49 protein-coding genes, 6 tRNA genes and 1 pseudogene (2 of these 56 cut by a window edge) are annotated in these 55,327 nt (G+C 73.3%); 20 read left to right on the forward strand and 36 right to left on the reverse strand.

Going from position 1 to position 55,327, the window contains the following annotated elements:
- Together MRBLMG1_RS03005 and MRBLMG1_RS03010 are read right to left on the reverse strand one after the other, a co-directional pair.
- A protein-coding gene (locus MRBLMG1_RS03005) for an aminotransferase class IV (protein WP_367820424.1) crosses the window boundary here: on the reverse strand, positions 1-278 show its beginning. Its footprint begins 553 nt before the window's first position; only the first 278 of its 831 coding nucleotides appear in the window; it begins with the start codon at positions 276-278; its stop codon lies beyond the left edge, outside the window.
- Complete coding sequence (locus tag MRBLMG1_RS03010; protein WP_367820426.1) at positions 275-1,342, reverse strand: chorismate-binding protein; 1,068 nt, start codon at positions 1,340-1,342, stop codon at positions 275-277. The genes MRBLMG1_RS03005 and MRBLMG1_RS03010 overlap by 4 nt, the downstream gene beginning before the upstream one ends.
- A 232-nt stretch (positions 1,343-1,574) precedes the next feature.
- Between MRBLMG1_RS03010 and MRBLMG1_RS03015 the strand changes: the two genes are divergently transcribed.
- From MRBLMG1_RS03015 to MRBLMG1_RS03040, 6 genes are all read left to right on the forward strand, one after another.
- A tRNA-Gly gene (locus MRBLMG1_RS03015) sits at positions 1,575-1,647 on the forward strand.
- Between the two features lie 39 nt (positions 1,648-1,686).
- Positions 1,687-1,760: transfer RNA gene (locus MRBLMG1_RS03020), tRNA-Cys, on the forward strand.
- A 1-nt stretch (position 1,761) separates the two neighbouring features.
- Positions 1,762-1,833: transfer RNA gene (locus tag MRBLMG1_RS03025), tRNA-Val, on the forward strand.
- 34 nt (positions 1,834-1,867) lie between these two features.
- Positions 1,868-1,939: transfer RNA gene (locus tag MRBLMG1_RS03030), tRNA-Val, on the forward strand.
- Positions 1,940-1,968: 29 nt separating this feature from the next.
- Positions 1,969-2,040, forward strand: a tRNA-Val gene (locus tag MRBLMG1_RS03035).
- A 29-nt stretch (positions 2,041-2,069) separates the two neighbouring features.
- Positions 2,070-2,144 (forward strand) — tRNA-Val (locus tag MRBLMG1_RS03040).
- Positions 2,145-2,256: 112 nt separating this feature from the next.
- Here MRBLMG1_RS03040 and MRBLMG1_RS03045 read toward each other — a convergent pair.
- From MRBLMG1_RS03045 to MRBLMG1_RS03055, 3 genes are all read right to left on the reverse strand, one after another.
- Entirely contained in the window at positions 2,257-2,544 is a 288-nt protein-coding gene (locus MRBLMG1_RS03045) for a zf-TFIIB domain-containing protein (RefSeq protein ID WP_367820428.1), read from the reverse strand.
- 46 nt (positions 2,545-2,590) lie between these two features.
- Positions 2,591-3,595, reverse strand: coding sequence for a phosphotransferase enzyme family protein (locus MRBLMG1_RS03050; RefSeq protein ID WP_414721485.1), 1,005 nt, complete (start codon positions 3,593-3,595; stop codon positions 2,591-2,593).
- Between the two features lie 212 nt (positions 3,596-3,807).
- Positions 3,808-3,975, reverse strand: a complete 168-nt coding sequence (locus MRBLMG1_RS03055; RefSeq protein WP_362564892.1) for a hypothetical protein — start codon at positions 3,973-3,975, stop codon at positions 3,808-3,810.
- A gap of 493 nt (positions 3,976-4,468) precedes the next feature.
- Between MRBLMG1_RS03055 and MRBLMG1_RS03060 the strand changes: the two genes are divergently transcribed.
- Positions 4,469-5,683 (forward strand): serine/threonine-protein kinase, encoded by a 1,215-nt coding sequence (locus tag MRBLMG1_RS03060; protein WP_367820431.1) that lies wholly within the window; start codon positions 4,469-4,471, stop codon positions 5,681-5,683.
- An 86-nt stretch (positions 5,684-5,769) separates the two neighbouring features.
- Here the strand turns inward: MRBLMG1_RS03060 and MRBLMG1_RS03065 are convergent, their stop codons facing one another.
- From MRBLMG1_RS03065 to MRBLMG1_RS03100, 8 genes are all read right to left on the reverse strand, one after another.
- Positions 5,770-6,588 carry a TrmH family RNA methyltransferase gene (locus MRBLMG1_RS03065; RefSeq protein WP_367820433.1) on the reverse strand — a complete coding sequence of 273 codons (819 nt, stop codon included), beginning with the start codon at positions 6,586-6,588 and terminating at the stop codon, positions 5,770-5,772.
- 88 nt (positions 6,589-6,676) lie between these two features.
- The gene (gene cobA, locus MRBLMG1_RS03070; protein WP_367820435.1) at positions 6,677-7,918 is read right to left on the reverse strand and encodes a uroporphyrinogen-III C-methyltransferase; all 1,242 of its coding nucleotides are present in this window, start codon (positions 7,916-7,918) and stop codon (positions 6,677-6,679) included.
- 304 nt (positions 7,919-8,222) lie between these two features.
- Positions 8,223-11,777 carry a nicotinate-nucleotide--dimethylbenzimidazole phosphoribosyltransferase gene (gene cobT / locus MRBLMG1_RS03075; RefSeq protein WP_367820437.1) on the reverse strand — a complete coding sequence of 1,185 codons (3,555 nt, stop codon included), beginning with the start codon at positions 11,775-11,777 and terminating at the stop codon, positions 8,223-8,225.
- Between the two features lie 331 nt (positions 11,778-12,108).
- On the reverse strand, positions 12,109-13,383 hold the full coding sequence (gene cbiE, locus MRBLMG1_RS03080) for a precorrin-6y C5,15-methyltransferase (decarboxylating) subunit CbiE (RefSeq protein ID WP_367820439.1): 1,275 nt from the start codon (positions 13,381-13,383) through the stop codon (positions 12,109-12,111).
- Positions 13,384-13,455: 72 nt separating this feature from the next.
- Positions 13,456-14,091, reverse strand: coding sequence for a GNAT family N-acetyltransferase (locus MRBLMG1_RS03085; RefSeq protein ID WP_367820441.1), 636 nt, complete (start codon positions 14,089-14,091; stop codon positions 13,456-13,458).
- Between the two features lie 196 nt (positions 14,092-14,287).
- Positions 14,288-15,148, reverse strand: a complete 861-nt coding sequence (locus MRBLMG1_RS03090) for a MetQ/NlpA family ABC transporter substrate-binding protein (protein ID WP_367820443.1) — start codon at positions 15,146-15,148, stop codon at positions 14,288-14,290.
- Between the two features lie 93 nt (positions 15,149-15,241).
- Entirely contained in the window at positions 15,242-15,910 is a 669-nt protein-coding gene (locus MRBLMG1_RS03095) for a methionine ABC transporter permease (protein WP_367820445.1), read from the reverse strand.
- Positions 15,907-16,959, reverse strand: coding sequence for a methionine ABC transporter ATP-binding protein (locus MRBLMG1_RS03100; protein ID WP_367820447.1), 1,053 nt, complete (start codon positions 16,957-16,959; stop codon positions 15,907-15,909). The genes MRBLMG1_RS03095 and MRBLMG1_RS03100 overlap by 4 nt, the downstream gene beginning before the upstream one ends.
- 563 nt (positions 16,960-17,522) lie before the next feature.
- Between MRBLMG1_RS03100 and MRBLMG1_RS03105 the strand changes: the two genes are divergently transcribed.
- Together MRBLMG1_RS03105 and MRBLMG1_RS03110 are read left to right on the forward strand one after the other, a co-directional pair.
- The gene (locus MRBLMG1_RS03105) at positions 17,523-17,885 is read left to right on the forward strand and encodes a hypothetical protein (protein WP_017241769.1); all 363 of its coding nucleotides are present in this window, start codon (positions 17,523-17,525) and stop codon (positions 17,883-17,885) included.
- 2 nt (positions 17,886-17,887) lie between these two features.
- On the forward strand, positions 17,888-18,322 hold the full coding sequence (locus MRBLMG1_RS03110; protein WP_367820449.1) for a hypothetical protein: 435 nt from the start codon (positions 17,888-17,890) through the stop codon (positions 18,320-18,322).
- Between the two features lies 1 nt (position 18,323).
- Here the strand turns inward: MRBLMG1_RS03110 and MRBLMG1_RS03115 are convergent, their stop codons facing one another.
- From MRBLMG1_RS03115 to MRBLMG1_RS03125, 3 genes are all read right to left on the reverse strand, one after another.
- The gene (locus MRBLMG1_RS03115; RefSeq protein WP_367820451.1) at positions 18,324-18,818 is read right to left on the reverse strand and encodes a GNAT family N-acetyltransferase; all 495 of its coding nucleotides are present in this window, start codon (positions 18,816-18,818) and stop codon (positions 18,324-18,326) included.
- 36 nt (positions 18,819-18,854) lie between these two features.
- Positions 18,855-19,448, reverse strand: a complete 594-nt coding sequence (locus MRBLMG1_RS03120) for a sigma-70 family RNA polymerase sigma factor (RefSeq protein ID WP_367820453.1) — start codon at positions 19,446-19,448, stop codon at positions 18,855-18,857.
- Between the two features lie 111 nt (positions 19,449-19,559).
- Positions 19,560-20,738: a glycerophosphodiester phosphodiesterase gene (locus tag MRBLMG1_RS03125; RefSeq protein ID WP_367820455.1), complete on the reverse strand. Its 1,179-nt coding sequence runs from the start codon at positions 20,736-20,738 to the stop codon at positions 19,560-19,562.
- Positions 20,739-20,985: 247 nt separating this feature from the next.
- On the opposite strand from MRBLMG1_RS03125, the gene MRBLMG1_RS03130 reads away from it, so the two are divergent.
- Positions 20,986-21,657 (forward strand): lysophospholipid acyltransferase family protein, encoded by a 672-nt coding sequence (locus MRBLMG1_RS03130; protein ID WP_367820457.1) that lies wholly within the window; start codon positions 20,986-20,988, stop codon positions 21,655-21,657.
- Positions 21,658-21,728: 71 nt separating this feature from the next.
- On the opposite strand, the gene MRBLMG1_RS03135 is transcribed toward MRBLMG1_RS03130, so the two are convergent.
- Positions 21,729-23,273, reverse strand: a complete 1,545-nt coding sequence (locus tag MRBLMG1_RS03135; protein ID WP_367820459.1) for an MFS transporter — start codon at positions 23,271-23,273, stop codon at positions 21,729-21,731.
- Positions 23,270-23,821, reverse strand: coding sequence for a TetR/AcrR family transcriptional regulator (locus MRBLMG1_RS03140; protein WP_367820461.1), 552 nt, complete (start codon positions 23,819-23,821; stop codon positions 23,270-23,272). Before MRBLMG1_RS03140 ends, MRBLMG1_RS03135 begins: the two co-directional genes overlap by 4 nt.
- Before the next feature lie 71 nt (positions 23,822-23,892).
- Between MRBLMG1_RS03140 and MRBLMG1_RS03145 the strand changes: the two genes are divergently transcribed.
- On the forward strand, positions 23,893-24,486 hold the full coding sequence (locus MRBLMG1_RS03145; protein ID WP_367820463.1) for a GNAT family N-acetyltransferase: 594 nt from the start codon (positions 23,893-23,895) through the stop codon (positions 24,484-24,486).
- Between the two features lie 42 nt (positions 24,487-24,528).
- Here MRBLMG1_RS03145 and argH read toward each other — a convergent pair whose 3' ends face one another.
- Positions 24,529-25,959: an argininosuccinate lyase gene (gene argH, locus MRBLMG1_RS03150; RefSeq protein ID WP_367820465.1), complete on the reverse strand. Its 1,431-nt coding sequence runs from the start codon at positions 25,957-25,959 to the stop codon at positions 24,529-24,531.
- A 229-nt stretch (positions 25,960-26,188) separates the two neighbouring features.
- On the opposite strand from argH, the gene MRBLMG1_RS03155 reads away from it, so the two are divergent.
- Together MRBLMG1_RS03155 and MRBLMG1_RS03160 are read left to right on the forward strand one after the other, a co-directional pair.
- A complete protein-coding gene (locus MRBLMG1_RS03155) occupies positions 26,189-27,502 on the forward strand; it encodes a hypothetical protein (RefSeq protein ID WP_367820467.1) in 1,314 nt (437 codons plus the stop codon).
- A gap of 89 nt (positions 27,503-27,591) precedes the next feature.
- Positions 27,592-28,019 (forward strand): annotated as a pseudogene (locus MRBLMG1_RS03160) (L,D-transpeptidase family protein); the annotation flags it as partial.
- A 17-nt stretch (positions 28,020-28,036) separates the two neighbouring features.
- On the opposite strand, the gene MRBLMG1_RS03165 reads toward MRBLMG1_RS03160, so the two are convergent.
- From MRBLMG1_RS03165 to rox, 6 genes are all read right to left on the reverse strand, one after another.
- Positions 28,037-28,567, reverse strand: a complete 531-nt coding sequence (locus MRBLMG1_RS03165) for an arginine repressor (RefSeq protein ID WP_033206443.1) — start codon at positions 28,565-28,567, stop codon at positions 28,037-28,039.
- A gap of 7 nt (positions 28,568-28,574) precedes the next feature.
- The gene (locus tag MRBLMG1_RS03170; RefSeq protein ID WP_367820469.1) at positions 28,575-29,774 is read right to left on the reverse strand and encodes an acetylornithine transaminase; all 1,200 of its coding nucleotides are present in this window, start codon (positions 29,772-29,774) and stop codon (positions 28,575-28,577) included.
- Positions 29,771-30,676: an acetylglutamate kinase gene (gene argB / locus MRBLMG1_RS03175; RefSeq protein WP_367820471.1), complete on the reverse strand. Its 906-nt coding sequence runs from the start codon at positions 30,674-30,676 to the stop codon at positions 29,771-29,773. Before argB ends, MRBLMG1_RS03170 begins: the two co-directional genes overlap by 4 nt.
- Complete coding sequence (gene argJ, locus MRBLMG1_RS03180) at positions 30,673-31,839, reverse strand: bifunctional glutamate N-acetyltransferase/amino-acid acetyltransferase ArgJ (RefSeq protein WP_367820473.1); 1,167 nt, start codon at positions 31,837-31,839, stop codon at positions 30,673-30,675. Before argJ ends, argB begins: the two co-directional genes overlap by 4 nt.
- On the reverse strand, positions 31,836-32,864 hold the full coding sequence (gene argC, locus MRBLMG1_RS03185) for an N-acetyl-gamma-glutamyl-phosphate reductase (protein WP_367820475.1): 1,029 nt from the start codon (positions 32,862-32,864) through the stop codon (positions 31,836-31,838). The genes argJ and argC overlap by 4 nt, the downstream gene beginning before the upstream one ends.
- Positions 32,865-32,982: 118 nt before the next feature.
- Entirely contained in the window at positions 32,983-34,428 is a 1,446-nt protein-coding gene (gene rox / locus MRBLMG1_RS03190) for a rifampin monooxygenase (RefSeq protein WP_367820477.1), read from the reverse strand.
- A gap of 293 nt (positions 34,429-34,721) precedes the next feature.
- Between rox and argG the strand changes: the two genes are divergently transcribed.
- From argG to MRBLMG1_RS03210, 4 genes are all read left to right on the forward strand, one after another.
- Entirely contained in the window at positions 34,722-36,167 is a 1,446-nt protein-coding gene (argG, locus tag MRBLMG1_RS03195; RefSeq protein ID WP_367820479.1) for an argininosuccinate synthase, read from the forward strand.
- A gap of 269 nt (positions 36,168-36,436) precedes the next feature.
- Complete coding sequence (locus tag MRBLMG1_RS03200) at positions 36,437-37,792, forward strand: M48 family metalloprotease (RefSeq protein WP_367820481.1); 1,356 nt, start codon at positions 36,437-36,439, stop codon at positions 37,790-37,792.
- 99 nt (positions 37,793-37,891) lie between these two features.
- Positions 37,892-38,995: a sigma factor-like helix-turn-helix DNA-binding protein gene (locus MRBLMG1_RS03205; RefSeq protein ID WP_367820483.1), complete on the forward strand. Its 1,104-nt coding sequence runs from the start codon at positions 37,892-37,894 to the stop codon at positions 38,993-38,995.
- Positions 38,996-39,062: 67 nt separating this feature from the next.
- Positions 39,063-39,467, forward strand: a complete 405-nt coding sequence (locus MRBLMG1_RS03210; protein ID WP_367820485.1) for a VOC family protein — start codon at positions 39,063-39,065, stop codon at positions 39,465-39,467.
- A 77-nt stretch (positions 39,468-39,544) separates the two neighbouring features.
- Here the strand turns inward: MRBLMG1_RS03210 and MRBLMG1_RS03215 are convergent, their stop codons facing one another.
- From MRBLMG1_RS03215 to MRBLMG1_RS03230, 4 genes are all read right to left on the reverse strand, one after another.
- Positions 39,545-40,708 (reverse strand): methyltransferase, encoded by a 1,164-nt coding sequence (locus MRBLMG1_RS03215; RefSeq protein WP_367820487.1) that lies wholly within the window; start codon positions 40,706-40,708, stop codon positions 39,545-39,547.
- A gap of 54 nt (positions 40,709-40,762) precedes the next feature.
- Complete coding sequence (locus MRBLMG1_RS03220; RefSeq protein WP_367820489.1) at positions 40,763-41,338, reverse strand: histidine phosphatase family protein; 576 nt, start codon at positions 41,336-41,338, stop codon at positions 40,763-40,765.
- A 69-nt stretch (positions 41,339-41,407) separates the two neighbouring features.
- Positions 41,408-41,869 carry a GNAT family N-acetyltransferase gene (locus tag MRBLMG1_RS03225; protein ID WP_367820491.1) on the reverse strand — a complete coding sequence of 154 codons (462 nt, stop codon included), beginning with the start codon at positions 41,867-41,869 and terminating at the stop codon, positions 41,408-41,410.
- 103 nt (positions 41,870-41,972) lie between these two features.
- Positions 41,973-43,409 (reverse strand): PLP-dependent aminotransferase family protein, encoded by a 1,437-nt coding sequence (locus MRBLMG1_RS03230; RefSeq protein ID WP_367820493.1) that lies wholly within the window; start codon positions 43,407-43,409, stop codon positions 41,973-41,975.
- Here MRBLMG1_RS03230 and MRBLMG1_RS03235 point away from each other — a divergent pair.
- Both MRBLMG1_RS03235 and MRBLMG1_RS03240 read left to right on the forward strand, forming a co-directional pair.
- Positions 43,408-44,385 carry a DMT family transporter gene (locus tag MRBLMG1_RS03235; protein ID WP_367820495.1) on the forward strand — a complete coding sequence of 326 codons (978 nt, stop codon included), beginning with the start codon at positions 43,408-43,410 and terminating at the stop codon, positions 44,383-44,385. The two genes, MRBLMG1_RS03230 and MRBLMG1_RS03235, sit on opposite strands and share 2 nt — an antisense overlap.
- An 83-nt stretch (positions 44,386-44,468) precedes the next feature.
- Positions 44,469-44,672 carry a DUF1918 domain-containing protein gene (locus MRBLMG1_RS03240; RefSeq protein ID WP_367820684.1) on the forward strand — a complete coding sequence of 68 codons (204 nt, stop codon included), beginning with the start codon at positions 44,469-44,471 and terminating at the stop codon, positions 44,670-44,672.
- 4 nt (positions 44,673-44,676) lie between these two features.
- Here MRBLMG1_RS03240 and MRBLMG1_RS03245 read toward each other — a convergent pair whose 3' ends face one another.
- Positions 44,677-45,906, reverse strand: a complete 1,230-nt coding sequence (locus tag MRBLMG1_RS03245; RefSeq protein WP_367820686.1) for a glycoside hydrolase family 10 protein — start codon at positions 45,904-45,906, stop codon at positions 44,677-44,679.
- 249 nt (positions 45,907-46,155) lie between these two features.
- Here MRBLMG1_RS03245 and MRBLMG1_RS03250 point away from each other — a divergent pair, with 249 nt between their 5' ends.
- On the forward strand, positions 46,156-47,016 hold the full coding sequence (locus MRBLMG1_RS03250) for a 3-hydroxybutyryl-CoA dehydrogenase (protein WP_367820497.1): 861 nt from the start codon (positions 46,156-46,158) through the stop codon (positions 47,014-47,016).
- Positions 47,017-47,098: 82 nt separating this feature from the next.
- On the opposite strand, the gene MRBLMG1_RS03255 is transcribed toward MRBLMG1_RS03250, so the two are convergent.
- The 6 genes from MRBLMG1_RS03255 to MRBLMG1_RS03280 all read right to left on the reverse strand — a co-directional run.
- Positions 47,099-47,629 carry an NUDIX hydrolase gene (locus MRBLMG1_RS03255; protein WP_367820499.1) on the reverse strand — a complete coding sequence of 177 codons (531 nt, stop codon included), beginning with the start codon at positions 47,627-47,629 and terminating at the stop codon, positions 47,099-47,101.
- Between the two features lie 62 nt (positions 47,630-47,691).
- A complete protein-coding gene (locus tag MRBLMG1_RS03260; protein ID WP_367820501.1) occupies positions 47,692-49,035 on the reverse strand; it encodes a transcriptional regulator in 1,344 nt (447 codons plus the stop codon).
- Positions 49,036-49,369: 334 nt separating this feature from the next.
- Positions 49,370-50,437 (reverse strand): PP2C family protein-serine/threonine phosphatase, encoded by a 1,068-nt coding sequence (locus MRBLMG1_RS03265; RefSeq protein ID WP_367820503.1) that lies wholly within the window; start codon positions 50,435-50,437, stop codon positions 49,370-49,372.
- A gap of 373 nt (positions 50,438-50,810) precedes the next feature.
- Entirely contained in the window at positions 50,811-53,339 is a 2,529-nt protein-coding gene (gene pheT, locus MRBLMG1_RS03270; protein ID WP_367820505.1) for a phenylalanine--tRNA ligase subunit beta, read from the reverse strand.
- The gene (pheS, locus tag MRBLMG1_RS03275) at positions 53,339-54,481 is read right to left on the reverse strand and encodes a phenylalanine--tRNA ligase subunit alpha (RefSeq protein WP_367820507.1); all 1,143 of its coding nucleotides are present in this window, start codon (positions 54,479-54,481) and stop codon (positions 53,339-53,341) included. The genes pheT and pheS overlap by 1 nt, the downstream gene beginning before the upstream one ends.
- A gap of 156 nt (positions 54,482-54,637) precedes the next feature.
- A protein-coding gene (locus MRBLMG1_RS03280) for a sensor histidine kinase (RefSeq protein WP_367820509.1) crosses the window boundary here: on the reverse strand, positions 54,638-55,327 show its 3' portion. The gene runs 474 nt beyond the window's last position; only the last 690 of its 1,164 coding nucleotides appear in the window; its start codon lies off the right edge, out of view; its stop codon occupies positions 54,638-54,640.

Here is a 55,327-nt window from a genome sequence, read left to right on the forward strand (position 1 = left end):
CCGCCGGTGTACGTGATGCGGAGCCGGCCGAGTTCCACCGGGTTGGCTTCGAGTACGGCGGCGACGGCCCCGCGGACCTCGTCGAGGTCCGGGTCGGGCAGGCCGAGACCGCGGGCCGAGCGGGTCAGGCGCTCCAGGTGGAGCGTGAGAGCAAACGTTTCCCCACGCTCGGTCTTGACCGTCTCGAAGATGCCGTCGCCGACGGTCAGCCCGTGGTCGAGGACGGAGACCCGGGCGGCCTCCTCGTCGTACAGCCCGCCGTTGACCCACAGTTTCATCGAGAGATGGCCTTTCCACTCGCCTCACGGGCGCCCGACTCGTCGCCGCCCGACGCTATCGCGACCAGCCGTGACGCCTTCAGCTCGGTCTCCTCCCACTCGCGCTCCGGGTCGGAACCCCAGGTGATCCCGGCGCCGGTGCCGAAGCGGAGGACGCCCTCGGGACGGTCGATCCAGAAGGTGCGTATGCCGACGGCCAGCTCCGCGGTGCCCGCGTCGGCGTCGACCCAGCCGATCCCTCCGCAGTACGGGCCCCGGGGCGCGGTCTCCAGCGCCTCGATGATCCGCAGCGCGCTGGACTTGGGCGCCCCGGTGACGGAGCCGGGCGGGAAGGTCGCGCCGAGCAGCTCGGGCCAGCCGGCGTCCTCGCGCAGAATGCCGGTGACGGTGGAGACGAGGTGGACAAGGCCGGGGTGCTCCTCGAGTGCGCAGAGCGCGGGGACGGCGACGGAGCCGGTCTCGCTGACGCGTCCCAGGTCGTTGCGGACCAGGTCGACGATCATCACGTTCTCCGCGTGGTCCTTGGGGAGCAGGTCGGCCGCGGTGCGGCCGGTTCCCTTGATGGGGCCGGAGGAGATCAGGGCCCCCTCCCTGCGGAGGTAGAGCTCGGGGGACGCGGTCGCGATCTCCACGCCGTGGGCCGGCAGACGGATCGTTCCGGCGTAGGGGGCGGGGTTGCCGCGGGCGAGCAGCGCGGTGAGGGCGTCCACGTCGGCGGCGGCCGGGTCCGGCAGCGGCGCGGTCAGCACCCGGCAGAGGTTCGCCTGGTAGACCTCGCCGCGCGCGATGTGCTCGCGCACCCGCCGCACGCCCGCGATGTACGCGGCGCGGTCGAGGGAGGACGTCCAGTCACCGGTGGCGGGACCGCGCCAGGCGCCGGGGACGGGCGCGGGCACCGGGTCGGGCCGCACGTCTCCGAAGCGGGCGCACGTGAGGCGCCCTTCGAAGTCCGCGCAGACGGCCCAGAAGCCGGCGGAGTCCAGGGCCTCGGGGTCGTGGGTGACGTCCCGGAGATCGGTCGCGACGAGGCCGCCGAAGCGGGCCAGAGGAGCAAGGTCGTGCACGCATCGAGTCTAGGTCCGCCGGCGGCGGACCATCGGGGGCGCACTTCTCGGGGCTGCCCGCCACCCGGGGAACACGGCGAGTGAACGCCACACGAACCCTCCGGGCTGCCCGGCCGGGCGCCCCGGTCGCTCCGCAGGTCAGCACGCTGCGGAAACGCGTTTTTGTGCTGGCCCAGGAATCCGCTAGAGTTCAACACGTCGCCGGGACGCGCAAGCGGAACGGAAACGACAAGCGGACGTGGCTCAGTTGGTAGAGCATCACCTTGCCAAGGTGAGGGTCGCGAGTTCGAATCTCGTCGTCCGCTCGATGTGGGGGATCTTCCCGAACCCCTGTATTCACTCCTGGTGGAGTGGCCGAGAGGCGAGGCAACGGCCTGCAAAGCCGTCTACACGGGTTCAAATCCCGTCTCCACCTCCAAGGACGATTAGCTCAGCGGGAGAGCGCTTCCCTGACACGGAAGAGGTCACTGGTTCAATCCCAGTATCGTCCACTGGACCTTCGGGTCCTGGGTCTTCGGATCCCCCGCGCGATTAGCTCAGCGGGAGAGCGCTTCCCTGACACGGAAGAGGTCACTGGTTCAATCCCAGTATCGCGCACACAGTTCCCGCACCTTCGGGTGCGTCCCGCGCGATTAGCTCAGCGGGAGAGCGCTTCCCTGACACGGAAGAGGTCACTGGTTCAATCCCAGTATCGCGCACACAGTTCCCGCGCCCTCGGGTGCGTCCCGCGCGATTAGCTCAGCGGGAGAGCGCTTCCCTGACACGGAAGAGGTCACTGGTTCAATCCCAGTATCGCGCACCATTCGAAGAAGCCCCCGGCCGCAGCTCGCGGTCGGGGGCTTCTTCGTCTCGCCCGGCAGGCGTGAGCGGCGGTCGGCACCCGTGGGTGCCGACCGGTTCCGCCCGGGAGCGGGTCAGGAGGAGAAGAGCATCCGCCCGAAGCCGCGCTGACGGTAGTGACCGCCGCCGTGGTGGCCGCCGTGGTGCTGCGGGGCGCCCCAGGCGGGGGCCGCGGGTGCGGGCTGCGCCGGGTAGGCCGGCGGGGCGGGCGGGGCCTGCTGGGCCCACTGGGACTCCAGGCGGGTCAGGGCCTCCAGCTCGCCGAAGTCCAGGAATATGCCCCGGCAGCCGCTGCACTGCTCGATCTGGACGCCGTTGCGGTTGTACGTGTGCATGGCCGCATGACACTTGGGACACTGCATGCTCGGCTCAACTCCCTGACATTGCCGTTCGAATGGTGGCCTCACCTTACGTGGACGCCGGATCGGCCGATACGGTTCGATGTCCCGCGATACGCGCACACGTGTCGACCATCACGGCCTCGACCTCGTCGAGTTCACGACCCCCGGCCGTCGCCTTCGCCACGGCGAGCGCGGCCGTCTGCACCGTCAGAGCCCGGGCCGGCACGTCGAGTCGCACCCACGGGTCCGCCCCGACCGCGGGACCTCCCGCCTCCTGGTACGCGCCGAGGAAGCGGGACCAGACCTCCGGCGGCAGGATGCCCGCGGCGAACCACGCGGCGGGCCGGGCCAGATCCCATGCGGGGTCGCCGAGCCCGGCGTCGTCGATGTCGATCAGCCGCCACCGCCCCGGCGTCCGCCCCTCCTCGGACCCGCTGTCGCGGACCAGTTGACCCAGGTGGAAGTCACCGTGGCAGAGCCGCAGTGGAGCCGGTCCGGCGCCGTCGCGATCGGGCGCGCCCTCGCGGTCACGGCCGGGAAGCGTCCGCCAGGCGGCGAGGACGGTGGCGGTCGCCGGGTGGCCGGGCGCCGCCCGGACCATCCGGTCCACCGCGAGTCCCACCTTCACCCGGGCCCGCATCTCCGGCAGGCCCGACGCCGATCCGTGCGGCGGCGGTGTCCGGTGGAGGACGGCGAGGAGCCGGGCCGCCTCCTCCCAGGGCGCGGCGTCCGGGTCCGCGGGGTCGACGGGAGACCCGTACGGCCAGACCGTGACGGGCCGGCCCCCGAACCGGTCCGACGCCTCGGGCCCGAGGCCCGGGAGCGGCGGCAGGAAGACGGCGGCGACGTCCGGGTGTCCGGCGAGCGCGAGCCGGGCCCGGTGCGCCTCCGGATCGGTGTCGGGGGCGTGCGCCTTGACCACGAGCCGCCCGTGCCGCACGACGGTCCCGTCCTCCCGGTCGGCGAGCACCCCGACGGCTTCGCCCGGGCACCGGCAGGACGCACCCGCCTCGTGGGCGGCGTCCCGCGCGACGGCGGCGAGCCGGTCGAGCGGGATCCGCGGGCCGGGCAGGGTCGGTAGGGGCGGGTTCGGGGCGACGGAGTCCACGCGGGGAGCGTACGGGGTGGGTGCGGGACGGCACTCGCCCGGCACCGGGAAAGCGCGAGGGCCGGTCAGCTCCCCAGCTGACCGGCCCCACGCTGCCGTCCGCCGCACCCCCGTCCCCACGGGGTTGATGGCCGGATGTCCCGACCCGGGCCGCTCTCCCGGGTCCGGGGCGCCGCTCAGCGCCCCAGCATCACGCCCACGGACGACGCCTGTGTGACCACTGCGTCCCAGCCGCCGAAGACGACTACGAGCAGGGCCGCGAGAGGGAGGACCATGGCGGTGGCCACGAGGGGGTGGCGCTGGCCCGAAGGCCGGGTGCTCGTCCGCGGTGCCGTGAAGGCCATGGGTCCTCTCCTGCTCTGGTCCGGCGCGGCGGGTGCGTTGACCTCGGGGGACGAGTGCTGCACCCGCCGCTTGAATTCAAGATTAGGGAGCGGGGAGCGCCGGGACGTCATGCCCGCGTACCGACTTGCGGGCCTCCCGGAGGATGAGGACCGTCCGTGCGGCGTACTCCCCTGGGTGGAGACGGGGGCTCCGATCACGGGGTCTTCCCGGAGGGGGCGGGGTAGGGGCGTGACTTCGCTCACTTCGCGGAGTACGGGCCGCGGGCCGGCGTCGGCCGGCCCGGCGGGCGGGCCGCCGGGCCCGCGCGCGGGTTTCACGACGTCCCGTCAAGTGGGTTCCGGACAAGGGGGGTTGGAATGTGCCGCCGTCCCGTGCGGCACTGTGGCGTTCCCGTCAGCACTGACAATCGATCCCGGACGAGGGCGCGGCCTATGAGCGCGTTCGGGCGCCACTACGTAAGCTGTGCCACGTCGAACGGACGAGGGGACGGACATGGCGATGATGCGGCTCCGGCGCGAGGATCCGCGGATCGTCGGGTCGTTCCGGCTCCACCGCAGGCTGGGGGCCGGCGGGATGGGCGTCGTGTACCTGGGGTCCGACCGGCGCGGCCAGCGCGTGGCGCTGAAGGTGATCCGGCCGGATCTGGCCGAGGACCAGGAGTTCCGGTCGCGGTTCGCCCGCGAGGTGTCGGCGGCCCGGCGGATCCGCGGCGGTTGTACGGCCCGGCTCGTCGCCGCCGACCTGGAGGCCGAGCGCCCCTGGTTCGCCACGCAGTACGTGCCCGGCCCCTCGCTGCACGACCGGGTCGCCGAGGAGGGCGGGCTGCGCGCCGCCGACGTCGCCTCGATCGGGGCCGCGCTCTCGGAGGGCCTGGTCGCCGTCCACGAGGCCGGGGTGGTGCACCGGGACCTGAAGCCGTCGAACATCCTGCTCTCCCCCAAGGGCCCCCGCATCATCGACTTCGGCATCGCGTGGGCCACCGGGGCCAGCACCCTGACCCACGTGGGCACGGCCGTGGGCTCGCCCGGCTTCCTCGCCCCCGAGCAGGTGCGCGGTGCGGCGGTCACGCCGGCCACCGACGTGTTCTCGCTCGGTGCCACGCTCGCGTACGCGGCGATGGCGGACTCCCCCTTCGGACACGGCAGTTCCGAGGTCATGCTGTACCGGGTGGTGCACGAGGAGCCGCAGCTGCACGGAGTGCCGGACGCGCTGGCGCCGCTGATCCGCGCCTGTCTGGCGAAGGACCCCGAGGACCGGCCCAGCACCCTCCAGCTGTCGATGCGGCTCAAGGAGATCGCCGCGCGCGAGGCGCAGGGTCTTCCGGTGTCCCGGCCGCCCGTGCAGCGGGAGCGGACCGAGGAGCGGAGCCCCGCGCGGCCGACGGAGCGGTACACCGAGCGTGACACCCGTGGGCGCGACCCGGAGCGCGCTGCCGACCGCGACCGTGGTGCCGAGCGTGACCGGGGTGCGGACCGCGAGCGGACGGCGGGGCGTGGTGCCGGGCCGTCCTCGCGGCCGTCCGGCGGTTCGCGGACCGGTAATTCGCGCCCCCAGCCGCGCACGGGCACCCGGCCCGGTGCCCGCTCGACGTCGACGGGCCGCCGCCCGGCCAACCCGCGGCTGCTGCGCCAGCGGCTCTTCGTCTTCGTGGTCGTGACCCTGGTCGTGGCCCTGGGAATCGCCGCGGCCCAGGCCCTCCAGGGCTAGGGCCGGTCCGGAAAGCAGTCCCGACGAGCCTGGGCCGACGGGCCGGGGAGTCCGGCCGGTCGGTGGGGCGGGGAGGGGCGTCGGGGTCAGGACTCCGGGCGGCCGGTGGCGACCGCGTAGAAGGCGACCGCAGCCGCCGCGCCGACGTTGAGGGAGTCGACGCCGTGGGCCATGGGGATGCGGACCCATTCGTCGGCGGCGCGCAGGGCCTGGGTGGAGAGGCCGTCGCCTTCGGCGCCGAGCATGAGGGCGACCCGGTCCAGCTTGTGCGGGGCGACCTCGTCGATGGAGGTCGCCTTCTCCGCCGGGGTGAGGGCGAGGAGCTTGAAGCCCGCCTCGCGTACGGCCTCCAGGCCCCGGGGCCAGATGTCGAGGCGGGCGTACGGGACGGAGAAGACCGCGCCCATCGAGACCTTCACCGAGCGCCGGTAGAGCGGGTCGGCGCAGTCCGGGGAGAGCAGGACGGCGTCCATGCCGAGAGCCGCGGCGCTGCGGAAGATGGCGCCGATGTTGGTGTGGTCGTTGACCGACTCCATGACGACCACGCGCCGGGCGCCGACGAGCAGTTCGGCGGCGTCCGGAAGCGGCTTGCGCTGCATGGAGGCGAGCGCGCCGCGGTGCACGTGGTAGCCGGTGACGCGTTCCGCGAGGTCGGGCTGGATCGCGTACACCGGCGCCGGGACCTCGTCGATGACGTCCCGCATGACGTCGACCCACTTGGCGGAGAGCAGCATCGACCGCATCTCGTACCCCGCCTGCCTGGCCCGGCGGATGACCTTCTCGCCCTCCGCGATGAACAGGCCCTCGGCCGGCTCGCGTCTGCGGCGGAGTTCGACGTCGGTCAGGCCGGTGTAGTCGCGCAGGCGCGGGTCGTCGGGGTCGTCGATCGTGATGAGTTCGGCCACGAGGTGATACTGCCTTGTCCGGGGTGTGGTGCCAATGTGTACGCGGGGTTCGGTTACCCCTGGTTACGCAGCGCGGGCGCTTCCGTGGTCACTTCACCAGCTTGTCCGGGCCCTCGGTGACGACCTCGCCGATGACGATGACGGCCGGCGGACGGACCTCCTCCGCCTTGACGGTCTCGGCGACCGTCGCGAGCGTGGCGTCGACCCGGCGCTGGGTCGCCGTGGTGCCCTCCTGGACCAGGGCCAGCGGGGTGTCGGGGCTCTTGCCGTGCGCGATCAGCGCCTCGGCGATCTTCCCGATCTTGTCGACGCCCATGAGGATGACGAGGGTGCCGGTGAGCTTCGCGAGGGACGCCCAGTCGACGAGCGAGCGCGGGTCGTCGGGAGCGACGTGACCGCTGACCACCGTGAACTCGTGGGCCACACCGCGGTGCGTGACCGGGATGCCGGCCGCGCCGGGGACCGAGATCGAGCTGGAGATGCCCGGGACCACCGTGCAGGAGATGCCCTCGACGGCGAGCGCCTGCGCCTCCTCCATGCCCCGGCCGAAGACGAACGGGTCGCCGCCCTTGAGGCGGACGACGGACTTGCCGGCCTTCGCGTGCTCGATGAGCGCGTTGTTGATGGCCTCCTGGGCCATGAAGCGGCCGTACGGGATCTTCGCCGCGTCGATCACCTCGACGTGCGGCGGCAGTTCGTCGAGGAGGTCGCGGGGGCCGAGCCGGTCGGCGATGACCACGTCCGCCTCGGCGAGCAGCCGGCGGCCGCGCACCGTGATGAGGTCCGGGTCGCCGGGGCCGCCGCCGACCAGCGCGACGAAGGGCGCGCGGCTGCGGTGCGCGGGCGCGGCGATCGAACCGTCGCGGAGGCCCTCGACGATCGCGTCGCGCACGGCGGCGGAGCGGCGGGGGTCGTGGCCGGTGAGCACGGCGACGGTGACGCCCGCGTCGCGGCCGGTGGCCGGGGTCCAGGCGGTGGCCGCCTCGGCGTCGTCGGAGCGCACGCACCAGGTGCGGGTCCGCTCGGCCTCGGCGGAGGCCGCGGCGTTCGCCTCCGGGTCCGTGGTGGCGACCAGTGCGTACCAGGTGTCGGCGAGGTCGCCGTCCTCGTACCGTCGCTTGGTCCAGCGGATCTCGCCGGCCTCGGCCATCGCCTCGACGGAGGGGGTGGCCGACGGGGAGATCAGCGTGATGTCGGCGCCCGCGGCGATCAGCGCGGGGAGCCGGCGCTGGGCGACCTGCCCGCCGCCGAGGACGACGACGCGGCGGCCGGCGAGGCGCAGTCCGACGGGGTAGGCGGGGTGCTCGGGGTGCGCGGCGGGCTCGGCCATGGGTGAGCGGCTCCTCGGAAGGACGTGTACGGGGGCCGCTGCTGCGGTGAAGCGGCTGGTGGGGCGCGTTGTGTGACCCACGATATCGGTGACCCGCGGTCGGCAGGGTGTGACGGATCTCCCGGTGGACGGGGGGACGTGGTCGGCGTTCCGGGACCGTGTCGGGGACCGCGTGATCGACGGGCGCGGGGCCCCGGGCGGCGCCTCTCCCGGAAGGGCGCCGCGGATCACGCCGGGAGGTCCCGGACGCGGTTCCCGCGGGTCCCCCGCCCGCCGGGGCGGGTGGGGGACGCGTCGGGTGGTGCTACTTCTCGGTGACGCCCGCCGAGTCGAACGTGGCGACCTCGTGCATCGCGCGGGCCGCGCTCTGCACGAGCGGCAGCGCGAGCAGTGCGCCCGTGCCCTCGCCGAGGCGGAGGTCCAGGTCGACCAGCGGGCGCAGGCCCAGCTTGTTGAGGGCCGCCACGTGGCCGGGCTCGGCGCTGCGGTGGCCGGCGATGCAGGCCGCGAGCGACTCGGGCGCGATGGCCCGGGCCACGAGCGCCGCCGCGCCGGTCGAGACGCCGTCGAGGATGACCGGGGTGCGCAGCGAGGCGGCGCCCAGGACCAGCCCGACGAGGGCCGCGTGCTCCAGGCCGCCGATCGCCGAGAGGACGCCGATCGGGTCCGCCGGGTCCGGCTTGTGCAGGTCGAGGGCGCGGCGCACCACGTCGACCTTGCGGGCGTGCGTCTCGTCGTTGATGCCGGTGCCGCGGCCGGTGACCTCGGCGGCGTCCACCCCGGTGTAGACCGAGATGAGCGCGGCGGACGCGGTGGTGTTCGCGATGCCCATCTCGCCGGTGAGGATCGCCTTGTTGCCGGCCGCGACCAGGTCGCGGGCGGTCTCGATGCCGACCTCGATCGCGGCCAGCACCTCCTCGCGGGTCATCGCGAGGCCGGTGGTGAAGTCGCCGGTGCCGGGGCGGACCTTGCGGGGCAGGAGTCCGGGGGTGGCCGGGAGTTCGGAGGCGACGCCGACGTCGATGACGCAGACCTCGGCACCGACCTGGTTCGCGAAGGCGTTGCAGACCGCTCCCCCGCCGAGGAAGTTGGCCACCATCTGGCCGGTGACCTCCTGCGGCCACGGGGTCACGCCCTGGGCGTGGACGCCGTGGTCGCCGGCGAAGATCGCGACGGCCGCGGGCTCCGGGATCGGCGGCGGGCACATCCGGGAGAGTCCGGAGAGCTGGGCGGAGATGATCTCCAGCATGCCGAGCGCGCCGGCCGGCTTGGTCATCCGCTTCTGCCGCTCCCATGCCTCGCCGAGCGCCTTGGCGTCCAGCGGGCGGATGTTGGCGACGGTCTCCTGGAGCAGGTCGTGCGGCTCCTCGCCGGGCAGGGCGCGGCGGCCGTACGTCTCCTCGTGGACGACCCAGGCCAGCGGGCGGCGCTTGGACCAGCCCGCCTGGGCCAGCTCGGGCTCGTCGGGGAACTCGTCGACGTAACCCACGCAGAGGTACGCGACGACTTCGAGGTGCTCGGGAAGGCCGAGCGTACGGACCATCTCGCGCTCGTCGAAGAAGCTGACCCAGCCGACGCCCAGGCCCTCGGCGCGGGCCGCGAGCCAGAGGTTCTCGACGGCGAGCGCCGAGGAGTACGGGGCCATCTGCGGCTGCGTGTAGCGGCCGAGGGTGTGGCGGCCGCCCCGGGTGGGGTCGGCGGTGACGACGATGTTGACCGGGGTGTCGAGGATGGCCTCGATCTTCAGTTCCTTGAACTGCTTGGCCCGGGCCTTCGGCAGCGACTTGGCGTAGGCCTCGCGCTGCTTCTGGGCCAGCTCGTGCATCGTCTGCCGGGTCTCGGCGGAGCGGATGACGACGAAGTCCCAGGGCTGCGAGTGGCCGACGCTGGGGGCCGTGTGGGCGGCCTCCAGGACGCGGAGCAGCACCTCGTGCGGGATCGGGTCGGAGCGGAAGCCGTTGCGGATGTCGCGGCGCTCGCGCATCACGCGGAGGACGGCCTCGCGCTCGGCGTCGGCGTAACCCGGGGCGGGGGCGCTCGGCGCGTCCTGCACGGCGGGGTCGGCGTCTTCCTCGGTGACGGCCTCGGCCTCGGTCTCCGGGGCGGCGACGGCCTCGGTGTCCGCGGGGGCCTCCACCGGGGCCTGCTCGGCCTCGGCGGCCACGACCGCGACCGGCTCGACGGCCGCGGGCTCGACGGCCGCGGGCTCGACGGCGTCGGCCACGACCTCGGTCTCGGTCTCGGTCTCGGTCTCGGCCTCGGGCTCGGGCTCGGGCTCGGGCTGGTCGGTGTCCCCGGCCGGCGCGACCTCGTCGACGGGCGCGGCGGGCTCATCGGCGACCGCTGCGACGGCCTGCGGCTCCGGGGCCTGCTCGGGCAGCGTCTCGGGCGTCTCCTCGGCGACCACAGGGATCTCCTCGGCGACCGCCTCCGCGGGGGCCTCCTCGGGAGCCTGCTCCGCCGGGGCCTCCGACACGGCGACGGCCTCGGCGACGGGCTCGCCGACGGTTGCGCCGACGACCTCGGGCGTCTCCGCAGGTACGACGACGGGCTCGGCCTGCGCCTCCGGCTCCGGGGCCTGCTCGGCCTCGGGCGCGGGGGTGGCGGCCTCGGGTTCCACGGCGGCGGCCGGAGCGGGCACGGGGGCCTCGGCGGCGGGCTCGCCCTCGCGCGGCGCGGGCACGGTGACCGGGGCGTCGGCGGCCGCGGGGGCCTCGTCCGGCGTCTCGGCGACCGCTTCGGAAGCGGGCTCCGCGACGGCTTCGACGGCGGGCTCCGCGACGGACTCCGCCGCCACGGGCGCGGGCACGGGGGCCTCGGCCGGCTCGGCGACCGGCGTCGGCTCCTGCGTCTCGGCGACCGGCTCCGCGACGGCGTCGGCGGCCGGGGTCGGGGCCAGGTGCGGGGCGGTCGGGACCGTGCCCTCGACCTGGACGAACCGGCCGTTCTGCGGGACGACCGTTTCTGCGGGGAAGGCGGCCGGGGGCGCCGGGGCCTCCTGCGGCTGCGCGGCCCACGGCTCGGCGCCCTGCGGGGCGACCTGCTGGTCCTGCATGTCGAAGTACTCGGGGCCGGTCGTGGGCGGTCCCGGGTTCCGTACGGGCACGGGCGCGGGCTCGGTGGCCACGACCGGGGCCGGCTGCGGGGCCGGGGCGGGCGCGGCGGCCGGGCCGCGGTCGGCCAGCGAGAGCACGACGCCACCGGTGGCGTCGGGCACGGGCGGGCCCATATGCAGCGGGCGGCGGGCCGGCGGCGGGACCTGGGCCTGGCCGGGCGGCGGCATGCGGACGCCGCCGAGGTCGACGGAGCCGGTGTCGCGGCCCGCGGCCTCGTGGGCGCCGGTGTCGAGGATGCCGGGTTCGTAGCCGTGGTCGGTGACCACCGGCTCGTACGCGGCCGCGGGAACACCGTGCGCCGGGGTGCCGGCGGGGTGGCCGAGCGGCACGCCCTGCGGCGGGGTCTGGCCCTGCGGGGCCGTCAGCACGTCGGCGAGGGCGACCGAGTCGGGGAGCGGGCCCGTGAGCGGGTCCGGCAGCGGGCCGGTGAGCGGGTCGCCCATCGGGGGCGCCGGGTGCGCTGCGGCCGGGTGCGGCACGCCCTGTTGGGGCGCCGCCTGGTGCGGGACCACGGGTGCCGCGTGCGGGGCCGGTACGGCGACCGGCGGCGCGGGCGCGACGCCCGGCGGGTGCTCGCTCCAGGCGCCCTGTGCGCCCGGCATGAGAAGCAGGTCGTCGTCTTCGGCGGTGTGCTCGGAGGGGTCCAGGAAGGTGTACGCGCCCGGTGCGGGGATGCCCGGCTGCTCGACCATGCCTGCGTTCTCCGGCAGTCCCTCGCCCGGGACCTGGCCGGTGTCCGTCATGCGTACCCCTCGCCCATCGCTTGTGCTCCTTCAGACCTGCGCCCGTCGACTACAACGAGCGCGCGCGCCGCGCGGCACGAAGGACACGCGGACACCCACTCATTGTCGCGGTCCTGTGCCATCGTGGCAGGGAGATCCGCCACGGTGCGCTGTGGACTGCGCCACGTCGCGCGGTCCCCCCTTGTCCCGCACCACATCAGCGGCGCAAAGCGGCCACCAATTCAGGACATTGAGGCACAGAGCGCCGAACGTCCGGGTGCGGTACAACAATCGGCCAGCCTACCCTGCCCCGGCGGGGCGGCCGGGTCGCGGGTGGAGAACGCTCCGGTAGCTAGGAAGTGGCCGATCTGCGGCCTGCCAGCAGGAAGACGACCGAGCGCTCGCGTTCGGACCAGTCGGACGGGTCGAGGCCGACGGTCTGGAGCAGGAGGCTCTCGACGGCGTAGCCGCCGTCGGCGAGGGCCGCGCCGACGGCCTCGGCCTCGTCGCGGGTGGAGGCGTGGGCGACGATCCGTTCCGGGCGCCGGTCGGTGCAGGCCCGGACGACGGGGACGCCGCCGCCCGCCACCCGTACGACGTCAGGTTCGGGCAGGCGTTCGAGGACGTGCGGGGCGCGGCCCTGGACGGTCTGCAGGGGGACGCCGTGGCGGCGGGCGGCGGCCTCGGTGCGGGCGCAGGCGGCCGGGTCGGCGTCGACGGCGATGACGGCGGCGCCGAAGCGGGCGGCCTCGACGGCGAAGGCTCCGCCCGCGCAGCCGACGTCCCAGACGAGGTCGCCGGTCCGGGGGCCGAGGCGGGCCAGTTGGGCGGCGCGCAGGGCGGGGTCCTCGCCCGCGGTGGTGCGCGCCCCGCCCGGTGCGACGGCGTCGGGGCCGGTCGCGGGGTCGTGGTCGTACCCCTGGGGGGCGTACTCCTCCGCGGGCAGACCCCAGCCCCGTACGGGCCGGACGGCCGTGTCCTGGCCCGACAGCCAGGCGGCGCCGGGGGCGACGGCGCCGGTGCTGCCGCCGCCGATGACGAGGACGACGTTCGGATCGCGCCAGATGTGGTCGGCGGCCTTGTCGGAGGTGAGGACGGAGACCTGTTCGCGGTCGGTGCCGAGCTCCTCGCAGACGACGAAGGTGCGGTGGACCCCGTCGAGGAGGAGGGCGAGTTCGGCCGGTCCGGCGCCGGGCGAGGTGAGGACGGCGACCTTGGGGTGGGCACGGCAGACGTTCACGGCGCGCCGCAGGGTGCGCTGGTGGGCGACGACGACGCGGGCGTCCTCCCAGGGCATCCCGGCCCGGGCGAAGGCGGCGGCGACGGCGGAGACGGCGGGCACGACCTCGATCTCCAGGCCGTACTCGGGTGCGCGCAGCGTGCGGACCACGCCGAAGAAGCCGGGGTCGCCGTCGGCGAGGACGACCGCGGTGCCGCGGTGGCCGGCGATGCGGCGGGCGGCGAGGTCGAGGCTGCCGAGGCGGATGCGTTCGGCGTCGCGGGGGACCTCGGGCAGCGCGAGGTGGTGGCCGGCGCCGGCCACGAGGGTGGCGGCGGAGAGCGCGGACCGGGCCGCCGTGGTGAGGGGCGAGCCGTCCCAGCCGATCACCGTGACGCGGTCGGCCATCGTCGTCGGTCTCCTGTGGTGTTGTCGCAGGTCGGGGGCGTGCCGAGCGTACCCCGGGATGGCCCCGGGGGCTCAGCTCCAGTCGGTGTACGAGGAGTACCCGGCCTCGGCCATCTGGTCGGCGACGCCGTCGAGGTCCTCGGGGAGGAGGCCCCAGACGATGAAGTCGGTGCGCAGGTCGGTCCAGCTGCCGTCCTCGGTGCGGGTGCGCGCTATGCAGGCGTTGCGCAGGACGCCTTCGCTGATGCAGCCGATCTTCTGGGCGACCTGCTGGGAGGCGGTGTTGTCGGCAGCGGTGCGCAGCTCGATCCGTTCGAACTTCTGGTCGCCGAAGAGCCACTGGGCGGTGGCGAGCGCGGCTTCGGAGGCGTAGCCCTCGCCGCGGGCCCAGGGGGCGATGATGTAGGACATCTCGGTGGAGCGGACGCGCCAGTTCGTGTTCCCGAGCTGGACGACGCCGACCAGACGCTGGGTCAGGAACTCGGTGACGGCGAGGTCGAGGCCCCGGCCGGCGGCGCGTTCGGTGGGGGCGTACTCGGTGATCCAGCGGCGTGCGGCGGCCTCGGTGTAGGGCTGGGGCACGGCCGTCCAGGCGGCGACCATCTCGTCGTTCATCATCTCGGCGAGGGCGGGGGCGTCCGCCTCCTCGAGCGCGCGCAGCACCAACCGGTCCGTGTTGATGGAGATGTCCGGAAAGGTGGTAGTCATGCGCAGCTCCATGCCGTGGACCGTCCGAATCGAGCGTGAACGCACAGCATGCAGCATGCGGCCGCCGGTGCGCATGGCCGGGTGGGGTGTGGCGAAGGCCCCGCGCACCGGACGGGATGCGGGGGGCCTTCTGCACAAGGACTGTACGGGGGAACCGGTCTGACGGTCCCTCGGACGCCGGAGGTCGGGGCGGACCTTACTGGGCGGCGCCGAAGGCCGGGATGACCGAGCCCTTGTAGGTGTCCTCGATGTACTTCTTCACCTCGGGCGAGTTGAGGAGCTTGGCGAGCTTCTGCACGCGGGCGTCCTTCTCGTTGCCCTCCTTGACGGCGAGGAAGTTGGCGTACGGGTTGCCGTCCGCCTTCTCCAGGACGAGGGCGTCCTTCGCCGGCTCGAGCTTGGCCTCGATGGCGTAGTTGCCGTTGATGACGGCGGCGTCCACCTCGTTCAGGGCGCGGGGCACGGTGGCGGCCTCCAGCTCCTTGAACTCCAGGCCCTTCTTGTCGGTGATGTCGGAGATCTTGGCGTTGGTTCCGACGCCCGGCTTGATGGTGATCAGGCCGTTCTCGGCGAGCAGCTGGAGCGCGCGGCCGCCGTTGGTGGTGTCGTTCGGGACGGCGATGGTCTGGCCGGCCTTGATGTCCTTCACCGACTTGAGGTTCTTGGAGTAGAGGCCCAGCGGCTCCAGGTGGACGTCGACCACCGGGACGATGTGGGTGTTGTTCTTCTTGTTGAAGTCGTCGAGGTACGGCTTGTGCTGGAAGAAGTTGGCGTCGACCTGGCCGGACTCGGTGGCGGTGTTCGGCAGGACGTAGTCCGTGAACTCCTTCACCTCCAGCTTCAGGCCGGCCTTCTCGGCCAGGTTGTCCTTGACGTAGTTGAGGATGTCGGCGTGGGGCGTCGGGGACGCGGCGACGACGAGCGCCTTGGAGGTGTCACCGGAGCCGGCCGCGTCCTTGGCGGAGGACGGGTCCGACGAGGTGCCGCAGGCGGTGAGGCCGAGGGCGACGGCGGCGGTGGCGGCGATACCGGCGGTGAGCTTGATGTTCTTACGCACGAAGAGTGCCTCTTTCCGGTGGTGCGGTGGACGCCTGGACAACAAGTCCGGGCTGTTTCTTCGAAGGACGAAGTCTGGGGGGCCGGGGGGCCGTTACGCGGTACGGCCCCGGCGGGCGAGGAGTCGGACGACTCCGTCGCCGATGAGCTGGATGACGGTCACGATCAGGACCAGGACGACGACGGTGACCAGCATGAAGGTGGTGTCGAAGCGCTGGTATCCGTAGGTGACGGCCTTGGAGCCGAGGCCTTCGCCGCCGACCGCGCCGGCCATCGCCGAGTAGCCGATGAGCACGATCACGGTGGTGGTGACGCCCGAGACCAGCGAGGGCAGGGCCTGCGGGAGCAGCACCTTGCGGACGATGGTGGGGATGCCGCCGCCCATGGCCTGGACGGCCTCGACGAGCCCGTGGTCGACCTCGCGGACGGAGGTCTCGACGAGCCGCGCGAAGAAGGGGATGGCGCCGATGGCGAGCGGCACGATCATCGCGGTCGGGCCGATGAAGGTGCCGACGACGAGGGTGGTGAAGGGGATCAGGGCGATCAGCAGGATGATGAAGGGCAGCGAGCGCCCGACGTTCACGATCGCACCGACGATCTTGTTCACCGGCCGGTTCTGCAGCAGTCCGCCCTTGTCCGTGAGGACGAGGAGGATGCCGAGCGGCAGGCCGCCGAGCACGGTGACGACGGTGGCCCACAGGACCATGTAGAGCGTGTCGACGGTGCCCTGTTCGAGCAGCGGCTGCATCTCGGACCAGGTCACTTGGCACCTTCCTTGACCAGTACGGGCGCGTCGGCGATGTCCTGCGCGCCCTCGACGATCTCCACCTGGAGGCCCTGCTCGCGCAGGAAGCCGACCGGGACGACGTTGTCCTCGTACCGTCCGGGCAGCTCGATGCGCATCCGGCCGATCTGCTTTCCGCCGACGGTGTCCATCGCGGCCCCGAGGATGGAGATGTCGATGTTGTACGTGCGGGCGAGCTGGGAGATGACCGGCTGGGTCGCGGCCTCGCCGTGGAAGGTGACGTCGACGACGGTGCGCTCGGGCCCGGTGGCGGCGCCGGAGACCGGGAAGAGCTCGGCGGCCAGCTGGGATCCGGGGGTGGCGAGCAGTTCGCCCACGGTGCCGGACTCCACGATCCGGCCGTGCTGCATGAGCGCGGCGGAGTCGCAGATCGTCTTGACGACGTCCATCTCGTGCGTGATGAGCAGGACGGTGAGGCCGAGCTGCCGGTTGAGGTCGCGCAGGAGCTGGAGGATGGAGCGGGTGGTCTCCGGATCGAGGGCGCTGGTGGCCTCGTCGGAGAGGAGGACCTTGGGCTCGCCGGCGAGGGCGCGGGCGATGCCGACCCGCTGCTTCTGGCCGCCGGAGAGCTGACTCGGGTAGGACTTGGCCTTGTCGGCGAGGCCGACGAGGTCGAGGAGTTCGAGGGCCCGGCGGGAGCGTTCGGCGCCGGGGACGCCGAGGATCTCCAGGGGGAGCTCGATGTTGTCCTTGACCGTGCGGGAGGACAGCAGGTTGAAGTGCTGGAAGACCATGCCGATGCTGCTGCGCGCCCGGCGCAGGTCCTTGCCTGCGCGTCGGCCCTTGCCGGCGAGGGCGGTGAGGTCGACGCCGTCGACGGTCACGGTGCCGGAGGTGGGTCGCTCAAGGAGGTTCACGCAGCGGATGAGCGAGGACTTGCCGGCGCCGCTCTGGCCGATCACGCCGAACACCTCGCCCTCGCGGACGTGGAGGTCGACACCGTCGAGAGCGGTGACCTGTCGGCCGCGCGACTCGTAGACCTTGGTCAGGCCCGAAGTGGTGATCACAGGGGTTTCCGTCACTGTCGAGTGCGCGGCGCGGGGTCCGCCGGGCACGGGGCATTCATGATTCGGACAGTCAGGCGCAGGGAGGCCGGCCCGGCGGGTGGCCGGGAGGCGGCGAGTGCGCGGGGCGGGCACGGTCCACCGCCGGAAGACGGAGGAACGGCACGGCCGTCGGGTCTCGCTTCGGGGCGCGAAACTCAGGCGGGGGCCCTCAGAAGGCGCACATTCGACACATACAACGAGCACCGGGCGTCGTGGTCGCCTCGGTCGCAAGGGTGCGGCTGCTCGTCGTGGTCATGTCTGCAAGTAAAACATGCGCAGCTGCGAACACCGGGGGCCTGTCCGAATAGCGGACGCCGCTGAGACGTCATGCGGACAGCGGGGCGGCGGCGTCCGTCCGCCGTTCCCTTAGTGCGGCCTGCGGGGACGACCCGGCCGGGCGCGTACCGGAAGCAGCGGCACGGGGCCGGTACGGGGCGCCGGTTGTGGCCAAGGCCACGCCCGGGCGCGCACGGCGGGGAGGGGCGAGCGCATCGGCCCATTCGGGCCGTAATACCCTCGGGCGCATGCTTGACGCCCTGACGGTCGCGGTCTCCGTGGCCGCGCTCGCCCTCGCCGCCTGGTGCGGCTTCGCCGCCTTCCGGGACCAGTCGACCAAGGACTGGCACTTCATCGGCATGGCCGTGGTGACGTTCCTCGTCCTGGTCCAGCTGGTCGTCGGCATCGTGCAGCTGGTGCGCGGCGAGAAGGCCGAGGAGGGGACGACGATCTTCGTCGCCTATCTGCTCGGCGCGCTGTGCGCGGTGCCGATCGCCGGTTTCATGTCGCTCGCGGAGCGCAGCCGGTGGGGTTCGGCGACGGTGGCGGCCGGCGCGGTCGTCCTGGCCGTGCTCGAAGTGCGTCTCTACGACATCTGGACGGTGGGCTGACCATGACCGCGACACAGGAGAAGGCGGCGCAGGGCGCGAGGACCCGCCTCGTCTCGGGCCCGGGCATCCTGCTCGTCTGGCTGTACGGGGTGATGTCGGTCGGCGCGGTCTCCCGCTCGATCTACCAGATCGCGACCGAGTTCGACCGGGCGCCGCTCGCGTACGGCCTCTCGGCGGTGGCGGCCGTGGTGTACGCCTTCATCACCTACACGCTGGTGCGCGGCGGGGAGGCGGCCCGCAGGGCGGCGCTGGTGTGCTGCGCCGCCGAGCTCACGGGCGTGCTGGTCGTGGGGACGTGGACGCTGGTCGAGCCGTCCGCCTTCCCTGACGCGACGGTCTGGTCGGACTACGGCTACGGCTACCTCTTCATCCCGGTGCTGCTGCCGCTGACCGGCATCTGGTGGCTGCGCAGGTCGCGCACGCCGTCGGCGGCCTGAGTCAGGCGGCCTTCTCCAGGGTCACCAGGGTGATCCTGGGGCCGAGTTCGCGGGTGGCGACCTGCTCGTACCCCTTGCTGCGGTAGAGCCGCAGGTTGCCCTCGCTGCGGTGGCCGGTGAAGAGCTGGAAGCGCTTGGCCGGGTGCACGGGGAGGTGCTCGGCGCCGGAGGCGAAGTGGCGCTCGATGCCGTCGAGGAGCCGGCCGCCGAGGCCGTGCCGCTGCATGCGCGGGTGGACGATCAGCTTGGCGATCCGTACCGTGCCGTCCTCGTCGAGGCGGGCCCGCACGGAGGCGACGATCTCGTCGCCGAGCCGGGCCACCAGGCCGTACCCCTCGTGGAGTTCGGTGCGCAGGGCGTCGAGCGACTGGGTGAGCGGTTCGATGGACCAGTCCCCGTAGAGCTCCGCCTCACTCTGGTAGCAGAGGTACTGCAGCTTCAGGATGTGCTCCGCGTCCCGTTCGTCCGCTGCTGAGATGGTCACACTCAGGCCCATGTGTGCACGCCTCCCGCTCATCTGTCGATCATCGGTTTACCGCACCCTTCCCCGTCGACCGGGGGCGGGAACCTCTGCAGCCAGCATTCTGCGCAGGCATCCCAGGCAACGGGAACGCATCGGCCCCAGACTGCCCTGTGAGATACCCAACTCTCCTGCGATTTCCCGGTAGGTGTGGTCCTGCGGGTCGAGCATCGCCGTGAGCACCCGGGGGCAGCGGCCGGGCGTCCGCGTGACGGCGGCCCGCAGGGTGCGGCGGCCTTCGGCGGCCATCAGGGAGTGCTCCGGGGAGCCGTGGGGCTCGGCGCCGCCCGGCTCGGCGACGGGCTCGTCCCGGTAGGGGCGCTCCCGGTCGGTGGTCCTGCGGGCGCGGCGGGCCTCCGCCCTGACGGCCCTGCGCAGCCATTCGGCGGGTCGCTCAGGGGCCGCGCCGGTCTCCTGGAGCCGCTCCAGGAGCCGCAGCCAGACGGCCTGTTCCAGGTCGCCGGGCTCGACGCCGGCGGCGGGCGCCTCGGCGTCCGACTCGGCGGCGAGCAGCGGGGCGAGGGCGGCCAGGAGGCCGGGCGCCGTGTCGGAGGCGGGCGCGGGCGCCGGGGTGGTGGGGAGCGCGGGCGTGGTGGGGGAGGTCATGTCCGGCACGATGCCGGGGCGCCCGGCGGCGGTTGCGGCACGGGGCGTAAACCACCCGGGAGGGGGTCGCGCGGGCGCGGTGGCCACCCGCACGGCCCCCTCCGCGCGGGGTCAGTCGCGGGCGGTGAGGTCCGCGGCGGCGAGGAGGGCGGTGTCCGCGTTGTCGGAGAAGATCCCGTCGATGCCCGTCTCCAGGTACCGCTTCAGGGCGCCGAAGGCGTCGCCGTAGGCGTTCGGGTCCGTGCCGCGGCGGAAGTCGGCGGGCAGGAAGGCGTTCTCGTTGCGGTGCGTGTACGGGTGGAGGATCAGGCCCTCGGCGTGCGCGTCACGGACCAGGGTGGTCGGGGTGCCGAGCCGGCCGCTCGCGTCCTTGGGGATGACCAGGTCGAGCGTGGGGCCGATGCCCTGCGCGTACGAGGCGATCCAGCTCAGGCCCGCGGGCGTGACCAGGTCGGCGACGGTCCGCGGGTCCCCGGCCTGGACGAAGTCCCAGGGGCGGGTGCCGGCGCCGGACAGCAGGACGACGCGCGGGGAGTCGACCAGCTTCGCGAGGCGCTGGATGCTGCTGGGCTCGAAGGACTGGAGGAAGACCGGGGAGTTCGCGCGGTGGCGGCCGTACCGGCGCAGGAGCCCGGCGAGCCGCTCCTCCAGGCCGAGGCCGAGGAAGCGGAAGTACGTGGGGTGCTTGGTCTCGACGTGGAGCCAGATCTCGCGGCCCCGGCGGCGGCCCTCGTCCTCGGCCCAGCGCAGCACCTCCTCGAAGGTGGGGACCGTCCAGCGGCCGTCGTAGAGGGTGTTCTCCTGGCGGGTGCCGGGGATGCGCTCCTTGGCCCGCAGGGTCTTGAGCTCGGCGAGCGTGAAGTCCTCGGTGAACCAGCCGGTGAGGGAGGTCCCGTCGACGGTCTTGGTGGTCCTCCGGGACGCGAACTCGGGGTGGTCGGCGACGTCGGTGGTGCCGGTGATGTCGTTCTCGTGGCGGCAGACGAGGTGGCCGTCCCTGGTGGGGACGAGGTCCTGCTCGATGACGTGGGCGCCGAGGTCGAGGGCGTGCCGGTAGGAGCCGAGGGTGTGCTCGGGGCGGTAGCCGCTGGCGCCGCGGTGGCCGATGACGGTGGGGACGGGGAGCGAGCGGTAGCCGTGGCCCCTGCCGCCGCGGGCCTCACCGCTCCGGGCCTCGTCGGCGTGGGCGGTGCCGGCGGGGAGGACCGTCGCGGCCCCCAGTACCGCCGCCGCTCCGGCCGCGCCGAGGACGGTCCGCCGCGCCGGGCTCGGGTGCGCACCCTGTGTCATGAAGGCTCCTTCTGTGTGATGTCCCGTACCTGTCATCGGGGGGGGTTCCGACGCTAGGCAAGAACGCCCTACGGGGTGCAGACCTCGGCCGAACATGGCGGAAACACACGTCAACACTGCGTATCCACTCCGTGAACCCGATGTGCGAGCGGCAGTGACCCGCGAGTATCGTCGCCAGCTGCACCGTCAGCCCGACTGGCTCGCACGCTCACCCGCTCGACCGAACCGCGTCACACCGGAGGAACCGTTGTCCCGTCTCGCGATCATCAAGGCAGTGCTCGGGCCGGTCATGCGCCTGATGTTCCGCCCCCGCGTCGAGGGCGCCGAGAACATCCCGGGCACCGGTCCGGTCATCCTCGCGGGCAACCACCTGACCTTCATCGACTCGATGATCATGCCGATCTGCCTGGACCGCCCGGTCTACTTCATCGGCAAGGACGAGTACGTGACCGGCAAGGGCGTCAAGGGCCGGGCGATGGCCTGGTTCTTCACCAGCGTCGGCATGATCCCGGTGGACCGGGACGGCGGCCGCGGCGGCGTGGCGGCCCTGATGACCGGCCGCCGGGTCCTGGAGGAGGGCAAGATCTTCTCGATCTACCCGGAGGGCACCCGCTCCCCCGACGGCCGGCTGTACCGGGGCCGTACGGGCATCGCGCGGCTCACCCTGATGACCGGCGCGCCCGTGATCCCGTTCGCGATGATCGGCACCGACAAGATCCAGCCGAGCGGGGCGGGGCTCCCCCGGCCGGGCCGTGTGACGGTCCGCTTCGGCGAGCCGATGGAGTTCTCCCGGTACGACGGGATGGACCGCGACCGCTACGTGCTGCGGGCGGTGACGGACTCGGTGATGGCCGAGGTGATGCGGCTCTCCGGGCAGGAGTACGTGGACATGTACGCCACGAAGGCGAAGGCCGCGTAACCCCCGTACGCACGCGAAGGTGCCCCGCACGGCCGACTGCCGTGCGGGGCACCTTCGCGTTCCCGGGTGCGTCAGTGCTCGACGCCGTCCTCCAGCTTCTGGCCCCTCAGCAGGAACCAGGCCGCGACCGCCGTCGCGAGGAGGACCGCGGCGCCGACGCCGGCCGCGATCCGCAGGCCGTCGACGAACGCCTCCTGGGCGGCGGAGACCAGGGCCGTCGCGGTGTCCGGGGCGAGGGCGCCGGATGCCTCGACCGCGCCGCCGAGCGACTCGTGGGCGGCCGCCGTGACATCGGCGGGCACACCGGCCGGGGTGGCGAAGCCCTGGTAGATCCCGGTCACGATGGAGCCGAGGACGGCGATGCCGAGGGCGGCGCCGAGCTCGTACGCCGTCTCGGAGACGGCCGAGGCGGATCCGGCCTGCTCCTTCGGGACGCTGGAGAGGATCACGTCGGCGGTGACGGTGAACGAGAAGCCGGCGCCCACACCGACGACGAGCAGGGCGGCACCGAGCAGCGGGTAGCCGGTGTGCTGGTCGAGGGTCGTCAGGACGGCGAGGGAGAGACCGATCGCCGCGAGGCCGCCGGCCACCACGGACCGCACGGAGTACCGGCGGGCCACCAGACCCGCGATCAGACCGGCCGTGACCGCGCCGACGGCCGCCGGGAGTTCGGCGAGACCGGCTTCCAGCGGTTGGCGGCCCTGGACCAGCTGGAAGAACTGGGACAGGAAGAACACCAGGCCGGAGAGGCCGAGGATGGTCAGCAGGTCGGCCAGGACGGCGCCGGAGAAGCCGCGGTGGCGGAAGAGGCGCATGTCGAGGAGCGGCACCGGCAGGGTCAGCTGCCTGCGGACGAACCAGGTCAGGCCGGTGACACCGACGAGGGCCGCGACACCGGCGTCGACGGACAGGCCGTGCGAGGCCAGCTCCTTGACGGCGTAGACGAGTCCGATGACGCCGACGAGGGAGAGACCGACGCTGGGCATGTCCCAGGGGCCCGGGGCGGGATTCTTCGACTCGGGGATCAGCTTGATGCCGACGAGGACGAGGACCGCCATGACGGGCAGGTTGATGAGGAAGACCGAGCCCCACCAGAAGTGCTCCAGGAGGAACCCGCCGACGACCGGTCCGACGGCGGCGCCGGCCGACGCCATGGCACCCCAGATGCCGATGGCGAGGCTGCGCTCGCGCGGGTCGTGGAAGAGGTTCCGGATGAGCGCCAGGGTGGACGGCATCAGGGTCGCGCCGGCGACGCCGAGGAGCGCGCGGGCCACGATCATCATCTCGGGGCTGGTCGCGTAGGCGTTCAGGACCGAGACGGCGCCGAAGGCGGTGGCGCCGATCAGCAGCAGCTTCTTGCGGCCGATGCGGTCGCCCAGGCTGCCCATGGAGACCAGGAGTCCGGCGATGACGAACGAGTAGACGTCACCGATCCAGAGGAGCTGCGTGCCGGTCGGCCGCAGTTCCTCGGAGAGGAACGGGGTGGCGAGCCCGAGCACCGTGGCGTCGACCGCCACGAGCAGGACGGCCAGGACGAGAACGGAGAGGGCGAGCCACCGGCCGGGGCGGCGCACGCCCTCGATATGGCTCTTGGTGTCGACGGTGCTGGTGCTCACTTCTCCACGCTCCTGCGCGCTCCGCCGAGCAGCAGCTCGGCGATCATGTACTGAAAGTCCTTGGCGGCGACCCGCCCGTCCTGCACGGCCCAGGCGCCGGATCCGATCAGCCCGTAGAGGGCCTCGGACAGCCAGGCCGGGGTCAGGTCGATCCGGAAGACGCCGTTCTCCTGGCCCTGCCGGAAGAGGGCCGCGATCCGGGCGTCGAGGCGGGCCCAGCCCTCGTTCTGCTGGTCGCCTTCGAACAGCTGGTTCTCGGTGACCAGGAACGAGAGCAGCGGGGCGACGGGCTCCATCTCGGCGATGAGCCGCCGGACGGCCTCGTCCTCGGGTCCCTCGTCGAGCCGGGCCCGGTCGTGCGCCTGCTCCAGCTCCTCGATCCCGAGCTCTTCGAGCGCCCGGACCAGCGCGTCCCGCCCGGCGAACTGGCGGTGCAGCGTGGCCCGGCCGATCCCTGCCGCCCGGGCGACCTCGTCCATCGTGGCGGTCGCTTTACGGGAGAGAAGGGCGGCGGCGCTGTGGAGCACGTGGGTGCGATCGACTGCCATGAGACAACCGTACATCAAATGAGACACGAATGTCTCACTCTTGGCCGCGGGCGACGTCCTATGCTCGGCCGATGGACTCCTCCGTCACCCTGCGGGCCCCCGCGACACCGTCCCTCCCCGCCCTCGTCCTCCGCCCCTGGTGCGCGCGGGACATCCCCTCGCTCATCGAGGCGTGCAGGGATCCCGTACTGCGCCACTGGACGACCCACCGGGTCGACGACGAGGCCGACGGGGCACGGTGGTTGGAGATCCAGCGGGAAAGCTGGGCCGCCGGGGAACGCTTCGCCTTCGCGGTCCTGGAGGAAGGTCCCGGCGCGGAGGAGGGCCCCCTGGTGGGCAACACGGTCCTCAAGGGAGTCGCCCCCGGCGGCCCCGCGGCCGAGGTGGGCTACTGGACCGCCGCGCACGCGCGCGGGAAGGGCGTGGCTTCGCGCGCGCTGGAGGCGCTCACGGAATGGGCCTTCGGAACCTTCGGGCCCGACGGCCTGGAGCGGCTCGACCTGCTGCACCAGGTCGACAACCCGGCGTCGTGCCGCGTCGCGTCGAAGAGCGGCTACGCCTTCGACCGCGTCCTGCCGGCGACGCCGCCCGCCTTCCCCCGCGACGGCCACCTGCACGTCCGGAACGCGCCGAGCCGCCACCCGGAGGGGGCGGCGGCTCGGTGACGTGCGGAGTCCCCGGACGGGGGTGACGGGGACTCCGGGGGGTTACTTCTGCTTGGCGGTGGCCCAGGCGTGCTGGATGACCAGGTCGGCCTTGACCTCGACGAGCTGGACGGCGACCGCGGAGGGGGCGGTGCCGCCGCGGCCGTCGCGGGAGGCGAGGGCGCCGGGGACGTTCAGGACGGTGCGGACCTCGGGCGTGAGGTGCTCGGAGATCTTGCCGAACTGCTCGTCGGTGAGTTCGTCGAGCTCCTTGCCCTCGGACTCGGCGACCTTGACGCACTCGCCGGCGACCTCGTGCGCCACCCGGAACGGGACGCCCTGCTTGACCAGCCACTCCGCGATGTCCGTCGCGAGCGAGAAGCCCGCGGGGGCCAGCTCCTCCATGCGCTCGCGGTTGACGGTGAGGGTGGCCATCATGCCGGTGAAGGCCGGGAGCAGGACCTCCAGCTGGTCGCAGGAGTCGAAGACCGGCTCCTTGTCCTCCTGGAGGTCGCGGTTGTACGCGAGGGGAAGGGCCTTGAGGGTGGCGAGGAGGCCCGACAGGTTGCCGATGAGGCGGCCGGACTTGCCCCGGGCCAGCTCGGCGATGTCCGGGTTCTTCTTCTGCGGCATGATCGACGAGCCGGTGGAGAAGGCGTCGTGCAGGGTCACGAAGGAGAACTCCTTCGTGTTCCAGATGATGATCTCCTCCGCGATCCGCGAGAGGTTGATGCCGATCATCGCGGTGATGAAGGCGAACTCGGCGACGAAGTCACGGGAGGCCGTGCCGTCGATCGAGTTGCCGGCCGAGCCGCGCTCGAAGCCGAGGTCCTTCGCGACCGCCTCCGGGTCGAGCCCGAGCGAGGAGCCCGCGAGGGCGCCGGAGCCGTACGGGGAGACCGCGGTCCGGGTGTCCCACTGCCGCAGCCGCTCCGCGTCCCGGGAGAGGGACTGGACGTGGGCCAGGACGTGGTGGGCGAAGAGCACCGGCTGGGCGTGCTGGAGGTGCGTACGGCCGGGCATGGCGACGTCCGGGTGCGCCTCGGCGAGGCCGACGAGCGCGTCCTGGAGCTCGGCGACGAGGCCGCCGATGATCCGGGCGTGGTCCCGCAGGTACATCCGGAAGAGGGTGGCGACCTGGTCGTTGCGGGACCGGCCGGCGCGCAGCTTGCCGCCGAGGTCGGGGCCGAGGCGCTCCAGGAGGCCCCGCTCCAGGGCGGTGTGGACGTCCTCGTCGGCGATGGTGCCGACGAAGGAGCCGTCGGCCACGTCCGCCTCGAGGCGGTCGAGACCGGCGAGCATGCGGGTCAGCTCGTCCTCGGTGAGCAGGCCGGCCTTGTGCAGCACGCGCGCGTGGGCGCGGGAACCGGCGATGTCGTACGGCGCGAGACGCCAGTCGAAGTGGACCGACGCGGACAGCTTCGCGAGGGCCTCGGCGGGGCCGTCGGCGAACCGGCCGCCCCAGAGCCGGACGTCACCGTTGTTGCTGCTCACAGCTGCTGCTCCTCAGGAGAGTGGATGGACCGCCGCCTCCCGACCCGGGCCTGGGACGGGGAGACGGCCTGTTCAACGCGTGCGGGTCACGCCAGGTCGCGCCGGGCGGCGAACGCGCGCCCTCCGGTAGGCATAACTATGCGATCCTCCGTATGTTTTGTCAATGTCGCCTCCGCTCGCACGCGGTAATCCAGCGGCGTTCCGACCGCGCCCGGCCTAGCATCCGCCCATGCCGACCAGCACGCTCGACGACGTGACCGACCTCCTCACCCAGGCCCTCGGGGGCTCCGACGCGGGCGCGTGGATCGACTTCGACAAGCACGTCCGCGGGTCGCTCCGGTGGGGCGGCCCCGGCGCTCGCGACGGGCATCGGGACGTGCGCGCGGCCGGGGTCGGCGCCCCGGCGGCCCCCGCCTGGTCCCCGGCCGGCGCGGTGCGGGAGCCCAGCGTCCCCGAGCTCGCCGTCGCGCTCTGCGGTCCCGACGGCCGGACCAGGGAGGCGGCCCTGTCGTGGGCGGGCCGCTCCCCCGAACTCCTGCCGCTGGTCGTGGTCCGGTGCGCCGACTGGGCCGGGCCGGTACGGGTTCGGGCCCGCGCCGAACTGCGCGCGGCGCTTCCGGAGCTCGGGCCCGAGGCCCTCGGACGCCTGACGGCCGTGGCCCTGCGCACCGGGGACCGGCTGCGCGGGGACACCGCGCGCGAGCTGCTGACCGCGCGGCTGCGGGAGGGGCCCGAAGCCGGTGCGGCCGCCCTGCTCGGCAGCGAGGACCGGGCCGTACGGCGGCTCGCGCACCGGATCGCCGTCGAGCGCGGCCTGCTCTCCCCCGCCCGGCTCGCGGAGGTCGCCGCCGCCGACCACGACGTGATCGTCCAGGACCTGTGCGCGAACGCGGCGCTCGCCGCGGGCGGCGAAGCCGTCCTCGGCCCCTTGCTGGGCTCCCGCCTCGGCCGGGTACGGGCGTCGGGCGTCACGGCGCTGCACCGGGCCGGACGGTCCGGCGAGGCGGAGCCGTTCCTGTACGACCGGTCCGGGCTCGTGCGCGCCTGCGCGCGCTGGGCCCTGCGGCAGGCGGGGACGGACCCCGGGCCCCTCTACCGGGCGGCCTGCGCGGCCGGGGACGCGGTGCCGTCCCACGCCCCGCTCGGCCTCGCCGAGTGCGGAGACCGGGCCACCGACAGCGAGACGCTGTGGGCCCTCACGGAGCACCCGCGGCCCCGCGTACGGGCGAGCGCCGTGGCGGGCCTGCGCGTGCTCGGTGCCGCCCGGCTCCAGCGGCTCGCACCGCTGCTCCGCGACGACTCCCCGCGGGTCGTGCGCGAGACCGCGAAGGCCCTGGCCCCGTGGGCGGACCACTTCTCGTCCGGCGCGCTGCTCCCGCCGGCGAGGGACCGGGTCGTATACGAGGCGACGGAGGAGGAACCCGGGGCGGGGGTGGGTGCGGAACCGCGGACGCAGCCCGGGCGGCCGGATCAACCCGGTCGGGCGCGGCGGGCACTGCGGCTGTTCCGCCTCCCCTTCGGGCGCCGTCCGCCCGCCGAATAGCCCTACGGGGGCGGCGGGGAGGCCGGTACGGACCTAGCGTCGCCGTCATGCGTACCCTGCTCGTCCTCGGCGCCGTCCTGCTCTCGTAGGGGACGAACACCACGCCCACCGGGCTCTACCGGCTGCCGTACGCCTTCGGGGTGCGGGCCAGGCCCGCGGGGGCGCGCTCCCGTACGCCCGGGTCACCGACCGCTCCTGGTGGTGCCAGGACAACGACGCGCGCGCGTACAACCGTTGGGTCGAGGGCCTGCCCCGGGACTGCCGGGCGGCCGAGGCCGAGCACCTCGTCACGTACGGCACGCAGTACGCGCACGCGCTCGTCATCGGCTTCACCTACGACCGGCCCGGGCGCGGGGCCGGGATCTTCCTGCACGTCAACGGGGGCGGGGCGACCGCCGGTTGCGTCTCCGTGCCGGCCGGCGCGATGCGCGCGGTCCTCGCCTGGGCGGATCCCGCGCGCCGACCGCACATCGCCGTCGGAACGCGGGGCGGTCCGACGGCGATCACGCGCTACTGAGCCCGGGGCTGCCGGGGTTACTTCTGTGCCAGCTTCAGCAGGTGGTCGGCGAGCGCCTGGCCGCCCGTCGGGTCGCGGCTGATCAGCAGGAGGGTGTCGTCACCCGCGATCGTGCCGAGGATGGCGTGCAGTTCGGCCTGGTCGATGGCCGACGCGAGGAACTGGGCCGCCCCCGGCGGGGTCCGGAGGACCACCAGGTTGGCCGAGGCCTCGGCGGAGATCAGCAGTTCGCCGGAGAGGCGCCGCATGCGCTCCTCCTTGGCGGACTCGCCGAGCGGGGCCTGCGGGGTGCGGAAGCCGCCCTCGCTCGGCACGGCGTAGATCAGCTCGCCGCCGGTGTTGCGGATCTTCACCGCGCCGAGCTCGTCGAGGTCCCGGGAGAGCGTCGCCTGGGTGACGCTCAGCCCGTCGTCCGCGAGGAGCTTGGCGAGCTGGCTCTGCGACCGCACCGGCTGCCGGTTGAGGATGTCGACGATCCTGCGGTGGCGTGCGGTACGGGTCTGCGGAACGGACGGCCCTCCGTGCTCGTTCTCCTGCGCGTCGGTCATCGTCGTCTCATTCTCCGGTTCGTCCTTGCCCGTTCGCCACGTCGAGGACTCCGGGCAGGGCCTGGAGGAAGGCGTCCGCCTCGGCGTCGGTGAGGACCAGCGGAGGCATGATCCGTACGACATCGGGGGCGGGCGCGTTCACCAGGAGGCCGGCGTCCTGAGCCGCCTGCTGCACCTGCGGTGCGAGGGACTCCGTGAGCACGATACCCAGGAGGAGGCCCGCACCACGGACGTGGGAGACCAACGGGTGCCCCAGACCCTCGATTCCCTGGCGCAACCGCTCCCCGACCGCCTTCACGTGGTCGAGGGCCGCGTCGGCGCCGAGGGTGTCGAGGACGGCGAGCCCGGCGGCGCAGGCGACCGGGTTCCCGCCGAAGGTGGTGCCGTGGTGGCCGGGGCCGAAGAGTTCCGCGGCCTCGCCGAAGGCGACGGTCGCGCCGAGCGGCAGGCCGCCGCCGAGACCCTTGGCGAGGGTCACGACGTCCGGCTCGACGCCCTCGTGTGCCTGGTACTCGAACCAGTGGCCGCACCGGCCGATGCCGGTCTGGACCTCGTCGAGGACGAGGAGGGTGCCGGTGGCGCGGGTGATCTCCCGGGCGGCCTTGAGGTAACCCGCCGGCGGGACGACGACGCCGTTCTCGCCCTGGATCGGCTCGATGATCACGAGGGCGGTGTCCTCGGTGACCGCGGCCCGCAGCGCCTCGACGTCCCCGTACGGCACGTGGGTGACGTCGCCGGGCAGCGGCAGGAACGGGGTCTGCTTGGCGGGCTGGCCGGTGAGCGCCAGCGCTCCCATGGTGCGGCCGTGGAAACCACCCTGGGTGGCGACCATGTGGGACCGGCCGGTGAGCCGGCCGAGCTTGAACGCGCCTTCGACGGCCTCGGCGCCCGAGTTGCAGAAGAAGACCCTGCCGGGCCGGCCGAAGAGGCTCAGGAGCCGCTCTGCGAGCCTGACGGGCGGCTCGGCGACGAAGAGGTTCGAGACGTGGCCGAGGCTCTGGATCTGCCGGGTGACGGCCTCGACGACCGCCGGGTGGCCGTGGCCGAGGGCGTTGACGGCGATGCCGCCGACGAAGTCCAGGTACTCCGTGCCGTCGGCGTCCCAGACCTTGGCGCCCTCACCGCGGACCAGCGGCAGCCGGGGGGTGCCGTAGTTGTTCATGAGAGCGCCCTGCCACCGCTGGGTCAGCTCCGTGTTCCCGCTCATTTCGCCCCCTGCTCGTCCGGCACGACCATCGTGCCGATGCCCTCGTCGGTGAAGATCTCCAGCAGGATCGAGTGCTGCACCCGTCCGTCGATCACGCGGGCCGTGGTGACCCCGTTCCGCACGGCGTGCAGGCAGCCCTCCATCTTGGGGACCATGCCGCTGGAGAGGTCGGGCAGCAGCTTCTCCAGCTGGCGGGCGGTGAGCCGGCTGATGACCTCGTCGCTGTTCGGCCAGTCCTCGTAGAGGCCCTCGACGTCGGTCAGGACCATCAGGGTCTCGGCGCCCAGCGCCGCAGCGAGTGCCGCAGCCGCCGTATCAGCATTGACGTTGTAGACATGTCCGTCGTCCTCGGAGCGGGCGATCGAGGAGATGACCGGGATCCGGCCGTCCTCGAGGAGCGCCTCGATGGCGCCGGTGTCGATGGCGGTGATCTCGCCGACCCGGCCGATGTCGATGCGTTCGCCGTCGACGAGCGGCCGGTGCTTGACGGCGGTGATGGTGTGGGCGTCCTCACCGGTGAGGCCGACGGCGAGCGGGCCGTGCTGGTTGAGCAGCCCGACGAGCTCGCGCTGGACCTGGCCGGCCAGGACCATCCGTACGACGTCCATGGCCTCTTCGGTGGTGACCCGCAGGCCGGCCTTGAACTCGCTGACGATGCCGTTGCGGTCGAGGGCGGCGCTGATCTGGGGGCCGCCGCCGTGCACGACGACCGGCTTGAGGCCGGCGTGGCGCAGGAAGACGACGTCCTGGGCGAACGCGGCCTTGAGGTCGTCGTCGATCATGGCGTTGCCGCCGAACTTGATGACGACGGTCTTGCCGTGGTGGCGGGTGAGCCAGGGCAGCGCCTCGATGAGGATCTGGGCCTTCGGGAGGGCGGTGTGTTTCCGCGCGGTGTTGGTCATGACGAGTACGCGCTGTTCTCGTGGACGTAGTCGGCGGTGAGGTCGTTCGCCCAGATGACGGCGGACTCGGAGCCGGCGGCCAGGTCGGCGGTGATGGTGACCTCCCGGAAGCGCATGTCGACGAGCTCGCGGTCCTCGCCGACGGAGCCGTTCCTGCAGACCCACACGCCGTTGATGGCGACGTTGAGCCGGTCGGGCTCGAAGGCCGCCCGCGTGGTGCCGATGGCGGAGAGCACCCGGCCCCAGTTGGGGTCCTCGCCGTGGATCGCGCACTTGAGGAGGTTGTTGCGGGCGATGGACCGGCCCACCTCGACGGCGTCGTCCTCGGTCGCCGCGTTGGTCACCTCGATGCGGATGTCCTTGCTGGCGCCCTCGGCGTCGCCGATGAGCTGGCGGGCGAGGTCGTCGCAGACGGCCCGTACGGCCTCGGTGAACTCGTCCGGCGCGGGGGTGGTGCCGGAGGCGCCGGAGGCGAGGAGGAGGACGGTGTCGTTGGTGGACATGCAGCCGTCGGAGTCGACCCGGTCGAAGGTGACGCGGGTGGCGCCCCGCAGGGCGCCGTCGAGGCCCGCCGCGTCGACGTCGGCGTCGGTGGTGAGGACGACGAGCATGGTGGCGAGGCCGGGGGCGAGCATGCCCGCGCCCTTGGCCATGCCGCCGACGGTCCAGCCGTCCTTCGTCACGACGGCCGTCTTGTGCACGGTGTCGGTGGTCTTGATGGCGATGGCGGCCTTCTCGCCGCCGTGCTCGGAGAGTTCGGCGGCGGCCTCCTCGACGCCGGGCAGGAGCTTGTCCATGGGGAGCAGGACGCCGATGAGGCCGGTGGAGGCCACGGCGACCTCGCCCGCGCCGACGTCCGTGCCCTGCTTGCTCAGGACCTCGGCCACCTTCTCGGCGGTGGCGTGGGTGTCCTGGAAGCCCTGGGGGCCGGTGCAGGCGTTGGCGCCGCCGGAGTTGAGGACGACCGCGGTCAGTTCGCCGTCGGCGAGGACCTGCTGCGACCAGATGACCGGGGCGGCCTTGACGCGGTTGGAGGTGAAGACTCCCGCGGCGGCGCGGCGGGGCCCGGTGTTGACCACGAGGGCCAGGTCCGGGTTGCCGTTCGACTTGATCCCGGCGGCGATGCCCGCCGCCGTGAATCCCTTCGCTGCGGTGACGCTCACGGAGCGACTCCAATCGTGGAAAGTCCGGTGGCCTCGGGGAGCCCGAGGGCGATGTTCATGCTCTGCACCGCACCGCCTGCGGTGCCCTTGGTGAGATTGTCGATGGCGCTGATGGCGATGATCCGGTTCGCGGCCGCGTCGTACGTGACCTGTACCTGAACGGCGTTGGAACCGTAGACGGACGCCGTGGCCGGCCACTGTCCCTCGGGGAGCAGGTGGACGAAGGGCTCGTCCGCGAAGGCCTTCTCGTACGCGGTCCGTACGGCCTCGGCGGTGACGCCCGGCTTCGCGGCGGCCGTGCAGGTGGCGAGGATGCCGCGGGGCATCGGGGCCAGGGTGGGCGTGAAGGAGACGGTGACCCGCTCCCCCGCGGGACCGCTGAGGTTCTGGATCATCTCGGGGGTGTGGCGGTGTCCGCCGCCCACGCCGTACGGGGACATGTTGCCCATCACCTCGCTGCCGAGCAGGTGCGGCTTGGCCGCCTTGCCCGCACCGGACGTGCCGGACGCGGCGACGATCACGGCCTCCGGCTCGGCGAGGCCGTCGGCGTACGCCGGGAACAGCGCGAGCGAGACCGCGGTCGGGTAGCAGCCGGGCACCGCGATGCGCTTGGACCCCTCCAGGGCGGCGCGGGCGCCCGGCAGCTCGGGGAGGCCGTAGGGCCAGGTCCCGGCGTGCGGCGAGCCGTAGTACGTCTCCCAGTCGGCCGGGTCCACGAGCCGGAAGTCGGCGCCCATGTCGACGACGAGCACGTCCGGCCCGAGCTGTTCGGCCACGGCCGCGGACTGTCCGTGCGGCAGCGCGAGGAAGACCACGTCGTGGCCCGCCAGCTCCTCGGCGGTGGTCGGCACGAGCACCCGGTCGGCGAGCGGCAGCAGGTGCGGCTGCAGGCCGCCGAGCCGCTGGCCCGCGTTCGAGTGGCCGGTCAGGGCCCCGATCTCCACGTGCGGGTGTCCCAGGAGCAGGCGCAGGAGCTCTCCGCCCGCGTATCCGCTCGCGCCCGCCACTGCTACTCGTACCGTCATGGAAACCCTCCTCATGGATGGCATGACTATACGCACGTCCGCAGTTTTATGCAACGACTATCCGGCCAACCCGGCGGCCGGCCGGGGCGCCCCCGTCGCCCCGGCCGGGAGCGCACGCTCAGCTCTTGGCGGCGCCGAACCACTGGGAGAGGTGGTCGAGCAGGGCCTGCTGGTCGTCCCCGGCCCAGGCGACGTGGCCGTCGGGGCGGAGGAGGAGGGCGGGGAGGTCGAGGTCGTCGCCGGTGGCGATCTCCTGGGGGATGCCGGTGACGTGGTCGACGCGGTCCGCCCAGCCCTGGAGCGAGAGGCGGCCGGCGGGGTCGAGGAGGACGCCGTGGCCGTTGCGCATCAGCTCGTAGAGGCGGCCTTCCTTCAGCTGGACGTCGCGGAGGCGGCGACCGAGGAGTTCCTGGCCCTCGCCGAAGTCGTAGCGGACGTCGACGGCGGTGATGAAGCCGGTGATGTAACGGTTCACCTCCTCGAAGTCCATCAGCCGGGAGAACAGCTCGCGGAGCGCGGTCGCGCCCGGGTCGGTCCCCAGAAGGGTGATCGCGGCGCGGGTGTTGGCCAGGACGGCGGCGCCGACCGGGTGGCGTTCGGCGTGGTAGGTGTCGAGCAGGCCGTCCGGCGCCCAGCCGTTCACCTCGGCGGCCAGCTTCCAGCCGAGGTTGAAGGCGTCCTGGACACCGAGGTTGAGGCCCTGGCCGCCGGTGGGCGGATGGATGTGCGCGGCATCGCCGGCCAGCAGCACCCGGCCGACGCGGTAGCGGTCCGCCTGCCGGGTGGCGTCGCCGAACCGGGACAGCCAGCGCGGCGAGTGGACGCCGAAGTCGGTGCCCGCGACGGCCCGCAGTCGCTGCTTGAACTCCTCGATCGTCGGCGCGGCCGTACGGTCCTCCGACACGCCGTCGGCGGGCACGATGACCCGGTACACCCCGTCCCCGATGGGGGCGAGGCCGAACCGCAGCTGGGTCTTGCGGACCTCCGCCACGACGGCGGCGACCGTCTCCGCGTCCGACGTCAGCTCCATCTCGCCCAGCAGCGTCTCGACCGTGGCGGTCTCGCCGGGGAATCCGACGCCGACCAGCTTGCGCACCGCGCTGCGGCCGCCGTCGCAGCCGACGAGGTAGCGCGAGCGCAGCGACGTGCCGTCCGCGAGTTCGACGGTCACCCCTTCGTCGTCCTGGTCCAGCCCCACCACCTCGCGGCCGCGCCGGATCTCGACGCCGACCTCGACCGCGTGCTCTTCCAGCAGCCGCTCGGTGACCGGCTGGGGCGTGGCGAGGCCGTAGCCATGAGCCGTGTCCAACCCGTCGGGCCACGACTTGGCGATGCCTCCGAAGAGTCCGCCGACCTGGAACTTCTCGCTGACCGCGAGGAACCGGTCGAGCAGGCCGCGCAGATCCATCAGCTCGACACTGCGCGCGTGCAGCCCCTGCCCGCGGGACTGCTTGGTCGGCTCGGTCAGCTTCTCCAGGACGACCACGCCCACGCCGGCCAGCCGTAGCTCGGAGGCCAGCATGAGGCCGGTCGGTCCGCCGCCGACCACGATCACGTCAAACACTCGGAAACCCCGTTCGAAGAGAAGATCGGGCATAGCGCCCGGGGAGCCGCGTACACCCCGTGACGTACGCGGCACGGACTTGCGTTTCCGCAGGTCCTGGCCTTGGCGGACCATTCTGGTGCACCACCGGGGCCTTGCCGCAAGACCCCCTGTGCGCTATACCTTGAGAGTGGCAAGGGGTGCGGAACTCCTTGCCTTTTGTTTTGTGTCGGCAGGGGTTCCGCGGGGCCCCCGCCTCGGGGTGTCGCACACCCGGCGTTGCATGACCATGCGGAATGATGCATACTCTTCCTATGTCCAAGGTCCTCACCTCCCTGCCCGCCGGCGAGCGCGTCGGCATCGCCTTCTCCGGCGGACTCGACACCTCCGTCGCGGTCGCATGGATGCGCGACAAGGGCGCCATCCCCTGCACCTACACCGCCGACATCGGCCAGTACGACGAGCCCGACATCGCCTCGGTGCCCGGCCGCGCCAAGACCTACGGCGCCGAGATCGCGCGCCTGGTCGACTGCCGCGCGGCGCTGGTCGAGGAGGGCCTTGCCGCACTCACCTGCGGCGCGTTCCACATCCGCTCGGGCGGCCGCGCCTACTTCAACACCACCCCGCTCGGCCGCGCCGTCACCGGCACCCTCCTGGTGCGGGCGATGCTCGAGGACAACGTCCAGATCTGGGGCGACGGCTCGACCTTCAAGGGCAACGACATCGAGCGGTTCTACCGCTACGGCCTGCTCGCCAACCCGCACCTGCGGATCTACAAGCCCTGGCTGGACGCGGACTTCGTGACCGAGCTCGGCGGCCGCAAGGAGATGTCGGAGTGGCTGCTCGCCCACGAGCTGCCCTACCGCGACAGCACGGAGAAGGCGTACTCCACCGACGCCAACATCTGGGGCGCCACCCACGAGGCCAAGACCCTGGAGCACCTGGACACGGGCGTCGAGACCGTCGACCCGATCATGGGCGTGAAGTTCTGGGACCCGTCGGTCGAGATCGCCACCGAGGACGTCACGATCGGCTTCGAGCAGGGCCGCCCGGTGACGATCAACGGCAAGGAGTTCTCCTCCCCCGTCGACCTGGTCATGGAGGCCAACGCCATCGGCGGCCGCCACGGCATGGGCATGTCGGACCAGATCGAGAACCGGATCATCGAGGCCAAGAGCCGCGGTATCTACGAGGCCCCCGGCATGGCGCTGCTGCACGCCGCCTACGAGCGCCTGGTCAACGCGATCCACAACGAGGACACCCTCGCCCAGTACCACAACGAGGGCCGTCGCCTCGGCCGGCTCATGTACGAGGGCCGGTGGCTCGACCCGCAGGCCCTCATGGTCCGCGAGTCCCTCCAGCGCTGGGTCGGCGCCGCCGTCACCGGCGAGGTCACGCTCCGGCTGCGGCGCGGCGAGGACTACTCGATCCTCGACACGACGGGCCCGGCGTTCAGCTACCACCCGGACAAGCTGTCCATGGAGCGCACCGAGGACTCCGCGTTCGGCCCGGTCGACCGGATCGGCCAGCTCACCATGCGGAACCTCGACATCGCCGACTCCCGCGCCAAGCTGGAGCAGTACGCCGGCCTCGGCCTCATCGGCGCCGGCAGCCCCTCCATCGGCGCCGCCCAGGCGGCCGCCACCGGGCTGATCGGCACCATGCCCGAGGGCGGCGCCGAGGCCATCGCATCCCGCGGTGACGTCTCCGACGACGACGAGATGCTCGACCGCGCCGCGATGGAGTTCGGCACGGACTGACCGGCACCTCCGCCACCCCGAAGGGGCCGGCCCGACGCCAGTGGCGTCGGGCCGGCCCCTTCTTCGGCTCCCCGCGTGCACGGGCGCGCGGGGGCAGGACCAGAATCACGTGCACGCACGACGTACGAGCACGGCGCACCTGTACGAGCAGGCACGACGCACACGTACACGTACACGTGCTCGTGCACGTACCGCGTACGTGCACGACGTACGAGAACGAGTCAGGACGGGTGGGACCGCGAGCGGTCCGCCGAGGGGGGCAGAGCACGATGACGGAGACGGCACAGGCGGTCGACCAGGCGGCGGAACAGGACTGCCCCGAGTGCGGGACGCGGGTGAGGGGCGGCGGACGGTACGTCACGTGGTGCGCCGCCTGCGACTGGAACGTGGACCCCGAGGTGCGGCACGAGGAGCCACGCGGGCGCGTGGAGCGCTTCCGGCGGAGCCTGGCGCACCGGCACGGGGAGCAGCTCTTCGCGGAGCTCTCGGGCGGGACGGAGATCCCGGCCCACGCGGGCGCGTCGGACGGCGCGGAGCTCCCGGGGCGGGGCGCGGGCGACGCGCGGCGCCGGTCCGGGAGGGACGGCGTGCTCGCGGCGGCTCTCGCCGTTGCGGTCCACGGGGTGACGGTCGCCCTGCTCGCGGGCGGACTGTGGCTGCTCGTCGCCCGGTGGGGCCACGGCCTGCTGCCCGCGCTCGGGGGCCTGCTCATCGCGCTCGCCGTCGTACTGCGGCCCCGGTTCGCCAAGCTCGCGCGGCTGTCGGGCGATCTGCCCGTGCTGCGGCGGCAGGACGCGCCTCGGCTCTTCGCGCTGCTCGACGAGATCGCGGAGCACGTCGGCACGACCGGCGTACGGGTGGTGGTGATCGGGGCGGACGCCAACGCCTCGGTGACCACCTACGGCATCCGGCAGCACCGCGTGCTCCGCCTCGGTCTCGGCCTGTGGCGGATCCTGTCCCCGCAGGAGCGGATCGCCGTCCTCGGTCACGAGTTCGGCCACTACGCGCACGGGGACACCCGCCGCGGCCTCCTCGTCGGCAGCGCCTTCCAGTCGCTGGCGACCTGGCGTTACACGCTGGCCCCGAAGGAGCCCGACAACCTGATGGACGACCTCGTCAACCTGCTGACCGCTCCGCCCCGGCTGCTCGTCGAAGGCGCGCTCGTCCTCCTGGAGCACCTCACCCTCCGCGACTCGCAGCGCGCCGAGTACCTCGCCGACGCGTCCGCCGCGCACGCCGGGGGCACGGTGGCGGCGGCCGGCCTGATGGACCGTCTCCTCGTCTCCGGCAGCGTCGAGGGGGAGCTCCGGCGCGAGGTCGTCGCGGCGCGGACCCGGATCGGCGGCGTGCGCCGCGAGGATCCCGCCACGGGGTTGTGGGAACGCGTCGCCGCCCACGGCGCCTCGATCCCGGCGTGCGAGTACGAGCGCCTGCGTCGCGTCGCGGAGCGGCGCGGCCACCAGGTGGACTCCACGCATCCCCCGACCCACCTGCGCCACCGCCTGCTGACCGGGGGCGAGGAGGCCGCGGCCCGGATCGTGCTCGACCCGGCACGGTCCGCGGAGGTCGAGGCGGAACTCGCCGACCCGGCGCTGCGCGTGGCCCGGGCGGTCGTCCGGGGCTGACTCCTGGCTCCGCGGCGCCGAACCCGCTTTCGGGCGCTGTCACATCCGGGCCGGTACCCGCGTCAACCGGGTGACGGAACCTACGAGGAGTGTGACGCCATGTCCGACGACACGTTTCTGACCGCCCTGAACCTCCGTTTCGACGCCCACGAGCACCAGTTGCGGGGCGTGGCCCTCCGGATGATGGGGTCCCCGGCCGAAGCCGAGGAGATGCTCGCGGCGGCCCGGGCGGGCCTCGGCCGTGACGAAGGGGCCGCCGTACGAGCCTGGCTGACGGCCCTCGTCGGCCAGGCCTGCGTGCGCGGCCTCCAGGAACGGGCCGCGACCGGACCATGGCGCGGGCAGGGTGCGGCGGACGGTTCCGGAGCCAGGTCGGGCGCGACGGACGAGGACACCCCCACGGGCGCCACGGTGGGCACGACGGACACGGGCACCCCCACGGGCGCCGTGGCGGGTATGGCGGAGACGGACACCCCCACGGGAGTCTCGGTGGATACGACGGACACGGACGCCACCACGGGCGCCCGGCCCGCCGGGGGCGAGGAGCCCGCTCGGGGCGCGCCGGGAGCGGCGAGACCCACCCGGTCCGGAAGACCTCCCACCGACGACTCGGCCGCCACGTCCGCGGCAGGCGCCGAGTCCGCTACAGGCGTCGAGTCCGTGTGGCTGGCCCTGCTCGTCGTACTGGAGTCGCTGGGGGCCGCGGAGCGGATCGCGTACGTGCTGCACGACCTCTTCGGGCTGCCGCCGGCCGAGGCGGCGCGGATCACCGGGGACTCGCCGGTGGAGGTGACGCGGCTGGCGCGACGGGCGCGGGAGCGGGTCCGGGGCGTCGGGACGGTCCGGGGCGCCGACGATCCCGGGCGGCAACGGACGCTGGTGGACCGGTTCCTGGCGGCCGCACGCGCGCGTGACGCCCGCGCGCTGGCGGCCGTCCTCGATCCGGACGTCGTGGCGTACTCCGACCGGGGCCCGGTGCACGGCGCCCCCGCCGTCGCCGAGGGCGCCGCGGCCTTCGCGCGGTTCGCCGACGCGTCCCGGCCCGCACTGGTCGACGGGTCGGTCGGCGCGGTCGCCTTCGTCGGGGGCCGTCCGGTCGCGGCGCTGACGTTCACCTTCCGCCGGGAACGCATCGCCACGCTCTCGGTGACCGCCGGGGAGGACCGGGTCAGGGCCCTGGACCTGGCCTTCCCCGACTGGTGAGGGGTCGGCCGGGGAGCCGCTCGATCCGGCCGGTCGTCGTGCCGGCGGCACCCCCTAGCCTGAAGGCATGATGATCAACGCACAGACCCGTGTCCGGGTCGCTCGCCCTTCGCGGGACATCGCCGCCGCCGAGCGGTTCTACGTCGACGGGCTGGGGCTCGTGGTGCAGTGGCGGAGCACCGACCCCGAGCCGGGGAAGCACGAACTGCTGATGGTCGGACCCGCGGACGGGAGCTGGCACTTCGAGCTGACCCGCGATCCCGGGAACCCGCTGGAACCGGCCCCGACCGTCGACGACCTGTTCGTCGTCTACCTCGGCGCGCCGGTCGAGGACGAGCAGGTGGAGCGGCTCCTCGCCGCCGGCGGCACCCGCGTCACCCCGCACAACCCGTACTGGGACGAGTGGGGCGTCACCATCGCCGACCCGGACGGCTACCAGCTCGTCCTGTGCTCCCGTAACTGGGGCGGATGAGCCGGGCCGGCCCGGCTCTTCACGGACCGGCCCGGGCCCGCTGACATGAAGCGGGCCCAGGCCGCCCGGGGCGGCTCCTACGCCTGCCGTACGGCGCGCAGGACGACGAACTTCGCGTCGCTGGCGACGAGTTCGCTGTTGCCGAAGATGCGGCGGAGGGTGACGTGGTAGCCGAGGTGGCGGTTGCCGACGACCCACAGCTCGCCGCCGGGGCGGAGGGCGCGCCGGGCGTCGGCGAACATCCGGCGGGAGGTGCGGTCGGTGGTGGCCTGGTGGGTGTGGAACGGGGGGTTGTTGAGGACGAGGTCCACGGAGCCGGCGGGCAGGTCGGAGAGGCCGTCGCCGACGAGGAACTCGGCCGTGCGCCCACCGCCCACGTGGGTGCGGAAGTTCTCCTCGGCCGACGCGACCGCCTGGTACGACTCGTCGGCGAAGACCAGCTCCGCCTCGGGTTCGTGGAGGGCGATGGCGAGGCCGACGACGCCGTTGCCGCAGCCGAGGTCGGCGACGCGGGCGCGGCCGAAGCCGCCGGGGAGGTTGGCGAGGAGGAAGCGGGTGCCGATGTCGAGGCGGTCGGCGCAGAACACGCCGGCGTGGTTGGTGACGGTGAGCCCGGGCAGGCCGGGCGCGGGGGTGTCGGCCGGGAGGTCGTACCGGTACGGCCAGGGGTTCCGGCTCGGGGTGAGGGCCGGGTCGGGGGTGGTGTGGATCAGCCGGGCCTTCTTCACCGCGAGGGAGGTGCGGGTGGGGCCGAGGATCCGCTCGAAGAGCTTGAGGGTGGAGGTGTGGATGTCCTTGACCATGCCGGTGCCGACGACGACGGTGCCCTCGTGCACTGCGGGCGCGAGCCGGTGCAGCTGGTCCTCCAGGAGCGCGAGGCTCTTGGGGACGCGGACGAGGAGCACGTCGATCCGCGCGGGCGGCGGGTCCTGCGTGGTAAGCAGGCGGACGGCGTCCGGGGCGGCCCCGGCGCGCGCCAGGTTGGCCTCGGTGGCACGGCGGCCGAGGTACGAGTCGGAGATCTGGACGAGCTCGCCCGGACCGGCGGCCTGCAAGGCGGTGACGAGTGCTCCCCAGCGGTCGCCGAGGACGGCGACGGTGCCGGACAGGTCGGTACCGTCCTCGGCCAGCCGGCCGAGGAGGTACTCGTCGGACGCGTCCCAGGCGCGCAGTTGGTCGCGCGGGTCCTCGGGAAAGCGGGTCAGCGTGAAGGCGCCCCATGACGTGGTCAAACGGTTCATCGTGCTCTCAGGCTAGCCGGTCGCCCGCGCCCCGCTCGCCGGATGCTCGTCTGTTCAGCGCAAGGCCGTGTCGAGGTGGAGGTGCCAGAGGCCGGGGCGGCCGGTGAGGGTGACGGTGGAAAGGGGGCGGACGTCGACGTTCCAGTACGTGGCGGGCGGTGCCTTGAGGGCGTACACGAGGGCGGCCCGTACGACGGAGGGTTCGGCGACGGCGACGATGGCGCCGTCGTCGGCGGGCCGGGTGTCGAGCCAGTTCCCTATCCGGGTGATGAAGGCGAGGAGCGGTTCGCCGCCGTGCGGGGCGGTGCGGGCGTCGGTGAGCCAGGCGTCGACGGCGGCCGGTTCCAGGGCTGCGACCTCGGCGAGGGTCAGGCCGCGCCAGCGGCCCATGTCGCAGTCACGCAGCGCGGGCTGGGCGAGGGGTGCGTAACCGAGGGCGGTGCCGGTGGCGCGGCTGCGCGGGGTCGGGGAGCAGTAGCGCAGCTCGGCGGAGCCGAGCGGGATGAGCGCGGGCGCGGCCTGCTGCACCTCGTACCAGCCGGCCTCGTCGAGCGGCCGGTCGTCGTCGAAGCGTTCGGCGAGCAGGGAGGAGCTGCGTGCCGCCGTGACGAGCGTCACCCGAAGACTCATGGCCGCGATCGTGAGGCCGGTGGCCCCGCAGGTCAAGGGGTCGATTCGCGGGACGGGAGGGGGCAGGGCTCACTGCTGCCCGAGAGCCATCCACTTGTCCGGATTCTGGAGTGGCGTGAAACCGACCTTCTCGTACACGCCGTGCGCGTCGGCGGTGGCGAGCAGGATGCGGCGCAGCCCGTACGGCGCCAGGTGGTCGCGGACGGCGGCCACGAGCGCGGTGCCGAGACCGGTGCCGCGGGCCGGGCGGTCGACGTAGACGTCGCAGAGCCAGGCGAAGGTGGCGTAGTCGGTGACGACGCGCGCGTAGGCGCTCATCGCGCCGGTCTCGCGGTCGTAGGCCCCGAGGTTGAGCGAGGACGCGATGGCGCTGTCCTGCTTCTCCCGAGGTCGGCCGAGGGCCCAGTAGGCGTCCGTGGAGAGCCAGTGGTGGACGAGGGCGGCGTCGATCCGCGCGGGGTCGGCTGAGATCTCGTACGCCCCGTGCATGAGGGGACCTGCGGGGGTGTCGGGGAGCGCGCTGTGGTTCATGGCCGCAGGTTTCCAGGAACGGCGGCGGGTTGTCAGGTGAATTTGCCCCGGGCCAAGGCCGGTCCGGGCCCGGCCGGGACGTCCGCCCGGCCGGGCCCGCCGCTCACGCGGTGAGCTCGTCGACCGCCGTCCGCAGGCGGCGCACCCCTTCCGCGATCTCGGTGGGCCCCGCGACACCCGCGAAACTCAGCCGGATGTGCCCGGCGGGGGGTTCGGCGCAGAAGTAGGGGCGGCCGGGAGCGGCGGCGACGCCGGCCCGCAGCGCGGCGGCGAGGAGGGAGGCCTCGGGCAGGGCGTCGGGGAGGCGGAGCCACAGGTGGTAGCCGCCGGAGGGGACGTGGGGCAGTGCCAGGCCGGGCAGGTCCTGGGCGACCGCGCCGGTCATCACCGTGCGGCGGCTCCTGAGCTCCTGGGAGACGGCGCGGAGGTGGCGGTGCCAGGCGGGCGCGCCGACGAGTTCGAGGGCGGCCTCCTGGAGGGGCCTGGGCACGAAGAAGCTGTCGACGACCTGGATGGCGCGCAGGCGCTCCAGGACGGGGCCGCGGGCGGCCAGGGCGCCGACGCGCAGGCTGGGCGAGGTGGCCTTGGTGAGCGAGCAGACGTGGACGACGACGCCGTCGGGGTCCTCGGCGGCGAGCGGGGCGGGCAGCGGCGGAGCGTCCTCGTGGACGAGCCGGCGGGCGAAGTCGTCCTCGACGACGAAGGCTCCGGCGGCGCGGGCGATCCGGACGACCTCCCGGCGCCGCTCCGGCCCGAGGACCGCCCCGGTCGGGTTCTGGAAGAGCGGCTGACACACGAACACGCGGGCGCCGGTGGCGCGGAAGGCGGCTTCGAGGAGTTCGGGGCGGACGCCGTCGGCGTCGGCGGGCACGGGGACGGGGCGGAGTCCCGCGGCGCGGGCGACGGCGAGCATGCCCGGGTAGGTGGGCGACTCGACGAGGACGGGGGTGCCGGGCGGGGCGAGGGCGCGCAGTGCGGTGGTGATGGCGGACTGGCCGCCGGCGGTGATGAGGATCTCGGCCGCCGTGACGCTGCCGCCGATCTCACGGGCGAACCACTCCCGCAGTTCGGGCAGGCCGTCGGTGGGCGGCCTGCCCCAGGCGCCGGGGCGCCGTCCCGCGCGGGCGAGGGCGGCGGCGAGGGCCTGCTGCGGCTGGAGGGAGGGGTGGAGGTAGCCGCCGTTGAACTCGATCACGCCGGGCGGCGGCGCGGAGAGGGTGACGAGGACGCCGGACGCGTCGACGGCGCGGGGCACGAGCTCGGTGGCGGTGTCGGCGCTGAGCGCGACCTCCTGCCAGGAGGTGTCGCCGGTGACGGGCGTGGGGGTGCGGGGCTCGGCACGGAAGGCGCCGGCGCCCGGGCGGGTGACGACGAGCCCTTCGGCGGCGAGCTGGGCGAGGGCCCGGGTGACGGTCACCGGGGAGACCCGGTACCGCTCGACGAGTGCGCGACTCGATGGCAGTTTTCCACCGGGTGAGTAGCGGTTGAGTTCCACCCGCAGGGATTTCGCCAGTTCCGCCACACTGCTACGCTCATGCATGAGAACACAGGATAGCGCTACTGCCTCCTCGACGATAGCGGTCTCCGCCACCGAGCAGACCGCCACCGGCCCGATCACCTCGACGCCCGAGACCGCGTCCGCCCCGGTCGGCGCCGACCCGGTCACCCGCGGCACCCTGCTCGCCGTCCTCGGCGTGGTGTCGTTCTCGCTCACCTTCCCGTCGACCGTCTGGGGTCTTGAGAGCTTCGGCCCCTGGTCCCTGGTGGCCGTGCGCTCCACCCTCGCCGCCCTCATCGCGGGCGCGTTCCTGCTCACCGGCCGGGTGCCGCTGCCCGACCGACGCCACTGGGCGGGCCTCGCCGTGGTCGCCGGCGGTGTCGTCGTCGGCTTCCCGCTCCTGACGACGCTGGCCCTGCAGACCTCCACCACCTCGCACGCCGCCGTCGTGGTGGGCCTGCTCCCGCTCACCACGGCGACCTTCGCCGCGCTGCGGACCGGCCGGCACCCGTCCCGCACCTTCTGGTTCGCGGCCGTGTCCGGCGCGGTGGTGGTGATCGCGTTCACGCTCAAGGAGAGCGGCGGGGCCGTGTCGCGGGGCGACCTGTACCTCTTCGGCGCGCTCCTCGTCTGCGCGGCCGGCTACACCGAGGGCGGACGGCTCGCGCGGCTCATGCCGGGCTGGCAGGTCATCGGCTGGGCCCTGGCCCTCTGCCTGCCGCTGATGGTGGCGGCCTCCGCGGTCGCGCTGTCCTTCGAGCCCGTCCACCTGAACGCCCACGGCGTCATCGGGCTGGTGTGGGTCGCCGCCGGCTCCACCTTCTTCGGCCTCTACGTCTGGTACCGGGGCATGGCGTCGATCGGCATCCCGAAGGCCAGCCAGCTCCAGCTCGCGCAGCCGCTGCTCACCCTGTTCTGGTCGGTCTTCCTGCTCGGCGAGACGCTGCCGCTGGCTGCCCCGGTCGCCGCGGTGGCGGTCCTCGTCTGCATCGCGGTGACCCAGCGGGCCAAGAGCTGACATGACGCATCGGGGTGAAGCAGGCCACAATGGCAGGTATACGCCCCAATCAGGTCAAGCCCGGTCGCGAGGAGGTCACCCCGATGCAGGCGAGCGTGGGCGACAAACTGCTGATGCACGGCCGGACCGTCGGTCACCACGACCGTACGGCCGAGGTCCTTCAGGTACTGGGGGAGAACGGCACTCCCCCGTACCGCGTGAAGTTCGACGACGACGGTCACGAGGCCCTGATGTCGCCGGGCCCCGACACCGTCGTACGCCACCACCCCCAGGAAGGGGCCCTCTGACCTCTCACGCCTTCGGCGGACGGACCCGGGTCGGGTAGTGGTCGGCCACCACGGCGGCCATCGCCCCGATCCGGTCCGTCGTGACCTCCTTCGCCGCGAAGAAGCCGTGCCCGCCGACCGCCGGATACGTGGCGGCGAGCGCGAGGTGGCGTGAGAGCTCCCGCGGGTCCTGCCACGCGGCGGGCTGGGCGGGATCGCCCGCCTTGTACAGCGCCTCGCCGATGTACAGGCCGACGCCGGTCCCCCGTACCACCGCGTCCCACCAGGGCAGCAGCTTGGCGTAGTCGGCGGCGGGCAGGCCGATGTGCCAGTACAGCTGCGGTACGACGTGGTCCAGCCAGCCCTCCCGGACCCACTTCCGGGTGTCGGCGTACAGATCGTCGTACGTCTGGACGCCGGCGCTGGTGTCCGAGCCCTCCGGGTCGGTGGCGGCGTTGCGCCAGACCCCGAAGGGGCTCACCCCGAAGGCCACGTGCCGCTTGGTCTCCTTGATCCGGCCGGACATCCCGGAGACCAGCAGATCGGTGTTGTGCCGCCGCCAGGACGCCTTGTCGGGGAAGTCGCCGCCGTACCGCGCGTACGCGTCGTCGTCGGCGAAGACCTGCCCGGCCACCGGGTACGGGTAGAAGTAGTCGTCCCAGTGCACGGCGTCGATGTCGTACCGCCGCACCGCGTCCAGCATCGCGTCCTGGACGAAGCTCCTGACCTCGGGCAGGCCCGGGTTGTAGTACAGCTTCCCGCCGTACGGCAGCACCCACTCCGGGTGGAGCCGGGCCGGATGGTCGGCGACGAGCCGGGCCGGGTCGGTGTGATTCGCCACCCGGTACGGGTTGAACCAGGCGTGCAGCTCGAGGCCCCGCGCATGGGCCTCGTCGACGGCCGTGCCCAGCGGGTCCCACCCCGGGTCGCGGCCCTGCGTACCGGTGAGGCACTGCGCCCACGGCTCGTACGGCGAGGGCCACAGCGCGTCGGCGGTCGGCCGGACCTGGAGCACGACCACGTTGAGGCGGCACGCGACCGCCGCGTCGAGATGGGCGAGGAGCTCGGCCCGCTGCGCCTCCGCCGACAGCCCGGCGCGCGAGGGCCAGTCGCGGTTGGCGACCGTCGCCAGCCACATGCCGCGGAACGCGCGCCGCCGGCGCGTTCTCCGCCGTACCGGCGGCGTGAGGTCCGCCGGCTGGGCGACGGCCGCGGCCGACGGGGCGCCGACCGCCGGAGTCGCTCCGGCCGGCATCGCCCCTGTCGCTCCCGTCACGGCGAACGCCGCCCCGGTGGCCCCGGCGACGAACCCTCTTCTGCCGATAGGCGGCACTTGTACCCCTCCTCTGTCGGATACGTCACACGCACCCGGACAGCATGCCCGCCCCGGACGATCGATCATCGGTTAATGAGCGGTAACGTCGTGGGGGTCGAGGCGGACGCACCGGAATCACACGGCGGCCCGCTGCCAGAGAAGAGCGAAAGGCACGAGGTGACGGACTCCATGGCCGACATTGAGCGCGTCGGAGTGGTGGGCTGCGGCCAGATGGGCGCGGGCATCGCGGAGGTGTGTGCCCGGAGCGGGCTCGAGGTGAAGGTCGCCGAGACCACCGGCGAGGCGCTGGAGATCGGCCGCACGCGGCTCTACAACTCGCTGGCGAAGGCCGCCGAACGCGGCAAGATCAGCGACGAGGAGCGGGACGCGACGCTGGCGCGCCTCAGCTTCACCACCGACCTGGGCGAGTTCGCCGACCGCGACCTCGTCATCGAGGCGGTCGTGGAGAACGAGCAGGTCAAGACCGAGATCTTCCAGGTGCTCGACCAGGTCATGACCCGGCCGGACGCCATCCTGGCCTCGAACACCTCCTCCATCCCGCTGGTGAAGCTGGCCGTGGCGACCTCCCGCCCCGACCAGGTCATCGGCATCCACTTCTTCAACCCGGCCCCGGTGCAGAAGCTCGTCGAGCTGATCCCGGCCCTCACCACCTCCGAGGGCACGATCAGCCGCGCCCAGGCCTTCGCGGAGAAGGCGCTCGGCAAGCACGCGATCCGCGCGCAGGACCGCTCCGGCTTCGTGGTCAACGCGCTCCTCGTGCCGTACCTGCTCTCCGCGATCCGGATGTTCGAGTCGGGCATCGCGAGCCGCGAGGACATCGACAACGGCATGGAGTACGGCTGCGCCCACCCGATGGGCCCGCTGAAGCTCTCCGACCTGATCGGCCTGGACACGATCGCGTCGATCGCCGACTCCATGTACGCCGAGTTCAAGGAGCCGCTGTACGCCGCTCCCCCGCTGCTCCAGCGCATGGTGGACGCGGGCCGGCTCGGCCGCAAGACGGGATCGGGCTTCTACCCGTACTCCTGACCGCTCCCCCCGAACACCGGACGGCCCGTACACCCGCACAGGTACGGGCCGTCCGGCTTTCTGTCCGCGTCCCCGGAGAGGCTCAGCCGAGGCGCAGGTGGTGGAGCATCAGCAGCCCGGCGGCCATGTTGGCGGCCGGGATCTCGCCCCGCGTGATCATGTCGGGTATCTGTTTCAGCGGGACCCAGGCCCGCAGCGAGGACTCGAACGCGTCCTCGGGCGGTCCGGTGTAGGTGGCCCGCTCCGCCCAGTAGAGGTGGTGGCGGGCGTCGCTGAGGCCGTTGGAGGGCTCGACGGTGAGGAGATGGCGCAGCGGCCCCGGCCGCCAGCCGGTCTCCTCCTCCATCTCGCGGGCGGCGGCGGCCTCGATGTCCTCGCCGTCCTCGACGACGCCGGCGGCCAGCTCCCAGCCCCAGCTGTCGGTGATGAAGCGGTGGCGCCAGAGCATCAGGACTTCGTCCGCGTCGTTGACGGCGGTCGCGACGGCGACCGGACGGAGCCGGATCAGATAGTGGTCGAGGTGGCGGCCGTCCGGGAGTTCGACGTCCGCGAGGTTCACCCGGAACCAGCGATTCTCATAGACAGAGCGTTCGCTCAGTTTCGTCCACTGCACGTTCTTGCCACCTTCCGACTGGTCGGTGCTCGTTTGGTGGCAATATCGCAGCAGTTGAAGGCTCACAGGGGAACGCGTAGAGCCCCTTCGATCAGCGCCGCCGCCTCCTGGGCGTCGTGCCCGCCGCTCGCGAGGAGGTGCTCACGCACCTGGCGCAGCCGGTCCCGCAGCCGCCGCGACTCCATCCCCCGCGCCCGCTCCGTCATCTCGACCGCCGTGCGCGCCGCCCCGTCCGCCTCCCCCTGCCGCAGCTCGATCTGGCACAGCATCGCGAGCCGGTGCACCCGGCCCCGGTCGTGGGAGGGCGTCCCGACCGCGGCCGAGGCGTGCTCGAAGGCCGCCGGAAGGTCCCCCAGACGGAGCAGGGCCTCGGCGACCTGTACGTTGACGAAACCCGGCTGGACGTACCCCGTCTCGGCCGGCTCCTCCCCCGGGCTGATCCGCTCCGCCGCCGACTCCGCCCGCCGGATGCAGGCCAGCGCCGCCGTCCCGTCACCCAGGTGCGCGTACGCCTTCGCCTGCATCGCCGTCAGATCCGCGGCGAGCGCCGGCGTGATCTGCCGCCCCGCGGCCCGCAGCGCCGCCTCGGCGAACGCCACCGCCTGCCGGTACTCCGCCATGAACAGCGCCTGGTTGACGAGCAGCGCGATCACATAGGCGCCCAACCCCCGGTCCCCGCTGGCCTTCGCGAGCCGCAGCGCCTGGTGGAAGTAACGCTGCGCGAGACCGTGCGCGTCCGCGTCGTACGCACAGATTCCGGCCACCGCGACCAGCCCCCCGGTCGCCCGGTGCAACTGCCGGCCGAGGGGGTCGCTGTACGCGCCCCGCAGCAGCGGGGCGGTCTCCGTGGTGAGGAAGCCGACGATCCGGGCCCGGGTCGCGATGCCCCCGGCCCTGCGGTACATCTGCTCGTAGTGCGAACGGGCCGCGCTCAGCACGGAGATGTCCGCCGCCGAGACCCTCGCCCCCCGTCCGACGCGTGACACGTCCGCGTCCTCCGGCGGGTTCTCCCACTCCCACACCGGCATCACCGCGGGCGTACCGGTCACGGCCTGGGCCCCCAGCGTGTGCGGCCGCCGCTGCTCGTCGGAACGCCACAGCGCCGGCGCCCGCTCCACGAACCCGGAGAGCGGAGCGCCCAGCGCCGGCGGCGGCCCGCCCGGCACCCCGAGGCCGATGTCGTCGAGGGTCACCTGCCGGTGCAGCCGCGCGGCCAGCACCTCGCAGAGCAGGTCCGGCACCTGGCCGCGCGGCCGCTGGCCCTTCAACCAGCGCGCCACAGCGGTGTGTTCGTAGCGCAGGGCGAGACCCCTGGCCCGGCCGGCCCGGTTCACCCGGGCGGCGAGGCCGGCGTGGGAGACGCCCGCCTCGTCCAGCAGGGCGTCGAGCAGGGTGTTGGGCTGCATGGCCCCTCCGGTGACTCGGTGCACACACCCTAGGGCCGGCCGGGCCCCCAGGTGGCCGAATTCATACGGGTCAACCGCGTACGGGTTGTTTTCGTATGAGCCGACTTCACCCGGGCCGGTTTCGCACGGGGTGTGAACGGAGTACTCGTTCCGCCGGCCCGCGTGCTCTGCCGCGCCCGCCCCGCCCCCGGTTGACTGTGCTTCTCGCCGCAAGGCGACGACCGGGCCGCCGGCTCCCCCTCAACAGTGCGGCCGCCCGGTCCGCGTCGCCCGCCCCGCTGATCTGCCCGACACTCCGTGGCGGGGCGGGCGGCGCCGGCCCCGCAGCCTCCGCTCAGCAGTGCGAGGAGGGCGCGGGCCGGGAGCGGCGCAGCCCGGGTTCGGCGGGCTGCGCCGGTACCCGGACACGGTCGTTGCGCACGACGAGCAGCGCGACGTCGTCCGCCAGGCGGCCGCCCGTGTGGGCGAGGAGCGCCGCGTGGACCCGGCGGACCAGGGCGGCGGGCGCCTCGCCGGCGGGCCCGGCCAGGGCGGACTCCAGCCCGAAGAACCGCCCCCGGTGGTCGCGGGCCTCCTCGGCGCCGTCGGTGTACAGGACCAGCGTCTCGCCGGGCCGCAGCCGGGGCGCCGCGTACGGCACGAGGGCGGCGGGCAGCGGCAGCACTCCGAGCGGCGGCAGCGGATCGCCCACAGGAAGCCGCTCCACCCGTCGGCCGAGGCGGTAAGGGCCCGGGTGACCGCAGTTGAACACGGACAGCCGCCCGTCGGACCGGACCTCGAGGAGCAGCAGCGTCACGAACTCCTCCGCCGCCGGGTGGCGCGGCTCCGACCCGGCCCGCGCCGGATGCTCGTCCCGCGCCCGCTCCCTCAGGTGCCGTTCGAGCGCCCGCTCCAAGCGCCGCAGCACGCCCCCGAGTTCCGGCTCGTCATGGGCGGCCTCGCGGAAGCTCCCGAGGACGGCCACCACCGCGCCGAGCGCCGCGAGCCCGTGGCCCCGCACGTCCCCGATGACGATCCGCACCCCGTACGGCGTGGCCACCGCCTCGTACAGATCACCCCCGACACACGCCCCCCGCGTGGCCGACAACTGCCCCGCGGCCAGCGCCAGTCCGTCGAGGCGATCCGGCGGCGGGCGCAACAGCACCCGCTGCGTCGCCGCCGCCACGGCCCGCACCCGCGCCAGCTCACGCGCGAGGCCCCTGCGCAGCCCCAGCATCAGACCGGTGCCCACGGTGAGGAACACGACGCTCGTGGCGATCCTCATCGGCAGCCCCGGCTGCCGGGCCAGCGGACAACCGAACTTCCACGCCACGGCCACCGCACCCCACGCGGAGGGCAGAGCGAGCGGGGCCAGCCGGCGGAGCCGGGAGCCATCGGCGAGCAACGACCTGGTACGGATCATGCACGGCCCTTCCCGAGCCCCCGACAGCGCCCGAAGGCCCTGCGGCCCACAGGTCCGCCCCTGCGGCCGCGTCGATTCTGCCGACCGTACGGGGCACCGGGGAACACCCCCCGACCATCTCACCCGAAGGAGTGAGCACCCCCGGCGCGCCGCCCTCCGCCAGGCCTCCGCCACGCGCACGGGCAGGCGGCTGCCGCTCGCCCAATCCGTCACGCCGAGTGCCCTCCGGTACCGAAAGGCCTCCGCGTACCGGCCCCGCTTGCCGTGCGGCAACGCCGTCCGGAAACGCGCCCGAGCCGCAGGGGTGACGAGCGCGAAGGGCCGCCCCGGGGAATCCCCGGGGCGGCCCTTCGTTGCCGCTGTGCCGTACGGATCAGGCGCCGCGGAGGACGGCTCCCGTGCGGTCGGAGGCCAGGGCGACGGCCGCGTCGCGGGCGGCGGTGGCCTCGTCGACGGTGAGGGTGCGGTCCGTGGCGCGGAACTTCAGGGCGTAGGCCAGGGACTTGCTGCCCTCGGCGACCTGGTCGCCGGTGTAGACGTCGAAGAGGCGGATGGACTCGAGGAGTTCACCCGCGCCTTCGCGGAGCGCGGCCTCGACGTCGGCGGCGGGGACGCCGGCGCCGACGACGAGGGCGACGTCCTGGGTGGCGACCGGGAAGGCGGAGATACGGGGAGCCCGCAGGGGGCCCTCGTTCGCCTGCTCCAGGAGGTCCAGGTCGAGCTCCATGGCGCAGCTGCGGGCCGGGAGACCGTACGCCTTGACCACCCGCGGGTGGAGCTCGCCGGCGTGGCCGACGAGGACCTTCTCGCCGTCGATCTCGACGTGGAAGGCGGCGCAGCGGCCCGGGTGCCACGGGGCGTGCTGGTCGGCGCTGATGATCAGCTCGACACCGGCCTCGGCGGCCACGGTCCGGCCGGCCTCGACGGCGTCCGCCCAGTCGGACGGACGGCCCTTGCCCCACCAGCCGGCCTGCTCGCGCGCACCGGCGAGGACGACGGCGACGCGACGCGGCTGCCGGGGCAGCGCGGCGTTGACGACGGCGATCTCCTCGTCGGTGGGGCGGCGGTCGACGGGCAGGCGGACGGCGACGCCCGGCTCCCCGTCGAGCCGGAAGACCAGACCGGTCTCGAAGAGCGCCAGGTCGTGGCTGCCGCGGCTGTCGTTGCGGCGGAGCGCGCCGAGCAGGCCCGGGAGCAGCGTCGTACGGAGCGCGGGCTCCTCGTCGGAGAGCGGGTTGACGAGGGTGACGACACGGCGGCGGGCGTCGTCCGCGTCCAGGCCGAGGTGGTCGAGCGCCTGCTCGCCGATGAACGGGTAGTTCAGCGCCTCGACGTAACCGGCGCCGGCCAGGGCGCGGCCCACGCGGCGGTGGGTGCGCTGCCGCTCGGTGAGTCCGCGGCCGGCCGGGGGCTTGGGCAGCGTGGAGGGCAGGTTCTCGTAGCCCTCCAGACGGATGACCTCTTCGGCGAGGTCGTTCGGCTCGTTGAGGTCGGGGCGCCACGACGGCACGGTGACGACGAGCTCGTCCTGGCCGTAGACGTCGCAGCCGACCTCCTGGAGGCGGCGGACGACGGTCTCGCGGCCGTAGTCGACGCCCGCGACCCGGTCCGGGTGGTTCGCCGGCATGGCGATCGTGCGCGGCGCGGACGGCGCGCTGATCTCCGTGACGCCGGCCTCGGCGGTGCCGCCCGCGAGCAGCACGAGCAGGTCGACGGTGCGCTGCGCGGCAGCGGCGGCGGCCTGCGGGTCGACGCCGCGCTCGAAGCGCTTGGACGCCTCGGAGGACAGCTTGTGACGGCGGGCCGTGCGCGCGATCGAGATGGCGTCGAAGTGCGCCGCCTCGATGACGACCTCGGAGGTGCCGGTGACGAAACCGGTCTCGGGGTCGGTCTCCGGGTCGGCGATCTCCGTGTGGGCGCCACCCATGACGCCGGCGATGCCGATCGGGCCGCGGTTGTCGGTGATGACCAGGTCCGCGGCGTCCAGGACGCGCACGGTGCCGTCGAGGGTGGTGATCTTCTCGCCGGCCTCGGCGCGGCGGACCCCGATGGGGCCGTCGAGCCGGCTGCGGTCGTAGGCGTGCAGCGGCTGGCCGAGCTCCAGCATCACGTAGTTGGTGATGTCGACGGCGAGCGAGATCGGGCGCATGCCGGCCTTCTGGAGGCGGCGCTGCAGCCAGATCGGGGAGCGGGCCTCGGGCGCCAGACCGACGACGGTGCGCGCGGTGAAGCGGTCGCAGCCGATCGGGTCGGCGACCTGGACCGGGTAGCCGTACGAGTTCGGCGCGGGCACGTCGAGCAGCGCCGGGTCGCGCAGCGGCAGGCCGTAGGCGGTGGCGGCCTCGCGGGCGACGCCGCGCATCGACAGGCAGTAGCCCCGGTCCGGGGTGACGGCGATGTCGAGGACCTCGTCGAACAGCTCCAGGAGGACGGTGGCGTCGATGCCGACCTCGTGCTCCGGGGGCAGCACGATGATGCCGTGCGTGCCGTCGCTGCCCATGCCGAGCTCGTCGCCGGAGCAGATCATGCCCCGGGAGACCCGTCCGTAGGTCTTGCGCTCGGCGATCCGGAAGTCACCGGGGAGCACGGCGCCGGGCAGGGCCACGACGACCTTGTCGCCGACGGCGAAGTTCCGCGCGCCGCAGATGATCTCCTGGGGCTCGCCGGTGCCGTTGGCCTGGCCGACGTCGACGGTGCAGAAGCGGATGGGCTTCTTGAACTCCGTCAGCTCCTCGATGGTGAGGACCTTGCCGACCACCAGCGGGCCGGTCAGGCCGGCGCCGAGCTGCTCGACGGCCTCGACCTCGAGGCCTGCCGAAATGAGCTTGGCCTGGACGTCGCGGCCGGTCTCCGTCGCCGGCAGGTCGACGTACTCCCGCAGCCAAGAAAGCGGGACCCGCATCAGATCTCCATCCCGAACGGCCGGGTGAACCGGACGTCACCCTCGACCATGTCTCGCATGTCTTCCACGTTGTGGCGGAACATCAGCATCCGCTCGATGCCGAACCCGAAGGCGAATCCGCTGTACTTGTCGGGGTCCACACCGCAGGCGACGAGCACCTTCGGGTTGACCATGCCGCAGCCGCCGAGCTCGATCCAGCCCTCGCTGCCGCAGGTGCGGCAGGGACGCTCCGGGTTGCCGACGGACTCGCCGCGACAGACGTAGCAGAGCATGTCCATCTCGGCGGACGGCTCGGTGAAGGGGAAGAAGTTCGGGCGGAGCCGGGTCTTCATGTCCGGGCCGAAGAGCGCCTGGACCATGTGGTCGAGGGTGCCCTTGAGGTCGGCCATGGTGAGGCCCTCGTCGACGGCGAGCAGCTCGATCTGGTGGAAGACCGGGGTGTGCGTGGCGTCGAGCTCGTCGGTCCGGTAGACGCGGCCGGGGCACACGACGTAGACCGGGGGTTCCCGGTCGATGAGGGTGCGGGCCTGGACCGGCGAGGTGTGGGTCCGCAGCACGACGCCGGACTCGTCGCCCGTGGTGACGCCCGTTCCCTCCGGGGTGGTTCCCTGGACGAAGAAGGTGTCCTGCATCTGGCGCGCCGGGTGGTCCGGTACGAAGTTGAGGGCGTCGAAGTTGAACCACTCCGCCTCGACCTCGGGACCCTCGGCGACCTCGTACCCCATGGAGACGAAGACGTCGGAGACGCGCTCCATGAGCGTGGTCAGCGGGTGGCGGGCGCCGGCCGGGACGCGGTCGTACGGCAGGGTGACGTCGACGGCCTCCTCGACGAGGACGCGGGCGTCGCGCTCGGCCTCGAGCTCCGCCTGGCGGGCGGCGAGCGCCTTGGAGACGGCGCCGCGGGCCTGGCCCACGACCTTTCCGGCGGCGGCCTTGGCCTGCGGGGGCAGGGCGCCGATCTCGCGGTTGGCGAGCGCCAGCGGCGAGGTGCCACCGGTGTGCGCGGTCTTCGCCTGTGCGAGCGCGTCGAGGTCGCCCGCGGCGGCGAAGGCGGCGAGCGCCTCGTCCCGCATGCGCTCGATCTCTTCCGGTTTCAGTGCCTCGACCTCAACCGGGTCGTACGACTTATTGGGTGCGGACATCTCTTCCCGTGCTTCCGTTGGCTGGCTGGGCGGCCCCGCTCGACGTCAAGGGCGCAAACGTGCCAAAGGTCGAGTCTAACGGGGCGCGGGGACGCGAATGAGCCCATGGGCGACCCGGGCGGCCTCTGATCTCGTACGGTCTCGCCTGCTGAGACGTCAGAGGAGGTGGGCCGGGGTGCCGACGGGCAGGATAAATCGGAATTCGGCCCCGCCTCGGGGGCCGCGTCCGACGGTGATGGTGCCGCCGTGGGCCTCGACGACGCCCTTGACGATGTAGAGGCCGAGTCCGGTGCCGCCGCGCTTGCTGCCCCGCCAGAAGCGGGTGAAGACGCGGTTCATCGACGCCTCGGGGATACCGGGTCCCTCGTCGCTCACGGTGACCTCCGTCCCCTCTTCTCCGTCCTCGCCCGCCGTGGCGGGTGCCACCTCGATGGTGACGGTTCCGTCGCCGTGGCGCACCGCATTTTCGAGGAGGTTGCCGAGGATCTGGTCGATCTTGTCGGGGTCGGCCCAGAGTGCGGGCAGCTGGGGCCTGATCCGGACGAAGAAGCGGCCCGGGGGCTGTCCGCCGGTGGTGTGGACCTGGATGTGGCGGCCGATCGCGGCGGCGAGGTCGACGGGCTGGCGGCGCACTTCGAGCCGGCCGGAGTCGATCCTGGAGATGTCGAGGAGTTCGGCGATGAGCCGCTTGATGCGGCCGGCGTCGGCGTCGACGGTCTCCAGCATGAGGCGCTTCTGCTCGTCGGTGAACCGCTCCCACTTGTCGAGGAGCGTGGCGGTGAAGCCCTTCACCGAGGTGAGCGGGGAGCGCAGTTCGTGGGCGACGGTGGCGATGAGTTCGGCGTG

The sequence above is a fragment of the Streptomyces sp. LMG1-1-1.1 genome, assembly GCF_040815545.1.
Classification (GTDB): Bacteria; Actinomycetota; Actinomycetes; order Streptomycetales; family Streptomycetaceae; genus Streptomyces.

Excerpts from the sequence above, each read along its gene's own strand:
- MRBLMG1_RS03235 (WP_367820495.1), top strand. The coding sequence starts at position 43,408 with ATGAGAACACAGGATAGCGCTACTGCCTCCTCGACGATAGCGGTCTCC.
- MRBLMG1_RS03250 (WP_367820497.1), top strand. The coding sequence starts at position 46,156 with ATGGCCGACATTGAGCGCGTCGGAGTGGTGGGCTGCGGCCAGATGGGC.
- MRBLMG1_RS03060 (WP_367820431.1), top strand. The coding sequence starts at position 4,469 with ATGGCGATGATGCGGCTCCGGCGCGAGGATCCGCGGATCGTCGGGTCG.
- MRBLMG1_RS03120 (WP_367820453.1), bottom strand. The coding sequence starts at position 19,448 with ATGACCTCCCCCACCACGCCCGCGCTCCCCACCACCCCGGCGCCCGCG.
- MRBLMG1_RS03170 (WP_367820469.1), bottom strand. The coding sequence starts at position 29,774 with ATGAGCGGGAACACGGAGCTGACCCAGCGGTGGCAGGGCGCTCTCATG.
- MRBLMG1_RS03265 (WP_367820503.1), bottom strand. The coding sequence starts at position 50,437 with ATGATCCGTACCAGGTCGTTGCTCGCCGATGGCTCCCGGCTCCGCCGG.
- MRBLMG1_RS03105 (WP_017241769.1), top strand. The coding sequence starts at position 17,523 with ATGCTTGACGCCCTGACGGTCGCGGTCTCCGTGGCCGCGCTCGCCCTC.
- MRBLMG1_RS03045 (WP_367820428.1), bottom strand. The coding sequence starts at position 2,544 with ATGCAGTGTCCCAAGTGTCATGCGGCCATGCACACGTACAACCGCAAC.
- MRBLMG1_RS03115 (WP_367820451.1), bottom strand. The coding sequence starts at position 18,818 with ATGGGCCTGAGTGTGACCATCTCAGCAGCGGACGAACGGGACGCGGAG.
- MRBLMG1_RS03200 (WP_367820481.1), top strand. The coding sequence starts at position 36,437 with ATGACGGAGACGGCACAGGCGGTCGACCAGGCGGCGGAACAGGACTGC.
- MRBLMG1_RS03205 (WP_367820483.1), top strand. The coding sequence starts at position 37,892 with ATGTCCGACGACACGTTTCTGACCGCCCTGAACCTCCGTTTCGACGCC.
- pheS (WP_367820507.1), bottom strand. The coding sequence starts at position 54,481 with ATGTCCGCACCCAATAAGTCGTACGACCCGGTTGAGGTCGAGGCACTG.
- argB (WP_367820471.1), bottom strand. The coding sequence starts at position 30,676 with ATGACCAACACCGCGCGGAAACACACCGCCCTCCCGAAGGCCCAGATC.
- argC (WP_367820475.1), bottom strand. The coding sequence starts at position 32,864 with ATGACGGTACGAGTAGCAGTGGCGGGCGCGAGCGGATACGCGGGCGGA.
- MRBLMG1_RS03110 (WP_367820449.1), top strand. The coding sequence starts at position 17,888 with ATGACCGCGACACAGGAGAAGGCGGCGCAGGGCGCGAGGACCCGCCTC.
- cbiE (WP_367820439.1), bottom strand. The coding sequence starts at position 13,383 with ATGGCCGACCGCGTCACGGTGATCGGCTGGGACGGCTCGCCCCTCACC.
- MRBLMG1_RS03230 (WP_367820493.1), bottom strand. The coding sequence starts at position 43,409 with ATGCATGAGCGTAGCAGTGTGGCGGAACTGGCGAAATCCCTGCGGGTG.
- MRBLMG1_RS03155 (WP_367820467.1), top strand. The coding sequence starts at position 26,189 with ATGCCGACCAGCACGCTCGACGACGTGACCGACCTCCTCACCCAGGCC.
- MRBLMG1_RS03140 (WP_367820461.1), bottom strand. The coding sequence starts at position 23,821 with ATGGCAGTCGATCGCACCCACGTGCTCCACAGCGCCGCCGCCCTTCTC.
- pheT (WP_367820505.1), bottom strand. The coding sequence starts at position 53,339 with ATGCGGGTCCCGCTTTCTTGGCTGCGGGAGTACGTCGACCTGCCGGCG.
- MRBLMG1_RS03245 (WP_367820686.1), bottom strand. The coding sequence starts at position 45,906 with ATGCCGGCCGGAGCGACTCCGGCGGTCGGCGCCCCGTCGGCCGCGGCC.
- MRBLMG1_RS03055 (WP_362564892.1), bottom strand. The coding sequence starts at position 3,975 with ATGGCCTTCACGGCACCGCGGACGAGCACCCGGCCTTCGGGCCAGCGC.
- MRBLMG1_RS03165 (WP_033206443.1), bottom strand. The coding sequence starts at position 28,567 with ATGACCGACGCGCAGGAGAACGAGCACGGAGGGCCGTCCGTTCCGCAG.
- MRBLMG1_RS03085 (WP_367820441.1), bottom strand. The coding sequence starts at position 14,091 with ATGACTACCACCTTTCCGGACATCTCCATCAACACGGACCGGTTGGTG.
- MRBLMG1_RS03125 (WP_367820455.1), bottom strand. The coding sequence starts at position 20,738 with ATGACACAGGGTGCGCACCCGAGCCCGGCGCGGCGGACCGTCCTCGGC.
- cobT (WP_367820437.1), bottom strand. The coding sequence starts at position 11,777 with ATGACGGACACCGGCCAGGTCCCGGGCGAGGGACTGCCGGAGAACGCA.
- MRBLMG1_RS03145 (WP_367820463.1), top strand. The coding sequence starts at position 23,893 with ATGGACTCCTCCGTCACCCTGCGGGCCCCCGCGACACCGTCCCTCCCC.
- MRBLMG1_RS03215 (WP_367820487.1), bottom strand. The coding sequence starts at position 40,708 with ATGAACCGTTTGACCACGTCATGGGGCGCCTTCACGCTGACCCGCTTT.
- MRBLMG1_RS03220 (WP_367820489.1), bottom strand. The coding sequence starts at position 41,338 with ATGAGTCTTCGGGTGACGCTCGTCACGGCGGCACGCAGCTCCTCCCTG.
- cobA (WP_367820435.1), bottom strand. The coding sequence starts at position 7,918 with ATGGCCGAGCCCGCCGCGCACCCCGAGCACCCCGCCTACCCCGTCGGA.
- MRBLMG1_RS03240 (WP_367820684.1), top strand. The coding sequence starts at position 44,469 with ATGCAGGCGAGCGTGGGCGACAAACTGCTGATGCACGGCCGGACCGTC.
- MRBLMG1_RS03260 (WP_367820501.1), bottom strand. The coding sequence starts at position 49,035 with ATGCAGCCCAACACCCTGCTCGACGCCCTGCTGGACGAGGCGGGCGTC.
- argG (WP_367820479.1), top strand. The coding sequence starts at position 34,722 with ATGTCCAAGGTCCTCACCTCCCTGCCCGCCGGCGAGCGCGTCGGCATC.
- MRBLMG1_RS03225 (WP_367820491.1), bottom strand. The coding sequence starts at position 41,869 with ATGAACCACAGCGCGCTCCCCGACACCCCCGCAGGTCCCCTCATGCAC.
- MRBLMG1_RS03210 (WP_367820485.1), top strand. The coding sequence starts at position 39,063 with ATGATGATCAACGCACAGACCCGTGTCCGGGTCGCTCGCCCTTCGCGG.